The organism is Roseateles sp. P1_C6 (assembly GCF_056406315.1).
Genome location: NZ_JBFUAK010000003.1, coordinates 574,358 through 627,115, shown reverse-complemented (window position 1 = coordinate 627,115; position 52,758 = coordinate 574,358). Strand labels below are relative to the sequence as shown.

The window sequence follows — 52,758 nt, the reverse complement described above, 5'->3', positions numbered from 1 at the left end:
CGCCATCGGCAGCGGCCAGGCCGAAGACCGATCCGCCCGCCAATGCGATGGCATGCACGCGGCCGACGAGGTTCTCGGGCGCCAGCGCCTCGGTCTCACGCGTGCCGGGGCCGCCACCGCGCACGTCCACGGCCGCCGCCCAGAAGCCGTCGACCAGCAGCACCGTCGCACCGGAGCGCACGGCTTCGTCGGTGACGTGGCCGACCGTGAGGCCGGGCACGTCGGTGATCAGGTTGAGAGGACCAGGGCGGGCAGCAGTCATTGAGGCGATAGCTTGGCCACGAAGGCCGCGACATCGGCCGCCGAGCGCGCCGGGATCTCGCGCTGCGGCAGGTGGCCGATGCCAGGGTAGACGACCAGCTCGGCCCCCGCGATGGCCGCGGCGAAGCGGCGCGAGTGCTCGACCGGCAGGATGGGGTCCACCTCGCCATGCAGCACGAGGGTGGGCAGATGCAGGCCGGCGAGCAGCTCGGCGGTGACCGGTGTCTGGGCGCCCGGGGCGACGGACATCAGGATGGGACGGTGGCCAGGATAGCGCTGGTACAGCGCCCAGCGGTCGATCAGTTCATCGGTGATGAGCGCCTTGTCGCCGACCTGGGCGGTGAGGCCTTGCCGGATCAGTGGCCGGTTGTCGATGCGCGCCAGCGCCGCGCGGCCCAGCGGGTGCGCCAGGATGCGAAAGGCCAGCGACGGCGTGCTGGCCCGCATGGGCCAGCCGGCAGCGTCCACCAGCACCAGGCCGCGCAGCGCCTGCGGGGCCAGCAGCGCCGCCTGCCAGGCCACGCCGCCGCCCATGGAGTTGCCGGCCAGCACGAAGGGCGGCAGCTTCAGCTGTTCGGCAAAACGCAGCACCAGACGCGCCAGCGCCTCGCGGTCCAGCACCGTGCCCTCGGGCGCTGCGGTCAGGCCGTGGCCGGGCAGGTCCAGGCTGATGACGCGGTGGCGGGCCTTGAGTTCAGCAGCCCAGCCCTCCCAGGTCGCGTAGGCATCGCCATAGCCGTGCAGCAGCACCAGCACCGGCGCGTCGGCGCGGCCCTCGTCGCGGTAGTGCAGGCGCAGGCCCGGGCCCAGTGCCAGATAGCGGTCGGCCGGCGTGGACCAGCGGGCCTCCAGTTCCGCGGCCGGCAGGTCGGGCGCGCGCAGCCACAGGAAGGCGGCGACCACGACGAGGACGGGGAGGAGCAGCAGGGTCAGCAAGGGCAGCACGAGGGTCTTCAGCAACAAGGCGGGCTCCGGTCGTTGGACGACAAAACCGGCGAGCCTAGGCGCCGGGCAGTGTGCCGGCAAACGCGCAATCCGAGGCTGCTTACTCGCCCAGGATCTCAAGCAGCCGCGCGCGGTCGAAACCGATGACGCGCTGGCCGCGCACGACCAGCGTCGGCGTGCCCGCCGCGCCCAGCGCCTGGTAGTCCGCCAGGCATTGCGCGTCCCGCTCGATCAGGCATTCCTGGAACGGCACGCCCTGTTGCGTCATCCAGCGCCGCGCGGCGAGGCAGTAGGGGCAGGTCTCCGACAAGATCATGCGGATGTCGCCCGGCTTCACGCGCTGGGCCAGCAGCTGCCCGTCCTCGGCCGCCACGTGGCTGCGCCACGCCCACGAGGCCGCGGCCGTCAGCGCGATGACCACGAGCAGGGAACGCGGGGGCAGTGTCATGCCCCGATGCTAGACGCCACTCAATAGACCTCGGGCACGACGATGTTGTCCGGCACCGGGTTGCGGATGTAGTCCTCGCGGCGCTCGCGCGCGGGCAGCTCGATGTCGGCATGCGGCACCTCCTGGTAGGGCATCTGGCCCAGCAGGTGGTGGATGCAGTTCAGCCGCGCGCGCTTCTTGTCGTCGGCCTTGACGACCCACCACGGCGACTCGGGGATGTGAGTGCGCTCCAGCATCACCTCCTTGGCCTTGGTGTACTCCTCCCAGCGGCGGCGCGACTCCAGGTCCATGGGGCTGAGCTTCCACTGCTTCAGCGGGTCGTGGATGCGGCCCAGGAAGCGGATGCGCTGCTCGTCGTCGCTGATCGAGAACCAGTACTTGATGAGCTGGATGCCCGAGCGCACCAGCATGCGTTCGAACTCGGGCGCGGAGCGGAAGAACTCCTCGTACTGGTCGTCCGTGCAGAAGCCCATCACGCGCTCGACGCCGGCGCGGTTGTACCAACTGCGGTCGAACAGCACGATCTCGCCGGCCGCCGGCAGGTGCGACACGTAGCGCTGGAAATACCACTGCGTGCGCTCGCGGTCGTTGGGTGCCGGCAGCGCCGCCACGCGGCACACGCGCGGGTTCAGCCGCTGCGTGATGCGCTTGATGACGCCGCCCTTGCCCGCCGCGTCGCGGCCCTCGAACAGGATGACGACCTTGTGGCCCGTGTGCTGCACCCAGTCCTGCAGCTTGACCAGCTCGCTCTGCAGCCGGAACAGCTCGCGGAAGTAGCGCTTGCGCTCGGCCGACGCGTCGTCGCTGGGCATGGCGCCATGCTCGCGGTCTTCGAGCTCGAGTTCCAGCTCCTCGTCGAAATCGTCCTGCAGGTCGCGGTGAATGCGCTTCACCAGTTCGTCTTCGATGTGGCTCACAAGGGCTCCCGGCCGCGACGGCGGCTTGGCCGCCAGCCTACGCCTCGCACATGGCGGGGCCGTGACAGCCAGGGCTTGACGGCGACGATTACAAGCGTAATCATTCGCCATCGTTTACGGATGTAATCAATGAGCAGCCCACCCCCGCCGATCAGCGATGCCGAAAGCCAGGTCATGGCCCAGCTCTGGCAGCGAGCACCGCAAACCGCCGAGGAGCTGGCGGCGGAGCTGGCCGCCACGCAGGCCTGGCAGCCCAGCACGGTGAAGACGCTGCTGAACCGCTTGCTCAACAAGGGCGCCATCGCCGCCGAGAAGGACGGCCGGCGCTTCCTCTACCGGCCTCTGCTGCCCCGCGAAGACTGGCTGGGCCAGCAGGCGACCGGCCTGCTGGACCGGTTGTTCGGCGGCAGCCTGGCGCCGCTGGTGGCGCAGTTCAGCAGCCAGCGCCGGCTGAAGGCGGAAGACGTCGAAGCCCTCAAGCGCCTGCTGCAGGACTACGAGACCCCCAAGCGGACGAAGAAGCCGTGATGCCCGACCCCTTCGCCTGGCTGTCACTGCTCGGCCGTCAATCGCTGGCGCTATGCCTTGCGGTGCCGCTGCTGCTCCTGCTGCGCAGGCCGCTGCTGCGCCACTTTGGCGCCGGCCTGCACTATGCGGCTTGGAGCCTGCCGCTGCTGTTGATGCTGGCCGCGGCACTGCCGGCCAGCCCGACGGCCCTCGCGCTGAAGGCCGACGTGGCAGCGCGCTTCGAACCGCTGCTGGCAACGACGCAGCTGCCCGCCATGGCGATGCCGCAGCCGGGCTGGCCGCTGCTGCTGGCCGGCCTCTGGGCGGCCGGCGCGCTGGCCGCTCTGCTGCGCCTGGTGACGCTGCAGCGGCGCTACCAGCGCGACTTGTGCTGGCAGGGCGACCACTGGCTGTCGCCGGCGGGCAGCGGCCCGGCGCTGGTCGGCCTGCTGAAGCCACGCGTGGCCCTGCCGGCCGATTTCGAACGGCGCTTCGATGCCCGGCAACGCGAGCTGGTCCTCGCCCACGAGGCCATCCATCGCGCCCGTTGCGACAACCACTGGAATGCGCTGGGTGCGCTGGTCTGCGTCGTGCACTGGTTCAACCCGCTGGCCTGGCTGGCGCTGCGCTACATGCGCGCCGACCAGGAGCTGTCCTGCGACGCCGCCGTCATGGCCCGCCATCCCGGCTGCGAAGCCGCCTACGGCCGCGCGCTGCTGCTCGCCCAGGGCCCCATGCCCGCCGGCCTGCCCTGGGCGGGCTGGCAATCCCCTCACCCTCTCGTCGAAAGGATAGGAATGCTCAAGCTCTCCCCCCATGGCCGCGGCCGCCGCCTGCTGGGCCTGACGCTGCTGGCCGGCCTGGCCCTGCTGTGCGCAGGCGCGGTGCAGGCACTGCGCGCCGACACCGCCGCCGCCGAGGCGCCGAACATCGAACTGAAGCTCGAGCTGAGCTACCAGACCGGCACGGGCAGCACCCGCAACACCTTCCGCACGCAGCCGACGCTGCGCGTGCCGCTGGGTCAACGCGCCACCGTCATGTTGAACGGCAGCCCTGACCAGCCCAAGCCCGACCAGGTCACCATCGAGATCGAGGCCCAGGACCTGGGCGAGGGCAAGATCCAGTTGCAGGCCGAGCTGAAGAAGGGCGACCCGTTGGTGACCGTTTCGCGCCCGCGGCTGATCACCCGCAATGGCGTCAAGGCCATGATCGAGCAAGGCCGTGACGACCCCGCCGCGACCGAGCACCTGTCGCTGGCGATCACGCCGACGTTGCTGGCCCCGCAACGGCCCTGAGAGCCGTCGGCCCGGACATCAAGGGAGTACCGCATGAACCCCGAAACCCTGCTGGCGCTGCTGGCGCGCCTGACCCTGCTGTTCAGCGCCGGCGTCCTGCTGCTGGCGCTGCTGCGGCCGCTGCTGCTGCGCGCGCTGGGCGCCCGCGCGACCTACGCGGCCTGGCTGCTGGTGCCGCTGCTGCTGGCCAGCCCCTGGCTCCCCAGGCCGCCGCTGCCCGAACCCGCGCTGCAGGTGTCCGCCGCCCTGCCCGTCGCGCTGGCCACCGCGGTCACCCGGTCACTGCCACCCGCCGTGCAGCCGACGCCAGCCGCGCCGGACGCCGTGGCGCCCCACGGGCTGCTTGCCGGGTTGCTCGCCTGGGTGGGCGGTGCGGTCGCGGTCGCGGCCGGCCAGCTGGCTTCGCAGCGCCGCTACCAGCGCACCTTGCATCGCGACGCAGACGGCCGCTGGCTGGCCCCGGTCGGCGCCAGTCCGGCCATCGTCGGCGTCTGGCCGCAGCGCCTGGTGCTGCCGCGGGACTTCGAGCAGCGCTTCGACGGCCCTGCGCGGCGGCTGGTGCTGGCCCACGAGGCCGTCCACGCCCGCCGGCACGACAACGCCTGGAACCTGCTGGGCGCGCTGCTGCTGTGCCTGCAATGGTTCAACCCGCTGGCCTGGTGGGGCTGGCGGCGCCTGCGCGACGACCAGGAGCTGGCCTGCGACGCGGCCGTGCTGGCCAACGAGGCCGGCCCGGCTGCCGTCGCCAGCTATGCCCAGGCCATGCTGGCCGCCCATCCCGGCGGGCTGCCGCCTGTGCTGGCCAGCGGTTGGGCCACGCGCCATCCCCTCGTCCAGCGCATGCGCATGCTGGCGCGGCACCGCAGGACCTCGCGGTGGCAGCATCTGGGCGGCTTGCTGGTGGTGCTCGGCCTGGGCAGCAGCGCGGCGCTGCTGGCGCGTGCTGCGCAGGAGCCATCGCCCGCAGGCGACGCGAAGGGGCCGGTCGAGCAAGGCATGGTGTTCGAGGTGGCGTCGCAACTGGGGGGCGGGGACTGGACCCGTCGCACGCTGCTGCTGCCAGTGCGCCCGCCCCCGGTGGGTAGCACCTGGGGCACGACCTTGCAGGCGATGCAGCCGGGCTGGTGCCTGAACGTGATGCTGCACGTCTTCGACGACGGCAGCCTGCGCCCCACGGGGCAGGTGCTGGACGACAAGTGCCTGCAGGCCCTGAGCGACTGGCAGGCGTTGAAGGTCAACGGCAGCGTGGCCCAGTTCGTCGCCCGCACGGCCGAGGGGCCGCTGCAGGCGCAGTTGTCGGCGCGCTGGGCCAACCCGCAAGACCCCGGCCTGCCCGCGCTGATGAAGGCCGAACTCGACACGGCGCCCGCCTTGTCGCCGGCGCAGCTCCAGCTGGTGGCCCGCCAGCGCGAGCGAGTGGCCGAGACATTGCGCCAGCAACAGGCCCTGGATCGCGCCTGGCGCGAGGCGCGGCGGGAAGCCACCCCCACGCCAGCAACGCGTTGACGCGCTGGCTAGCATGGGCACAGATTCACCGCTGCCGCCCATGCCTCACTACCTCTTCCTGCTCGCCTCCACCCGCGCCCCCGGCCCGCTGGGCAACACCGAAAAGCTGGCCCGCCGCGCCGCGGCGCAACTGCCGGGTGGCACCGAACAGACCTGGCTGCGGCTGGCCGACCTGGACCTGCCGCCCTTCATCGACCAGCGCCACACCGTCGGCAGCTACCCGCCGCCGACGGGCGACCTGGCCCGGCTGCTGGACGCGACGCTGGCCTGCACGGACCTGGTGTTCGTCACGCCGCTGTACTGGTACAGCTTCCCCGCCCCGCTGAAGGTCTACCTGGACCACTGGAGCGCCTGGCTGCGCGTGCCGGGCGTGGACTTCAAGGCCCGCATGGCGGCCAAGACGCTGCATGTCGTGACCACGAGTGGCGACCGCGCCAAGACCCAGCCCATGCTCGACTCGGCGCGGCTGTGCGGCGATTTCCTCGGCATGCGTTTTGGCGGCGCCTTATGGGGCAAGGGCGGCCCGCCGGACGCCATCGACGCCGACCTGGCCGCCCTTGCGCAGGCGGATGCCTTCTTCGCTCAGCCGGCGGTCACACCGCCGCGGTGACGACGATCTCGACCTTCCACTCCGGCCGCGCCAGGCCGGCGATGACCGTGGCCCGCGGCGGCGCGTGGCCGGCGGAGACCCAGGCGTCCCAGGCTTCGTTCATGCCGGGGAAGTCGGCGCGGTCGGCCAGGTAGATCTGCGCACGCAGGATGCGGCTCTTCTCGGTGCCGGCGCGCTCCAGTAGCTTGTCGATGGCGGCGAGCACCTGGGCCGTCTGGCCGACGATGTCGGCGCTGGCGTCCTCGGGCACCTGGCCGGCCAGATAGGCCACGCCGTTGTGCACGGCCATTTCGGAGAGGCGGGCGCCGATGTCGAAGCGTTCGATGGTGCTCATGTCAGTCAGTCACTTTTTCTTGACGTGATGGTGGGAATGGCCCGGCGCCTTGGGACCGGTGCCGTGCGGATGCTTTTTGCTGGTGCCAGGCTGCGGCGCGCCGGCTTTCTGGCCCAGCCTGCTTTCGGTGCCGGCCAGCAGCTTCTTGATGTTGGCCTGGTGGCGCCACACCAGCAGCAGACCCATGATGATCAGGGCCAGCGCGATCGGCCCGGCTTCCCAAATGAGCAACTGATACATCGGCGCGAAGGCGGCCGCCACGATGGCGGCCAGTGACGAGTAACGGGTGAACCAGGCAATGATGAGCCAGGTCGCCAGCGTCGCAACCCCTAGCAGCGGGTTGAGCGCAAAGATGACCCCGGCCGCCGTGGCCACGCCCTTGCCGCCCTGGAAGCGGAAGAACACCGGCCACAGGTGGCCGATGAAGGCGGCCAGGCCCACGAGGGCGGCCGTGCCTTCCTCCAGGCCGTAGGGCGCGCCCCAGATCACCACGGCCAGCACCGGCAGATAGCCCTTGAGCGCGTCGAAGACCAGCGTCAGGATGGCGGCGGCCTTGTTGCCCGAGCGCAGCACGTTGGTGGCGCCGGGGTTGCCCGAGCCGTAGGAGCGCGGGTCCGACAAGCCCATCACACGGCTGACGATGACGGCAAAGGACAGCGAGCCGATCAGGTAGCCGGCAAGCGCGGCAGCGAGGGTGAGAGCGGTTTGCATGGGGCGGCATTGTCGTGCAGCCGGCCGCCCGGCCCATCAACGCCGGCGGGCCCTGTACCAGTGCCTCATGCGGCGCCACTGCCCCAGCCCGAACAGGATCAACAGCCCCACCGGCCGGCGCAGCCAGGGCACGTCCTGGGCCAGCAGCAGCAGCCCGATGGGCAACAGCTCGATGCCGATGACCGGCAGGAACCAGAAGGCCGACGCCACGATGCACAGCGCGCCCAGCGGAATGCGCACCCAGCCGCTGGTCGGACTGCACAGCCACGCGAGGACGCGTCGTCCACGCGCCGGCAGGACGCCTTGCAGTTGGCTCAGCGCCAGGTCCAGCGTCTCGCGGCCGTTCGTGGCCTGGCTCGGTGTCGACATGGCCGCCAGTGTTTCCAGTGGCCGCGGCGGTGCCCATCGGGCGCCGTGCCCTGGCGCCGTAGGACGAGACGCTGTCAGCGCCGGCCCGGCCTCAGCGCTTGTCCCGGCCGATCCACAGCGGCAGCACCCGCAGCACGATCAGCGCCAGCAGCGTGCTGAGCAGTGCCGTGGACTCGCGGCCCAGGCCGCAGGCCACGCCGATCGCGGCGGTCAGCCAGATGCCCGCCGCGGTCGTCAGCCCCTGCACGTCTTCCTCGCTGCGGTGCTTGATGATCGCGCCCGCGCCCAGGAAGCCGATGCCCGTGACGATGCCTTGCAGGACCCGGCTGAGGTCTGCCACGGCCATGCCGTCGAGCTGCGGCACGAGCACGAACAGCGCCGCGCCCATGGCCACCAGCATGTGCGTGCGGATGCCGGCCGCCTTGCCCTGGCTCTCGCGCTCGTAGCCCAGCGCGCCGCCCAGCAGCGCGGCCAGGATCAGCCGCGTCAGGATGCGCGTGACCTGCGCGGCATCGGGCACGTCGGAAAACTCGGCGCGCAGCGTTTCAAGGACCGTGTTCCACATGGCCGGCGCCGTGGCAACCGGCGCGCCTGCCCCGCGCGCCCGGTGCCGTCAGTTCGCGCAGCTGACCGGCCGCGCGCCCAGCAACTGCGTCAGCACCTGCGGCTCAATGCCCACCAGATAGCCGCGCCGGCCGCCGTTGATGCAGATCTTGGGCAGCGCCAGGATGCTGGCCTCGACGAACACCGGCATGGCCTTGCGCACGCCGAAGGGCGAGGTGCCGCCGACCTGGTAGCCGCTGTGGCGCTGCGCGACCTCGGGCTTGCAGGGCTCGACCTTCTTGCACGGGATCTGTCGGGCCAGCTCCTTCAGGCTGACCGTCTTGTCGCCGTGCATCAGCACGATCAACGGCTCGGCCTTCTCGTCCTGCATGACCAGGGTCTTCACGACGGCGTGCTCGTCGACGCCCAGCTGCTTGGAGGACTCGGCCGTGCCGCCGTGCTCCACGTAGTCATAGACATGCTCCGTGAAGGCGACGCCGGCGCGTTTGAGGGCCTGGGTCGCGGGGGTTTCGCTGACATGGGGGCTCTTCTTGCTCATCCCCTCATTCTCGGAGAGGTGAATGATTCTGTTGTGCGGCAATGAATTATTGTTTTACAGTAAGTTTTTCTTGTTTCGCGAAGCCGCCATGCCCGACTCCTTCTCCGCCGACGGTTTGCAGCGCATCCGCCGCCTGGCCTGGGTCGTGCGGCTGCTGTGCCTGTTCGGCGTCGTGGTCATCGGCACGCTGCCCTTCATCTTCTGGGCGGAGCCGGACTGGATCGTCGAGGTGGCGGCCCGCACCTGGCACCTCAGCAAACTGCAGCTCGACCTGGGCTCGCGGCTGTGGGGCCTGGCGGCCTCCATGGTGCCGACGACGGTGAGCCTGTTCGCGCTGTGGCAGATGTGGTCGCTGTTCGGTTGCTTCGCGCAGGGCGAGCTGCTCGCGCGGCGCCCGGCCCAGCATCTGCGCCGCCTGGGCCTGGGGCTGTGCGCCTTGGCGGCGGCGCAGCCGCTGGGCCACACGCTGGCCATCCTGGCGCTGACCTGGGGCAACCCCAAGGGCGAGCGCCAGCTGTGGTTCGGCCTGTCGTCCGACCACTACCTGGCGCTGCTGTTCGGCCTGCTGCTGCTGGCGCTGGCGCAAGTGCTGCACGAAGCCGCTCGCGTCGCCGACGAGAACGCGGAGTTCGTGTGAGCCCCTGGTCCAATCACGCCGCGCTGAACGCCGAGCCGCTCCCAAGCCGGCCCTTGGGCCCTGACGGGCTCTGACATGCCCATCATCGTCACCCTCGACGTCATGCTCGCGCGCCGCAAGATGCGTTCGCGCGAGCTGGCCGAGCGCGTGGGCATCACCGAGGCCAACCTGTCGCTGCTCAAGAGCGGCAAGGTGCGCGGCGTGCGCTTCGACACGCTGGCCCGCATCTGCGAGGCCTTGCAATGCCAGCCCGGCGACCTGCTGGCCTGGGAGCCGGGCCCCGAGCCCGCCGATCCTTCCGAAGACCCCCAATGACCCTGCGAATCCTGCTCACCTGCCTGCTCGCCGCCACCGCGGCCGCCCATGCCCAGACCGAAGTGCTGCCCGCCGTGAAGACGGAGCTCAAGCGCGACGGCAGCGTGCTGCCCTACGGCCAGATCAACAGCCTGCTCAGCAAGCTGGCCCGGCACGGCGAGGGCCTGTTCCGCATGGACTTCAGGGTCGACACCGAAAAGACCAAGCTGCCCCTCGCCGACGTCAGGCTGGCCGTGCGCAGCGACGACGCCGACCATCCGATCAAGCTCGATGCCGAGGGCCGTTTCGATCTGCCCGTGCTGCCCGAGGCCGAGGCCAAGACGGCCGACTTCGCCAGCAACGCCGCCAAGGGCCAGATGGCCGTGCGCGGCACCATCGAACTGACCGTGCCGCCAGAGCAGCTGACCATGGCCAAGGTGCGCCAGATCATGCGCGTGGCGCGCACGCTGCGCGAGGAGCTGCTGCCCTGGTACCTGCGCTGGCTGTTCCCCCGCATCGAGGCCGTGCGTGTGTGCAGCACCACGCCCACCTGGGAACTGGAGTGGCGTGAGAACGGCCAGCTGCTGGGCCTGCCGCTGCCGCCGGCCGCCGGCGAGCGCGACCCCGAGACGAAGAAGGGCGAGCCCGGCCGCCCGTGCACGCTGCTGACCGGCCAGGAGAGCTGGCCCGACGCGGCCCGCCTCGTGCCCCCGGCCGGCACCAAGCTCAGCGTCAAGCTGTAGGCCACGTGAACCACCGTTGGGTCGCGCGCGGCCTGGTCGTCGCGCTGCACGCCGCGCTGCTGGCCGCGCTGTGGCTGCACAAGCCGGCGCGGCTGGACGACGGCCGCGACCGGCGCATGGCGACGGTGCGGCTCGTGCAGCCCAGGCCGCGCCAGCCCGCGCCGCCCACACCGCCGCCGCTGCTGACGCCGCGCACGGCGGTGCCCGAGCTGCCGACCATCGCGCTGCCCACGTTCACGACCGAGGCCGCGCCCGCCGCCGCCAGCCCCGCGCCGACGGCAGCGCCGCCCGGCATCACGCCGACCGAGCCGCCGCGCACGACGCTGCGGCTGACGCTGCCGCCGGGCTATGCCGCATCGACCGCGACGGCGCGCAACCCGGCGCTCAGCGACCCGCGCAGCAACACGCCGCGCCCGACGCTGGAGGACCGCATCGCCGACGCCACCGGCGGCACCGGCGCGTGGGTCGAGGAGCAGACGAGCGAGAACCGCTCGCAGGCTGTCGGCGCACTGGGCGAACACCGCACCGTCATGCGGCGCGGCGACACCTGCGTCGAGATCTTCCGCTCGCGCATCTCCGACACGGACCCCTTCAACGGCAACGTCGCGCCGCGCGCCGGCAAGATGATGGGCAAGCCCTACAAGTGCAAGTGATCGGCGGGGTGTGGCCTCAAGAGCGCCATTCGCCGGGCGCGGCGCCGAGCAGCTCGCGCATCCAGCGTGCCATGTGGCTCTGGTGCGCAAAGCCGGCGGCCAGCGCAACCTCGGCGGCCGGCAGCACGCCCGTTGCCAGCAAGGCCCGGGCCCGCTCGACGCGCCGCTCGATGACGTAGCGGTGCACGGCCCGCCCCAGGTGGGCCTTGAAGTCGCGCTGCAACTGGGTCCGCCCGGTGCCGGCCACGTCGGCCAGGCGCTGCAGCGTCAGCCCCTGCTCCAGGTGCGCTTCGATGTGATCCAGCACGCGCCGCAGCCGCGCCGGTGGGCCATCGGCACGCGCCGCGACCGGCTGCTGTTGCCGCAGCAACAGCACGGCCAGCGCGAGCCCGATGCTCTCGGCATAAAGGCAGCCGCCGGGCCCGCCCTGCTGCAGCTCTGCCTCCAGGGCCAGCAGCAGATGGGTCAGGCGGCCGTCGCGAACCATGTGCCGCGCCGCGAGTTCGGCCCGCGCGGGCGTGAGGCCCAGCTCGCTGGCCACGCCGCGCACGAAGGCGACGGGAAGGCCCACCTCCAGGCAGGCACTGCCGCGCAAGGCCTCGAAACCGCCCGGCGCCAGCGCGGGCGTCAGGTCCACGTCGCCACGCCGGCGCAGGAAGCCCTGGCCGCTGGCGCTGCAGCGCGTCGGCGTCGCGGCGTTGAGCTGAACGCTGACCCGGTGGTCCGCGATCGGGTCCAGCCGCGCCAGGCCGCCCACCGCTTCGCGCCGCCTTGCCCAGACGCCGCCCGGCGGCCACTTCGCTGTGTCGAACATGGCGCGCAATCTAAGGCGCGACGCAAATCCCCGTCCGCCGTGCGGGTGGGCCGAACCTGCGCCCGGCCACGGCATCCAGGGTCCGTTCCTGCGCGACGCCGGCACCCGGCGGCCTCTACAAACCCGGTCATGACCTCTGCCACCCAACTCATCATCGGCGCCGGCCCCACCGGCCTGCACACCGCCCAGCTGCTCGCCGAAGCCGGGCACAGCGTCGCCATCGTCAGCCGCAGCGGCGGCAGCGCCACCCATCCGCGCATCCGCAGGATCGCGCTGGACGCGAGCGACGCCCAGGCGCTGACCCGCCAGGCCGCGGGCGTGCGCACCATCTTCAACTGCAGCATGCCGCGCTACGACCGCTGGCCAGAGGAGTTCCCGCCGATCGCGGCGGCCGTGCTGCACGCCGCGGAGCACAGCGGCGCCGCGCTCGTCACGCTGAGCAATCTCTATGGCTATGGCCGTGTCGACGCCGCGATGCACGAAGCGCTGCCGATGGCGCCCTGCAGCATCAAGGGGCGCGTGCGCGCCGCGATGTGGGAGGCCGCGCGTGCCAGCCGGGCCCGCGTCACCGAGGTCAGGGCGAGCGACTACCTGGGCCAGGGCGCTGGCTCGCTGTTCACGTTGATGACGCTGCCTGCACTGCTGCGCGGCGAGCCGGCCAGCCATCCGGGCGACCTCGACGCCGCACACGCCTGGAGCTTCACGAAGGACGTCGCCCGCACGCTGGTCGCCGCGGCCGCCAGCGACGCCTCATGGGGGCGGGCCTGGCATGTGCCGTCCAGCACCGCGTCCATCCGCGCGCTGGCCGACGCGATCGCACGCCAGGCCGGCGTCGCGGCGCCGCGCTTGAGCGCGCTGTCGCCGGCCGAACTGGCGCGGCTGGGCGAGGCGGACAGCATCCTGCGCGAGGTCGTCGAGATGGGCTATCTCTACGACCGCCCCTGCCTCGTCGACAGCCGCGCGACCGAGCGGGCGCTCGGTGTCTCGGCCACACCGTTGCCCGAGGTGTTGGCCGACCTGCTGCGCGCCGACCAGGTCACGCCGGCACAGGTGCGCTGAGCCGCTCGCGCAGCGTCTGGCCGCCCGCGCCGCCATGGCGCCGCAGCTGACGGAACAGCGTCTGCCGCGAGCCCAGGCCGCTGCGCAAAGCCACCTCGTCCAGCGACAGCGCGGCGTCCTGCAGCAGCCGCAGCGCATGCCCGGTGCGCAGCCGCGCCAGCCAGGCCATGGGCGTGCCGCCGTGCAGCGCGCGGAAGCAGCGCACGAAGTGGTACTTGGACAGCCGCGCGACGGCGGCAATGTCGTCCAGCGTCAACGCTTCAGCGTGGCTGCTCAGCATGAAGTCCATCGCGCGGTCCATGCGGGCCAGCAACTCGGCATGCTGGCCGCGACTCAGCGCGGCGAGGCCCTGGCTGCGCGCGCGCCAGCCGGGCTCCGCGGCCAGCATGCGCCACAGCAGCGCCTGCAGCCGCTCCTCCAGCCAGGCTTCGTCATCGGCATCGCCCAGCTGCGCGCCGCGGCCAGCCAGCACGGCGTCGCGCAGGCTGTTCAGCTCAGCGCCCAGCGCGCCATCGGCCGGCCGCAAGTGCTCGGCAAAACCCAGCGCGAGGCGGCCGCCCTCGCCTTGCGCCGCCAGCGCCTCGGGCAGCGTCTGGCGCGCGGCGTGCGCCAGCTCGGCCGCCATGTCGGGCCGGAAGAAGATGCCCAGGCTGAGCACGGGCGCATCGCTGCGGATGCGCGCGCCGTAGTGGCCGCCCTGATTCAGGATCAGGCAATGCCCGGCATCGACGCGCAGCCGCCGCGCGGGCAGCAGGTAGTCCTCGCCGTCACCACCCCAGGCGCGCTTGATGGACAGCGTCTGCGTGTGGGGCGGGAACTCGACGTCGCGCGCCAGTCCCATGACGATGGCGTTCTCCCGCCCCCAGTGCGCCGCGAACCACTGCCGGAAGCCCGCGTTCGCGGCCGTCAACGGCCGCGGCGCCAGGTCGGGCAGCTCGCGCAGGATCATGGCGGCGAGTCTAGGACCCGTGCCGCCTCGCCGCGGGTGCCGGAACGCATCCCGTGCGCTCAGTCCTTGGGCGCCACCGGCAGGTAGATCTCGACAGCGGATTCGGGCCTGTCAGGGCAGAAGTCCTCGTTGTAGCGCTCGAAAAAGGGGCCAAGGCGCTGCACGAAGCCCGACTGCGGCAGCAGGCGCTCGAAGATCTCGCCGAAGCCCGCGCCCAGCCCGGACAGCGGGTAGCTGAAGAAGGCATAGAGGCCGGCCGGAAGCGCGAGCTGGGTCATGCCGGCAGGGACGGGGCCGGGTGCGGCGACGCTGACGGCGGCCAGATAGTCGAAAGCGTTCATGCCGCCGGCCGCCTGCCGCATGACGCCGTAGGTGACCCGCGCCTCGGCCGGGTGGGCGATCTCGGGGATGCGCGCGACGAAGCGCGGCCACAGCGCGGGGATGTCGGGGGACATCGGCAACGTGCGGATCTGCAGGCCAACGACGATGACGGCCGGGCGGTCGACGAGGGTGAGTTTCATGGCGGACTTCCAGGGTGTGACAAGGCAGCGGCGCAGGGGCCGCCCTTGGACGACGAACGGGTGGCAAGGTTTTCGACAAACCATCGCGCAATTCCTGCAACACCGCCACCACCCGCACGGCCTAGGCTGGCATCACCCCATCTGCCACCCACCCGCCATGCGCTCATTCCTTGCCACGCTGCTGCTGACCGCCGCCCTGCAACCCGCCCAGGCCGCCGCGCCGGCCGAGCTGTTCGACTTCTGGATCGGCGACTGGGTCGTCACGTGGAAGAACGCCAACGGCAGCCCCGGCCAGGCGCGCAACCGCGTCGGCAAGATCCTGGACGGCCAGGTCATCGAGGAGAACTTCGAAGGCGACCCGGCGGTCACGCCGCGGCTGCTGGGCCGCTCGCTGTCGGTGCGCGACAAGGCCGGCGTCTGGCACCAGGCCTGGGCCGACAACCAGGGCGGCTTCTTCGCGCTGACCGGCGGCAGCGTGGGCGAGACGCGTTTCTTCGCGACCGACTTCAAGCCGGTCGGCGATCAGGTCAAAGGGCAGCGCATGCGCTTCTACGACATCAAACCGGATGCCTTCGAGTGGGACTGGGAGGGCAGCAGCGATGGCGGCAAGACCTGGACGCTGATCTGGCGATTGCACTACCAGCGTGCTCGGCCTTGAGGCCTTGCTTAGACTGCACGGCTCACCGCTTCATCCGCACGTCCCATGCCCTTCTCGACCTGGCTGTTGTTCTGCGGCGTGGCCCTGCTCACGACCTTCTCGCCCGGCCCCGGCGTGCTGCTGGCCATCTCCAACGCCGTCGCCGTCGGGCCACGGCAGGCGATGTTCAGCTCGCTGGGCAATGCGGCGGGCCTGTTCATCGTGTCCGGTGCGGCCACGGCCGGCATGGGGGCGCTGCTGGCCGTGTCGGCCTCGGCCTTCGTCGTCGTGAAGCTGGTGGGCGCGGCCTACCTGGTCTACCTGGGCATCAAGCAGTGGCGCAGCCCGCCGCTGCCGCTGGGTGCCGCGGCCCCGTCGGCGGCGCAGCCGCGCACGGCCGGGCGGCTGTTCCTGCAAGGCCTGGGCGTGGCGGTCACCAATCCCAAGGCCATCCTGTTTTTCACGGCGCTGTTCCCGCAGTTCCTGACGCCGGGCGCGTCGCTCGCCCTGCAGACCGTGCTGCTGACGGCCACCTTCACCGCGCTGGCGCTGGTGTCGCACGCGTTCTACGTGGGCTTGTTCCGCTCGCTGCGGCGCTTCCTGACCGAGGCGCGACATGTGCGGCTGTTCAACCGCATCTCGGGTGGCCTCTTCGTGCTGCTGGGCTTGAGCCTGCTGCGGCTACGCAGCCGGGCGGCCTGAAGACGCCGCGCGCTGCTGCTCCTGCAGCCGCAGCACGCGGCGCTGCACCTTGCCGGTCGTCGTCATCGGCAGGGCCTCGATGAACTCGATCTCCTTGGGGTACTCGTAGGGCGCCAGCCGCGCCTTCACATGGGCTTGCAGCGCCTCGACCAGCGTTGCGCTGCCGACATGGCCATGGGCCAGCACGACGTAGGCCTTGACCAGCGCGCCACGCTCGGCGTCGGGCTTGGGCACGACGGCCGCGTTCGCCACGGCCGGGTGCTTGAGCAGGCAGTTCTCGATCTCGCCGGGGCCGATGCGGTAGCCGGCGCTCTTGAAGACGTCGTCGGCGCGCCCCTCGTACCAGAGCGTGCCGTCGGCGTCGCTGCGCGCCAGGTCGCCGGTGCGGCACCAGCTGTTGGCCGGGTCGCCGGTGAACTTGGCTTTCGTCGCCGCGTCGTTGTTCCAGTAGCCGAGGAAGAACACCGGGTCGGGCACGCCGTGGCGGTCACGCGCATGCACGGCCACCTCGCCGGTTGCGCCCGGCGCGACCTCAAAGCCGTCGTCGTCGATGACCGCCACGCGATGGCCCGGGTAGGCCCGGCCCATGCTGCCCGGCTTGGCCGGCCACAGCGCCTGGCAGTTGCCGACGACGTAGTTCATCTCGGTCTGGCCGAACATCTCGTTGACGGGCACGCCTAAAGCATCGCGGCACCACGTGAACACCGCGTCGCCGACGGCCTCGCCGGCGCTCATCAGCGCGCGCAGCTTGAGCTTGTGGCGCTGCGGCCGGGGCTCGGCCTTCATCATGGCCTTGAGGGCCGTCGGGAACAGGAAGGCATGCGTGACGCCGTAGGCCGCCATCAGCTCGAAGGCCTTGGCCGCCGAGAAGCGCCCCTGCCAGGCGACGATGGGCCGGCCGAAGTAGAGCGTCGGCAGCAGCGCGTCCATCAGCCCGCCCGTCCAGGCCCAGTCGGCCGGGCTCCAGAACACCGCGTCGCTGGGCTTCTTCGCGTCGAAGGGATCGAAGCCGAACCAGTTCTGGCTGGCGACGAAGCCCGTCAGGTTGCCGATCACCGCGCGCTGCGGGATCAGCGCGCCCTTGGGGTTGCCGGTCGTGCCGCTGGTGTAGATCAGGATGGCCGGGTCGCTCGCCTTCGTGGCCACCGGCTTGAAGCGGGCCTCCTCCGCCTGCAGCACGCCCATCCACGGCAGCTCGTCGCAATTGACCGGGCATTCACCGACGACGAAAACACGGCGCAGCGCCTGGCAACGCGCCTTGACCTCACGCAGCGCGGGCAGCACCTCGCAGGCCGCAATCGCCAGCACGGCGCCGCTGTCCTGCAGCCGGTACTCCAGCGCCTCGGCACCGAACAACATGGACAGCGGCATCGCGACCGCGCCGATCTGCTGGATGGCGATGTGGGCCACGGCCGTCTCGAAGCGCTGCGGCAGCACGATGGCCACGCGGTGGCCGCGGCGCACGCCCTGGTTCAGCAGCGCGTTGGACAGCCGGTTGGCGGCGCGCTGCAGCTGGGCGTAGCTGTATTGCGTGCGGCAACCGCTCTCGCTGTCGAAGTAGATGGCCGTGGCCTTGGGCGTGTCACGCGCCCAGCGGCCGCAGCAGGCCTCGGCGATGTTGAAGTCGTCGGGCACCTGCCAGCGGAAGGCGGCGTGCATCTGCGCGTAACGGTCTTCCGCCATGGGTGGCCCGGGGTTGGGTGAGGGGGCCGATGCTAGCCACCGCCCCCCGCCCCGGTCTCATGGATTGCCCGGAGCCGACACCGCCCCGTCAGCCGGGCTCAGTTCAGATGGACAGCCAGCTCGACGGTGACCACATGCTGGGGCGGTCGCCCTCGGCATAGCGCTCCAGCGCGTCGCCGGTCAGGCGGCAGATGCGCCACTCGGGCAGCACGTCCGCGCCCAGCTTCTCGTAGAAGCGGATGGCGTCCTCGTTCCAGTCCAGCACGGTCCAGTCGAAGCGGCCGTAGTCGCGCTCGCAGGCCAGCTGGGCGAGTTGGATGATCAGTGCCCGACCCAGCCCGCTGCGCCGGTGGGCCGGGCGCACGTAAAGGTCTTCCAGGTACAGCCCCGGCTTGGCCAGGAAGGTCGAGAAGTTGGTATAGAACAGCGCGAAGGCGACCACTTCGCCGTTCACCTCCCCCACCATGCACTCCGCGGCCGGGCGCTCGCCGAACAGGTGCGGTGCCAGCCCCTCGGGCGTCACTTCGAGCAGATGCGTCAGGTTCTCGAACTGGGCCAGTTCGCCGATGAGCTGGACGATGGCATTCAGGTCGCGCAGCTCGGCGGCGCGGATGTCGTGGCGGGGTGCAGGCATGGCGCCATTGTCGGTGGAGTGCGGTGTCCTACAGTGCGGATATGCCCGATATCTACACCCCAAGTCGCCACCACGACAGCGAATTTGTGAGCCTGCGTGGCCTGCGCCATCACATCCTGCGCTGGGGTGCGCCCCAGGCCGGCCGGCCGCCGCTGGTCATGGTGCATGGCTGGATGGATGTCGGCGCGTCCTTCCAGTTCGTCGTCGACGCGCTGCAGGCCGAACGCCAGGTCATCGCGCTGGACTGGCGCGGCTTCGGCCTCAGCGAGACGACCGGCGCCGACAGCTACTGGTTCCCCGACTACCTCGGCGACCTCGACGCGCTGCTCGATCAGCTGAGCCCCGACGCGCCGGTGGACCTGCTGGGCCACAGCATGGGCGGCAACGTCGTCATGAGCTATGCCGGCGTGCGCCCGCAGCGGGTGCGCCGCCTCGTCAACCTCGAAGGCTTCGGCATGCCCGACGTCTCGCCCGCCGCCGCGCCCGAGCGCCTGGCCAAGTGGCTGGACGAGCTGAAGGACCCGCCAGCGCTGCGGCCCTATGCGACGCTGGCCGACGTGGCCGAGCGGCTGCGCAAGAACAACCCGCGCCTGGCCCGCGACAAGGCCGCCTGGCTGGCCGGGCACTGGGCGCGTGAGACACCCGAAGGCTTTCAGCTCAACGCCGACCCGGCGCACAAGCTTGCCAACCCGATGCTGTACCGCAAGGCCGAGGTGCTGGCCTGCTGGCAGCGCATCGCGGCGCCGACGCTGTGGGTGGAAGGCAGCGACGACCAGCTGACGCGCTTCTGGGGCACGCGCTACCCGCGCGAGGATTTCGAAGCCCGCCTGGCCCTGGTGCCGGACCTGCAGCGCGCCGTGCTGCAGGACGCCGGCCACATGCTGCACCACGACCAGCCCGAGGCGCTGGCCGCCGTGCTGGAGCCCTTCCTGGCCTGAGCCATGAGGTGCACCGCCGTCGCGCTGCTGCTGGTGCTGGCCTCAGCCGGCGCGCGGGCGGGCTGCACACGCGAGCTCAGCGTCGGCATCTCGGACCTCGGCTTCAGCGCCTATCTGCAACGCGGTGAATGGCGGGGCATCACGCCCGAGCTGATGGCCGAGCTGGCCCGACGCAGCGGTTGCCGGCTGACGCTGAGCCCGCGGCCACGGGCCCGGGTGGTGCACGAGTTCGAACAAGGCCAGCTGGACGTCATCACCTCCTCGATGCAGGCGCCGGAGCGCGACCGCGTGGGCCACTTTCTGCCCTACGCCCACACGGAGCTGGACTTGATCGTCATCGGCGAGACGGTGCCGCGCTCGCTGGGTGAGCTGCGCCAGCGCCCCGACCTCAAGCTCGGCGTGGTGCGCGGCGTGCGGCTGGGGCGGGTGCTGGGCGCGGTCGTCGACGGCATGCTGGCCAGCCGCCAGGCCGAGTACTCGCCGGACTTCGACAACCTCGCCGCCAAGATCGGCGCGGGGCGGGTGCTGCAGGCAGCGCTGATCCCCAGCACCATCCACGCCAAGATGCGCCGCGACGGCCAATTGCCGTCCCGGGCCGTGGCGGTGGACCTGCCCGAGGCAGCGGCGGAGCCCATCGGCCTGTACCTGAACCGCAGGAACGTCACGGCGGATGACGTGCAGCTGCTGCAACGCCACCTGCGCCGCGAAGGCTGGATCCAGGCCACCTACGCCCGCCACGTCGGCGAGGCCGAGGCGCGGCGGCTGTTCAGGAACGAGGCTCTTTGACCTCGGCGTCCAGCCGCGCCATTGCCCGCGCATAGACGATGACGATGGCGCAAAAGCCCAGCAGCGCGCCCTGCGACGCCAGCCAGAACGCCAGCGGCCAGCCGAACACCTCCACGCTGAGCTCGCGCGCGAAGTAGACCGGCGCGAACGCGACCAGCCCCCAGGCCAGCAGCAGCCAGACCGTCAGGCGGCGCGTGCGGCGCCAGTAGGTGTCACTCATCCAGCAGCCCCCATTGCTGCAGCATGAAGCCGTAGGTGCGCGCGGTCTCGCGCAACGCGTCGAAGCGGCCCGACGCGCCGCCGTGGCCTGCCGTCATGTTGATGTCGAACAGCACCGGGCCGCTGCCGGTGTTCAGGCTGCGCAGCCGGGCGACGTACTTGGCCGCCTCCCAGTACGGCACCTGGCTGTCGTTGATGGCGGTCTTGGCCAGCACCGCCGGATAGGCCGCGGGCTTCAGGTTGTCATAGGGGCTGTAGGCGCGCATCCAGGCGTATTCGGCGGCCTTGTTCGGGTTGCCCCATTCGATGTATTCCTCGGTCGTCAGCGGCAGGCTGGCGTCCAGCATGGTGTTGATGACATCGACGAAGGGCACCTGGGCGACGACCGCCTTGAACAGGTCCGGCCGCAGGTTGGTGGCTGCGCCGACCAGCAGGCCGCCGGCGCTGCCGCCGTGGATGATCAACTGGCTGGGCTGGGTATAGCCCTGAGCCACCAGTGCCTCGGCGCAGGCGACGAAGTCGGTGAAGGTGTTCATCTTCTTGCCGAGCTTGCCGTCCAGGTACCAGCGCCGGCCCAGGTCGCCACCGCCGCGCACATGGGCGATCGCGTAGATGACGCCCCGGTCCAGCAGCGACAGCCGGCTGCTGGCAAAGCGCGGGTCGCTGGGCGCCCCGTAGCTGCCGTAGCCGTACAGCAGCAGCGGCTGCGGACCCGGGCGGCGCTTGTCCTTGCGGTAGACCAGGCTCACCGGCACATTGGTGCCATCCGGCGCCGCCACCCAGACGCGCTCGCTTGCGTACAGGCTGGCGTCATAGCCGCCCTGCACCGGCGCCACCTTCAGCAGCGCCAGCTTGCCGGTGGCGAGATCGGCCTCATAAGTGCTGGCCGGCGTGGTGAGCGAGTTGTAGGCGAAACGCACGCGCGGCGCGTCGAACTCGCGCTGCGGGGTCAGCACCGCGTTGTAGGCCACCTCGTTGAAGGCCACCTCGCGCGGCGCGCCAGCGGCCATCGGGTAGGTGCGCAGCTTGACCGAACCGCCTTCGCGGATCTGTGCGACGGCATGGGTCTTGAACGCTGTCACCCACTCGATCATCGCGTCGGCGCGGTGCGCGATCAGCTCGTGGCCGCGCTTCAGGTCCTGGGCGCCGAACAGCGCCCCCTTGCCGGCCTTCATGGGCAGGCGCAGCAGGCGGTAGTTCACGCCGCGGTCGTTGATGCGCAGCATCAGCTCGCCGCCGAAGGGCGTGACGGCGTACTCCTGGCCCGCCTTGCGCACCAGCACCTCGCGCCAGCGACCCTCGGGCTGGTCGGCCGGCAGCACGCGCCAGTCGAAGGTGTCCTTGGCCATGGAGCCCAGCATCAGCGTGCGGCCGTCCAGCGACTTGGTCAGCTGCAGGTTGAACAGCTCGCTGGGTTCCTCGTGCACCAGCACGTCGGGCGTGGCGGCGCCCAGTCGGTGGCGCCACAGCTGGTGCGAGCGCCGCGCGTCGTTGTGGCGGATGTAGAACAGCGTCCGGCTGTCGGCCGCCCAGACGAAGGCGTCCGCATGCGGCGTGCTGGCCACGACGCGGTCCTCACCGCTGGCCAGGTCGCGCACATGCAGCTCGAAGTCGCGCGCGCCCGTGCTGTCCACGCCGTAGGCCAGCAGCTTGTCGTCGGGGCTGACGGTCATGCCGTTCAGGTTGACGAACTTGCGCGTCTTGGCCAGTTCGTTCATGTCCAGCATGACCTGCTCGGGCGCCTTGGGGTCGTCCACGCGCGTCGGGCCCTGGGCCTCGCGGCGGAAGAAGACCGGGTACTGCTGGCCCACGTCGATGCGGCTGCTGTACCAGTAGCGCCCCTGGCGCTGCGGCACGGACTCGTCGCGCTGCTGCACGCGGCCCTTCATCTCCTCGAACAGCCGCTCCGTCGCGGCCGCGTGCGGCTTGAACCAGGCCTCGGCGTAGTCGGCCTCGGCCTGCAGGTGCGCGCGCACCTCCGGAGCGTCCTTCTCGCGCAGCCAGAAATAGTCGTCGATGCGGCGGTCGCCATGCACGCTGACGTCGCGCGGCTTCTTGGCCGCGACCGGCGGCGTGAGTGTGTCGGCCACGACGGGGCTGGTGGCCCAGATCAGGCTGGTGGCGAGCGCGGCCGTGTGGGCCAGCCTGCGCCAGGACGACGTCAAAGGCATGTCATTCATCTCCCGCCGGGCACCGCCCCCTGGCAGCTCCGCCCCGGCGGACGCGAGTGTGCCTGCCCGCCATGCAAAAATCGCCCCCTTTCTAGCCGTACCGCCCGTCATGGACATCGAACACATCAACCAAATCGGCAATACCTTGGCCGACCTCTCAGCGCGCACCGACGCGCTAAGGGGGTATCTTTGACTTCGATCGCAAGGCACTGCGCCTGAACGAAGTCAACGCCGCGCTGGAGAACCCCAAGGTCTGGGACGAACCCAAGCGCGCCCAGGAGCTCGGCAAGGAAAAGCGCACGCTGGAGGCGGTGGTCGACACGATCACGATGCTGACCGGCTCGCTGGCCGACAACGCCGAGCTGTTCGAGATGAGCCGCGAGGAAGGTGACGAGACCGGCATGCTGGCCATCGAGGCCGACGGGGCCAAGCTGCGCGAGAAGATCGAGGAGCTCGAGTTCCGCCGCATGTTCAACAACCCGGCGGACCCGCTGAACTGCTTCGTCGACATCCAGGCGGGCGCCGGCGGCACCGAGGCCTGCGACTGGGCCGGCATGCTGCTGCGCCAGTACCTGAAGTACTGCGAGCGCAAGGGCTTCAAGGCGACGCTGGAAGACGAGACGCCCGGCGACGTGGCCGGCATCAAGAGCGCGACCATCAAGGTCGAGGGCGAGTACGCCTTCGGCCTGCTGCGCACCGAGACCGGCGTGCACCGCCTGGTGCGCAAGAGCCCGTTCGACAGCTCCGGCGGCCGCCACACCTCGTTCGCGTCGCTGTTCGTCTACCCCGAGGTGGATGACTCGATCGAGATCGACATCAACCCGGCCGACGTGCGCACGGACACCTTCCGCGCCTCGGGCGCCGGCGGACAGCACATCAACAAGACCGACTCGGCGGTGCGCCTGACGCACATCCCGACCGGCATCGTCGTTCAGTGCCAGGATGGCCGCAGCCAGCACAGCAACCGCGACGTGGCCTGGAAGCGCCTGCGCTCGCGGCTGTACGACCATGAGATGCGCAAGCGCATGGAAGAGCAGCAGAAGCTGGAAGACACCAAGACCGACGTCGGCTGGGGTCACCAGATCCGCAGCTATGTGCTGGACCAGAGCCGCATCAAGGACTTGCGCACCAACTACGAGACGTCTGCGACGCAGAAGGTGCTGGACGGGGACCTCGACCCGTTCATCACCGAATCCCTGAAGCAAGGCGTCTGATGACGCGCACCGTCGGCCTGCCAAGACGTCTGGCCGACCTCAGGCTGCCGCAGCCCCGCCGCGGCAGCCATTGACCCATTCCCTCCCCCAAGGAAGCCCACATGCGTGAAGGCACCGCTCCGACGATCCAGCGGCTGGACTACCAGCAGCCGGCCTACTGGATCCGCAAGGTCGACCTGACCTTCGACCTCGACCCGGCCAAGACCCTGGTCACGAGCAAGATGCAGGTCGAGCGCAACCGCGACGTGCCGCACGGCCCGCTGCGCCTGCACGGCGAGGAACTCAACCTGCTGCGCGTGCTCATCGACGGCAGCTCGGTGTCCTTCCGCCAGGAAGGCCATGAGCTGATCATCGAAGGCGCGCCGGACGCGGACTTCGCGCTGGAGATCCGCAACACCACCTGCCCGGACAAGAACACGGCCCTGTCGGGCCTGTACACCTCCGGCGGCAGCTTCTTCACGCAGTGCGAGGCCGAGGGCTTCCGCCGCATCACCTACTTCCTGGACCGCCCGGACGTGATGGCCGTCTACACGGTCACGCTGCGCGCCGACGCCGCCAAGTACCCGGTGCTGCTGGCCAACGGCAACCTGGTCGACAGCGGCGCGCTGGAGAACGGCCGCCACTTCGCCGTCTGGAACGACCCCTTCCCCAAGCCCAGCTACCTGTTCGCCGTCGTCGCCGGCGACCTGGTCGCGCGTGAGCAGCGCATCCGCACCCGCGCCGGCAAGGACCACCTGCTGCAGGTCTACGTGCGCCGGGGCGACCTGGAGAAGACCGAGCACGCGATGAACAGCCTCATCGCCTCCATCGTCTGGGACGAGGCGCGCTTCAAGCTGCCGCTGGACCTGGAGCGCTTCATGGTGGTCGGCGTGTCCGACTTCAACATGGGCGCGATGGAGAACAAGGGCCTGAACATCTTCAACACGTCGGCCCTCCTCGCTTCGCCGGCGACAGCCACGGACGTGGACTTCGCGCGCATCGAGTCCATCGTCGCGCACGAGTACTTCCACAACTGGACCGGCAACCGCGTCACCTGCCGCGACTGGTTCCAGCTGTCGCTGAAGGAAGGCCTGACGGTCTTCCGCGACCAGGAATTCAGCATGGACATGGCCGGCACGCCATCGGCCCGCGCCGTCTGCCGCATCCAGGACGTGCGCCAGCTGCGCGCCATGCAGTTCCCCGAAGACAGCGGCGCCATGGCCCACCCGGTGCGCCCGGACAGCTACAGCGAGATCAACAACTTCTACACCGCCACCGTCTACGAGAAGGGCGCGGAGGTGGTGCGCATGTACCAGACGCTGGTCGGCCGCACCGGCTTCGAGGCGGGCATGAAGCTGTACTTCGAGCGCCACGACGGCCAGGCCGTCACGTGCGACGACTTCGCGCAGGCGATCGCCGATGCCAACCCCGGCTCCGCGCTGAGCACGCGGCTGGACGCCTTCAAGCGCTGGTACGCGCAAGCCGGCACGCCGCGCGTGACCGCCCGCGGCGAATACGACGCCGCCACGCAGGCCTTCACCCTGAGGCTGACGCAGCAGACGCCGGCCACGCCAGGGCAGACGGACAAGCAGCCGCAGGTCATCCCCATCGTCATGGGCCTGCTGGACCGCCACGGCGTGGCGCTGCCGCTGGACGCCGACGGCAAGACCGAACGCGTGCTGGTGCTGGACCAGGCCGAACAGACCTTCGTCTTCGAGAACATCGCCAGCGAGCCCGTGCCGTCGCTGCTGCGCGGCTTCTCGGCGCCGGTGGTGCTGGAAGACGGCTTGTCGGACGCCGGCCTGCTGGTGCTGATGCGCCACGACAGCGACGCCTTCAACCGCTGGGAAGCCGGCCAGCGCCTGGCGCTGAACCGCATCCTGCACGCGCTGCGCGCTGAGCAGCCGCTGGTGCTGAGCCCGGTGTTCATCGATGCGATGCGCGCCCTGCTCAACCACCCTGACCTGGACCCGGCCTTCAAGGAACTGGCACTGACGCTGCCCGGCGAAAGCTACATCGCCGAGCAGCTGGACGTCGTCGACCCGCAGGCCATCCACGCCGCCGTCATGGCCGCCCAGCAGCAGCTCGCCAGCGCGCTGCGCGACGACTGGGCCGCGGCCTTCGAGGCCCACCAGATCCAGGGCGGCTACACGCCCGACCCGGTGTCGTCGGGCAAGCGTGCGCTGGCCAATCTGGCGCTGGCCATGCTGGTGCTGGACGCGCAGGCCACCGGCGACACGGTCTGGCCCGGCAAGGCCTACCAGCGCTTCAAGGACGCATCCAACATGACCGAGCGCATGGGCGCGCTGTCGGCGCTGGTCGCGGCCAACGCCGAGCTGGCCAAGCCGGCTCTGGAGCGCTTCCACGCACTGTTCAAGGACGACCCGCTGGTCGTGGACAAGTGGTTCTCGCTGCAGGCCCGCGCACCCGAGGCCGACGGCCGCGTGTTCGCGCGCGTGAAGTCGCTGCTCAAGCACCCCGACTTCAGCCTGAAGAACCCCAACCGCGCGCGCAGCCTGCTGGCCTCGCTGTGCATGTTCAACCCGGCTGCCTTCCACCGCGCCGACGCGGCGGGCTATGTGTTCTGGGCCGAGCAGGTGCTGGCCATCGACGCCATCAACCCGCAGCTCGCCAGCCGCCTGGCCCGCGCGATGGACCGCTGGGCCCAGCTGGCCGAGCCCTACCGCACCGCCGCCCGCGAGGCCATCGCCCGCGTCGCGGCCAAACCCGATCTCTCCAGCGACGTGCGCGAAATCGTCGAAAGGGCCCTGGCATGACCCGCCGCATCAGTCTCACGCAGTACCTCGTCGAACAGCAACGCGAGCACGGCCACATCCCGCAGGAGCTGCGCCTCTTGATCGAGGTCGTCGCCCGCGCCTGCAAGCGCATCGCCATCTCGGTCAACAAGGGCGCGCTGGGCGAGGTGCTGGGGACCGCCGGCAGCGAGAACGTGCAGGGCGAGGTGCAGAAGAAGCTGGACATCATCGCCAACGAGGTGCTGATCGAGGCCAACGAATGGGGCGGCCACCTGGCGGCCATGGCCAGCGAGGAGATGGACGGCATTTACGTCGTGCCCAACCGCTACCCGCAAGGCGAATACCTGCTGCTGTTCGACCCGCTGGACGGCTCGTCCAACATCGACGTCAACGTGTCCATCGGCACCATCTTCAGCGTGCTGCGCAAGGTGGGCCATTCGCGCGGCGTGGCCGAGGAAGACTTCCTGCAACCCGGCAAGCAGCAGGCCGCGGCCGGCTACTGCGTCTACGGCCCACAGAGCACGCTGGTGCTGACGGTGGGCGACGGCGTGGCCGTCTTCACGCTGGACCGCGAGACGGGCTCGTGGGTGCTGACGCAGGACCAGGTGAGGATTCCCGAGGACACCAAGGAATTCGCGATCAACATGTCCAACATGCGCCACTGGGCTCCGCCGGTGAGCCGCTACATCGAGGAATGCCTGGCCGGATCCACCGGTCCGCGCGGCAAGGACTTCAACATGCGCTGGGTGGCCAGCATGGTGGCCGACGTGCACCGTATCCTGACCCGCGGCGGCGTGTTCCTCTACCCCTGGGACCAGCGCGAGCCCGACAAGCCCGGCAAGCTGCGCCTGCTGTACGAGGCCAACCCCATGGCCTTCCTCGTCGAGCAGGCCGGTGGCGCGGCCGTCAACGGCACCGAGCGCATCATGGACCTGAAGCCCACCAAGCTGCACGAGCGCGTGGCCGTGGCACTGGGCTCCAGGAACGAGGTGGAGCGCATTGCCGCTTACCACGCACAAGCTACCGAAAAATAGTGGCTATAATCTTGGGCTGACTTCAGTGTCAGGGCCGGCATAGCTCAGTTGGTAGAGCAGCGCATTCGTAATGCGAAGGTCGGGGGTTCGACTCCTCTTGCCGGCACCAGTCAACAAGCACAAAGCCCAACCTCACCGGTTGGGCTTTGCTGTTTCTGGGCCTCGAAGGCCCAGGGTTGGGCGGCTTCAGCCCTGCTCGGACAGGAAGATCTCGACGCGGCGGTTGGCCGCGCGACCCGACTCGGTGTCGTTGCTGGCCACCGGCTCATGCGAGCCGCGGCCGGCCACGCTGACCCGCGACGCGGACACGCCGCGCGCGTTCAGGTAGTCGCGCACGGCGAGCGCCCGGTCGCGTGACAACGGGTCGTTGATGGCGTCGCTGCCCGTGCTGTCGGTATGGCCGACCACGGTCACGCGCACGCTGGGATCGAGGTTGCGGCTGATCTCGTCGAGCACCGGGCGCATCTGCGGTCGGATGTCGGCGCGGCCGGTGTCGAAGGACACGTCGCTGGGCACGTTGAGCTTGAGGCGGTTGTCCTCCGTGCGGGCGACCTCCACGCCGGTGCCCTGGCTGGCGCGGGCCAGGGCCTCGCGCTTGTCTTCCATGTGCTTGGACCACAGGTTGCCGGCCACGGCGCCCACCGCGCCGCCGATGACGGCACCACGCCCGGCGCTGCCACCGGTGACCGAGCCGATGATCGCGCCGGCCACGGCGCCGGCACCGGCCCCCTTGGCGGTGCCCTGCTCGCGTTCGCTCATGGACGAGCAGCCGGCGGCGAGGGCGAGGGCGGCGATCAGTGCGGCCGTACCGGTGCGGCGCAGGACGGAAGTGTTGGCGAGGGCTTGCATGTGCATGTCTCCTGACGGGATGGAATGCAGGCATCGTCCACCAGCGATGGACACCGAGTTGTCATCACGCACCCCGCCATCGCGTCATCCTCGTCCTACCTGGGCGCGACAAGGCCGCCGGGCCTTGCGGGACCGGCGGCCTGCTGACTGCGGCTGAGCCGAGGTCAGATCTTGCGCGTGGTGCTGTCCTTGATGACTTCCTTCGCATCGCCGACGGCCTTCTGGACCTTGCCTTCAACCTGCGTCGCGGCGCCCTTGACCTGCTGGTCGGTGCTGCCGATGGCCTCGCCCAGCTTGCGCTGCGCTTTGCCGGCCACGTCCTTCACGCTTCCCTTGATTTGGTCACTGTTCATCACTTGCTCCTTTGCAGTTGGCCCTTGTGACTGAGATGCCTAACGGGCTGCCTGCAGACTACTTGTGGCGCCGCGGCGCACTCACCAGCAATCGCCCCGTTAGGCCGTGGGCACCGTCCTACGTTGTGACGGCGGCCTTTGACAGGCAGCCGCTCCTCCTACGAACGCGTCGGTCGTCGTCTGCTGTGCGCCCGCTGGCGGGTCGGCGATTCTTGGGGCACCCACTTCAGGAGAACACCATGGGCAAGTACCTGCTGGCTTGGCTGCTCGGCGTCCCGGGCATCGTGCTGTTGATCGTCTACCTCTTCTTCCATTGAGGCAGGCCCGGCCGGGCCTGGCGGGCAGTCATGTCAGCCAGGCCCGTCCGACAGCAACAGCAGCACCTCATCCCGCCGGCCGACGATGCGCTCGCCGAGCAGATGCAGGTCCAGGCCGGCGCTCTCCAACCGCGCGAAGAGTTCACCCTCTTCCTGCCGTACATGCGCCCGCACGGCCCTCGCCAGCATGATGACGAGGGCGTCGAAACGTTCGTGGCCCGCGTCCAACGCCTCGATGGCCTCGACGAGCGCGCGCATGCCGTCATGCTCGCCCAGCGCTGCGTCGATCAATTCATCGTCCTGCAATGCCCGTCGCGCCGCCGGGTAGAGGATCTCTTCCTCGACCGTCGCGTGCGCCGTCAGCACCTGGCAGATCTGTCCCACCAGGCGCCCGCGCGCCTCGGCGTCGGCAGCGTCGCCGACCAACGCCTCATAGTGGGCAAACAGCCGACCGAGGGCGCGGTGATCGGCGCTGAGAAGGGCAAGGGCATGCATCATTGCGGGGGCGCCAGCACGGCGGCATCAAGCCTGGAAGCTGTGCGACCGGCAATCGGGGCACCTGATGGCCCGCTTGTGCAGCCTCAGCGACGCCCGGCACCGGTCTTGCCACCAGCACGCACCACCCACAGGAGAACACCATGTCGAAGATCGCCGAAATCATGTCCGCGGACGTGCAGACCATCCAGCCCCAGGAGAGCCTGCGCCGGGCCGCGCAACGCATGCGGGAGCTGGACGTCGGCGCCCTGCCCGTTTGCGAAGGCGAGCGACTGCTGGGCATGCTGACCGACCGCGACATCATCGTGCGCGGCATCGCCGACGGGCTCGATCCCGACACCGCGTGCGTGTCCGACATCATGAGCCCCGACGTCGAATGCTGCGGGCCCGAGCAAGATGCCGAGGACGCCAAGCGGCTGATGGGCGCGCGCCAGGTGCGGCGCCTGCCCGTCGTCGACGGCGACCGCGGGCTCGTGGGCATCGTCTCGCTGGGCGACCTGGCCGTGCGGCAGTCGGGCCACATTGACCAGGCCGTGCGAGGCATCTCGCAGCCTTGACTCCGGGCAGCGGCGCGGCGGGGCTGGGCACCCGCTTTGCCTGCGATTCCGCATGAACCTACTTCGTTCGCTTGGCCCCATCCTGGCTACCGTGGCGCTGCTGTGCGGCTGCGGTGAGAGCGCCCGGCTGCCGCCCGGCGCCGACATGGGCCCGCGCCCGACGCTGGCGGAGCCAGTCAACACCGCCCTGCCCACCATGCACATCGCGCCCGCCAAGCCCTGGCGCGACGGGCAGATGCCCACGCCGGCGGCGGGCCTGCAGGTGCAGCCGTATGCCAGCGAGCTGGACCATCCGCGCTGGCTGGCCGTGCTGCCCAATGGCGACGTGCTGGTGGCAGAGTCCAACGGGCCGCCGCGCCCGGACGACGGCAAGGGCATCAAGGCCTGGGTGGCCGGCAAGGTGATGGCGCGCGCCGGTGCCAAGGCGCCCAGCGCCAACCGCATCACGCTGCTGCGCGACGCCGACGGCGATGGCCGCGTCGAGCGGCGCGAGATCTTCCTGCAAGGGCTGAACTCGCCCTTCGGCATGGCGCTGGTGGGCGACCGCTTCTACGTCGCCAACACCGACGCCGTGCTGGAGTTCGCCTATGCGCCCGGCCAGACCACGCTGGTCGGCCCCGGCCGCAAGCTGACCGATCTGCCGGCCGGCACCATCAATCACCACTGGACCAAGAGCCTCATCGCCAGCCCCGACGGCAGCAAGCTCTACGCGACGGTCGGCTCCAACAGCAATGTGGCCGAGAACGGCATCGACGCCGAGGCAGGCCGCGCGGCCATCTGGGAGATCGACCGTGCCACCGGCCAGAAGCGGCTGTTCGCGACCGGGCTGCGCAACCCCAACGGCATGGCCTGGCTGCCTGCGCCGGGCGGCGGCGCGGCGCGGCTGTGGACGGTGGTCAACGAGCGCGACGAACTGGGCAGCGACCTGGTGCCCGACTACCTGACCGCCGTGCGCGACGGTGGCTTCTACGGCTGGCCCTACAGCTGGTACGGCGCGCACGTGGACAGCCGCGTGACGCCGCAGCGGCCCGACCTCGTCGCCAGCGCCATCGCGCCGGACTATGCGCTGGGCGCGCACGTGGCGCCGCTGGGCCTCACGGCGGCGGGCGCCGGCCTGTTGCCGGGCACCACCAAGGGAGGCGGCGTCTTTGTCGGCCTGCACGGCTCCTGGAACCGCCGCCCGCATTCGGGCTACAAGGTGGTCTACATCCCGTTCGTCGACGGCGCGCCGCAAGGCCAGCCGCAGGACGTGCTGACGGGCTTCCTGGGCCCCGACGGCGAGGCGCGCGGCCGCCCGGTGGGCGTGGCGATCGACTCACGCGGCGCGCTGCTGGTGGCCGACGACGTCGGCAACACCGTGTGGCGCGTCGTGCCCCGCTGACAGGGCTCCCGCCTCAGCAGTCGTGCCGGCGGCGCCGGTCCACCGCCTCGATCTTCAGCATCTGGCGGTACTTGGTGACCGTGCGCCGCGCCACCACCAAGCCTTGCTGGGCCAGCTGGCGCGTGATCTCGGCGTCGGACAGCGGGGCGTCGTGGCTCTCGGCCTCGATGATGTCCTTGATCAGGCCGCGGATGGCCGTGCCCGAGCAGGCGCTGCCGTTGGCGCTGACCATGGCGCGGCTGAAGAAGTACTTCAGCTCCAGCACGCCCACCGGCGTCGCCATGTACTTGTTGTTGGTCACACGCGAGACCGTGCTCTCGTGCACGCCCACCTCGTCGGCGATCTCGCGCAGGCCCAGTGGCTTCATCGCCATCGCGCCGTAGTCCAGGAAGTTGTGCTGGCGCTTCACGATGGCCTCGGCCACGTCCAGGATGGTCGAGAAGCGCTGCTCCACATTGCGCAGTGTCCAGCGCGCCTCCTGCAGATGCGCCCCCATCTCGGAGTTGGCCGGCGAGCGGTGGCGCTGGAACAGCTTGGCGTAGACCTGGTTGAGCCGCAGCCGGGGCACGATGGCCGGGTTGAGCTGCACCGTCCACTCGCCACGCACCTTCTTGACGATGACGTCGGGCACGACATAGGCCACCTGCGACGAGCCGAAGCGCCAGCCCGGGCGCGGGTCCAGCCGGCGGATACGGTCGCAGACGGCCTCCACGCGGGCCGGCGGCTCGCCGAGCTGGCGCGCCAGTGAGATGACGTCACGGGACGCCAGCGCCGGCAGATGGCCGCTGATGATGACCTGTGCCAGCGCGCGCGTGTCGGGGCAGGTGATGGCGGGCAGCTGCAGCAGCAGGCACTCGCCGACGTCGCGCGCGCCCACGCCGGCCGGGTCCAGCGACTGCACCATCTTCAGCGCGATCTGCATCTCCTGCAGGTCCGCCGTGGGCGACAGCGGCGCCACGGCCAGCAGCTCCTGCAGCGGCGTGCGCAGGTAGCCGTCGTCGTCCAGCGACTCGACGACCGTGCGCGCCAGCGCCAGGTCGCGCTCGGACAGCGGCAGCACATTCAGCTGTCCATGCAGATGAGCCGTCAGCGAGGTCTCGACGGCCATCATGTCCAGCGCGCTGAGCTCGCCATCCTCGCCGTGCCGCTGGCCCGTGCCGCCGTCGGCGGCCCACAGGTCGCGGTCGTTGTCGGCGTCGTCCGGCGGCGCGGCGCCCACCAACTCGGCTTCGGCGGCGTCGCTGCGCATCTCTTCGGCGGCGCTCTCCACCAGGCCGACCGGCGCGGCCGGGCCGTCGTCCGGCGCGCCCAGCGGCTGGCCGGCCTCCACGCCGCCGTCACCGCCATCGCCGTCTTCCGCTTCAAGGAAGGGATTCTTGCCCAGCGTGTCGCGCAGCATCGCCGCGAAATCCAGCGACGACATCTGCAGCAGGCGCACGGCGTGCTGCAGGCGGGGCGACAGGGTCTGGCTTTGCCGATGCTCGGTCCGAAGTTCAAGGGCCACGTCAGTTCCTCTCTGCGGTCAGGCGGCGCCGCGACGGCGCGACTCATGGCAGAGCAACGCAACGTCCATGCCGCCCCGGCGCCCTTGTCGCATCCTGAAACAAGGTCGGCGTTTTCCAAGGCATGACAGTGCGCCACGGCGACGACCGGCGGGGCCACACGACCACCCGCGTTGCAGGATTTACCGATCGCCCCGTCCGCCGTCGGCAATTGCGGTAAAGCCTGCCGGCTGGCCGGTCACGCGCGGCGGCCGCCGGGCGGCCTCGGCGGCGGCCGGGCACAGCGCTTGCCCTGGGCGGCTGCGAGCAACATTTCCTCGCACAAGGAGAACCCATGAAGAAGATCCTCATTGCATCGATGGTCGCCCTGGCCGCCCTGGCCACCGGCGGCTGCGCAGTCACCAGCGGCCAGAGCACCGTGGGCGAGTACGTCGATGACGCCACCATCGCCACCCGGGTGAAGGCGCGTTTCGCCGAGGACTCGCAGGTCAGCGCCATGCGCATCCAGGTGGAGGCGCTCAAGGGCACCGTGCAGCTGGCGGGCTTCGCCACGTCGCAGAACGAGAAGGACCGCGCCGGCCAGCTCGCGCGCGGCGTGCCCGACGTGAAGGAAGTGCGCAACAACATCATCGTGAAGCCGGCCAGCTGAGGCGGGCGGCGCGCGTGACCGGCCCGGCGGCGTCGCCATGAGCACCAACCCCGTACCGCGCCAGCTCGCGCGGGCCGAAGCCATGGCAGGCGCCGCCGCGTCGGCCCTGCCGCGCAGCGGCTGGGCGCTGCGCGGCCTCTTCTTCATCGCCCTGCTGTTCGCGGTGCGCGAGGCGCGCCCGCTGCTGGCGCCGCTGTTCATCGCCGTGCTGCTGACCTTTGCGCTGGCGCCCGCCGTGCGCTGGCTGCGCGCGCGCGCGGCGTGCCGGCCGTGCTCGCGGCGCTGCTGCTGGTCAGCGCGCTGATGATGAGCACCGTGCCGCTGGCCATGAGCCTGGCACGCCCCGCGGCCAGCTGGTGGGAGGCCGCGCCGACGACGGTGGCGCAGCTGCTGGAGCAGCTGGAGCGCGTGCGCGATGCCATCCCGGGCCTGCGCCCGCCGGCGGCGCGACCGGGCCGTGCGCCGGTCGTGGCGGCGCCGGACCCGCTGAAGGAGCGGCTGGCCACCGAGGGCGTGGCCTTCACCGGCCTGGTGCTGACGCGCGGCTTGTCCTTCCTGGTCGCCGCCAGCGCGACGCTGATCCTGCTGTACTTCCTGCTCGCATCGGAACACTGGCTGCTGTCGCGCCTGGTCGAGGCCATGCCGCGCCAGCGCTCCCGCGCGCTGCTGCTGGGCGGCGTGCGCGCGGCGCAGCGCGAGATCGGCAGCTACTTGGTGGCCGTGAGCGTCATCAACAGCGTGGTGGGGCTGATCATGGGGCTGGTGCTGTGGTCCCAGGGGCTGCCCAACCCGACGCTGTGGGGCGCCATCATCGCCGTGCTGTGCTTCGTGCCCTACCTGGGCCCGATGACGCTGATGGGCCTGCTGCTGCTGGCCGGCATCAGCGCCTTCGACAGTGGCTCGGCCGTGTTCGGCCCCATGGCCGCGTTCGCCGCCATCCACGTCGTCGAGAGCAACATCATCAGCCCGCTGATCGTCGGCCGGCGCCTGTCGCTGAGCCCCGTGTCGGTGTTCCTGTCGGTGCTGTTCTGGGGCTGGCTGTGGGGCATCGTCGGCGCGCTGATCGCCGTGCCGCTGCTGATCGCGCTGCGCAGCCTGTGCCGGCGCCGGCGCGGGCTGAGGCTGCTGCGGCGCTTCCTGGAGGGGGATCGCCAGGAGCCGCCGTCGCTGCGCTCGCTGCTGCGCCGGCCGCTCAAGCCGCCTCGCAGCCGCTACACCTAGCCGGGCAGGCACGCCGATTGCCCAAAGCGCGCGAGAAGAAGCGCGCAAGCGCGGTGCCGCCTCCGTCGGCCCACCGCTGTCGCGTTATGGTCGGGCCTGTCGTTCCAAAGCCCCAGCGTCACAGCGATTGAACCCGCGCCCCGAACCGCCATGCCGGTCACCATCCGTTCGCGTCTGCTCCTGCTCGTGTTGTCGGTGCTGCTGCCCGGCATGCTGGGCGTCGCCTGGCTGATCGCCAGCACCTACCAGGCCGAGCAGGACGCCCATCAGCGCACGCTGCGCGACACCTCGCGCGCGCTGTCCATGGTGATCAACGGCGAGCTGGCGCGCCGCGCCACCATCGCCCACGTGCTGTCGCAGTCGACGTCGCTGGACGGCAGCGTGCCGCTGGACGAGGAGCACCGCATCGCCTTCGAGCGCCTGGCGCGGCGTGCGATGCAGGGGCTGGACGGCTGGGTGGAGTTGCGCGCGCCGGGCCGGGTGCTGCTGAGCACGCGGCCGCCCGAAGGCAGCAGCACCGAGACCGCAGGCCCCGCGACGCTGAGCGCCGTGGCGCAGATGCTGCCGCTGACGCCTGACGCCGGCCAGGCGGCCGACGGCCCGGCGCCGCCGCTGCACGCCGCGTGGGTGGAACCGGTGCAGCGCGATGGCCAGCTGATCTACAACCTGGTCGTCACGGTGCTGCCCGCCGAGCTGCAGCGCGTCGTGCAGGCGCAGGCGCCGGCCCCGGGGTGGATAGGCACGGTCATGGACAACGGCGGCCGCGTCGTCGCCCGCCTGCCGCGCGGCGCCGAGCATGTCGGCCGCCCGGCCCGGGACGACCTGCGCCGCCAGATGGCGCGAGCCTCGGAAGGCGCATTCGAATCGGTCTCGCTCGACGGCCAACCCACGGCCGGCTACTTCAGCACCTCGGCGCTGGGCTGGAGCTACATCAGCGCGATGCCGCGCGAAGCCGCCGCCGGCTGGCTGCCCCAGGCGGTGCTGCGCATCGGCATCGGCACGCTGGTGCTGCTGGCGCTGGCGGTGGCTGGCGCGATCTGGGTGTCGCGCCGCATCGAGCGGCCGATCGGCGCGCTGAAGTCGGCGGCGCTGGACCTGCAGGCCGGCCGCCCGGTCAGCCTGCCGCCCACCGGCATGGCGGAATGCGACGACGTGGCGGCCGCACTGACCACAGCCGGCCGCGCGATGGCCAGCGCCCGCAACGAGCTGGAGGACAGCGTCGCGCAGGCGGTGGCGCGCACGCGGCTGGTGGAGCAGCGCGCCGCGCAGAGCCAGCGCGTCGAGGCGCTGGGCCGGCTGACGGGCGGCGTCGCGCACGAGTTCAACAACCTGCTGGGCGTCATCAGCAACAGCATGCACCTGATGATGCGCCACCCGGCCGCCGGCGAGCTGCAGGCACCCCTGGGCGCCACGCAGCGCTCGGTCGACAAGGGCAGCCAGCTGACGCAGCACCTGTTGCGTTTCTCGGGCCGGCGCGATGTGCGTGTGCAGACGCTGGCGCTGGCGCGCTACCTGCCCGAGGTGCAGGAGCTGATGCGCAGCGTGCTGGGCCGCCGCGTCGAGATCCAGGTCAACGTGGCGCCCAACACATGGCCGGTGCGCGTGGACGCCAGCGAACTGGACCTGGCCCTGGTCAACCTGGCGCTGAACGCCCACGACGCCATGCCCTCCGGCGGCCAGCTGCGGCTGCGCGCCAGCAACGCCGGCCCGGACGACAAGGAAGGCCTGGACAGCCTGGCCCCTGGCGACTACGTGGTGCTGACGGTCAGCGACGATGGCGTCGGCCTGGACCCGGCGCTGGTGGAGCATGCATTCGAGCCCTTCTTCACGACCAAGGGCGTGGGCCAGGGCAGCGGCCTGGGGCTCAGCCAGGTGCACGGCTTCGCGACGCAGGCCGGCGGCGGCGCGCGGCTGGCCAGCACGCCCGGCGTGGGCACGACGGTCACGCTGCTGCTGCCGGTGGCGCGCAATGCCGAACACCCGGCAGCGGTGCACCTGCCCGACGCGGCGCCGCAGAGCATCGCCGGCACCAGCGTGCTGCTGGTGGAGGACGACGAGGCGCTGGGCGACGTCACCGCGGCCCTGCTGATGGCCCACGGCGCCAAGGTCGTGCGCGCCGGCCAGGTGGACGCGGCGCTGCGCCTGCTGGATGCCGGCATCCCCACTGACATCGTGCTGACCGACGTCGTGATGCCGGGCGGGCGCGATGGCGTGGCGCTGGCGCGCGAGCTGCGCGTGCGGCGCCCGGAACTCCCCGTCGTGCTGATCAGCGGCTTCAACACCGCGGCGGTGGCCGAAGGTGAGTTCACGTTGCTGCGCAAGCCCTGCGCACCGGCCGAAATGCTGGCCACGCTGCAGCGCGCCATCGCCGGCGCCCGCGCCGCGGGCAACGCGCCGGCGCCGCCGCTGGCCAATCACAACCCCTAGCTGCCACCGTCCTGCGGCCGCGGGCACGCCGCCTGCCGGGAGAGGTCTCCGCGCTGACACGGCCGCGTGCCGCACAGCGCCTTCTCCGCCCCCCGCGAAAGGACTTCCCATGAGCAACGACGACATCATCGACAGCTTGAACGACCTAATCGAAACATCGAAGGACGGTGAGTACGGCTTTCGCGCCTCGGCCGAATACCTGCGCGACCCTGAACTCAAGCAGAGCTTCGTGACCCGTGCCGAGGAATGCCGCCAGGCGGCGGCTGAACTGCAGGCGCTGGTCGCGCGCTTCGGCGGCAAGGCCGAAGACAGCGGCACGGCGGTCGGTGCCATGCATCGCGGCTGGGTGGCCGTGAAGGGCACGCTGGCCGGCTACACCGACAAGGCCATCCTGGAAGAAACCGAGCGCGGCGAGGACAGCGCGCTGGCAGCCTACCGCAACGCGCTGGAAGACGCGCTGCCGCCCGACGTGCGCGCCGTCGTGGAGCGCCAGTACGAAGGCGTGAAGCGCAACCACGCGCAGATCCGCTCGCTGCGCAACCAGGCGCGCGCCGCGGCCGACTGACGTCGGCACGGCGGCCCCGGCGCGCGGCTGACCTAGTCGCGCCCGGGGCGCCGCTCTGCCGGGTCGACCTCGCCCGGCAGCGCCTCGGCATCGTCCGGCGCTGCCGCAGCCGCACCCCGCGCCCGCCTGGCCTTGCGGGCCCGCGGCCGGCCGTTCTCGTCGACGGCCTCTTCGTCATCCTCATCCTCGTCGTCCCGCGCCGCGCCATCGACCCGGCTCAGCGCGACGTCGGGATCTTCGTCATCCGGGTCGGCCTCGTTCTGGCCCGGCGTGAAGACGCGGTCCACGCCGATGTCGGCGCCGTCGCGCACGCCGGCGTCACCGTCGTCCGCCGCGGCCAGCGTCTCGCCCAGTGGCAGCGGTGCCTGCTGGTCGTCGCGCAGGGCAACATCGACGGGCAGGCCAGGGTCGGCGTTGTCGCCACCTTCCAGGCCGGCCATGTCGCTGCCGCTGTCGGAACTGTCGCCCGGCCCGAGGCGGTCGGCGCCACGGCCGGCGGCCTCGGTCGGTGCGGGCTGGATGCCGAGCAGGCTGCTGCGTGCCATGGGGTACCTCCGGAATGCATTGCGCGGGACGTCCCCGCCCCGCTGCTGCGGCAAGGCATGTGCCCTGCCGCCCGGCATCAGCCCAGCGGCGTGCGGCGCGGGCCGTCGTCGTCGGCGCCGCTCGCCTCGCGGATGACGCTGATGCCGCCATCGGGCTCCATGCGCGCGATCTTCACGTCGGCCAGCTTGTCGATGCCGTGGGCACGCAGGCTGGCCATCAGCTCGGGCACGGTCACCATCTCGTGGCGCAGGTTGCGACCGATCAGGTGGCCGCGGCGCACCAGCACCACCGGCGGCGGCTCGACGAAGCGGCGCACGCGGTGGGAGCGGTAGCTGGCCCAGTCCAGCAGCCAGTTCCAGCCGACCAGCGTGGCCACCAGGACGCAGCCCTCGGCCACCGTCGTGTAGCCGCCGGCCATCGCGTTCTGCGACGCATCGGCGATCAGCACCAGCAGCAGGATGTCGGCGATGGCGATGGAGCCGGTGTCTCGCCGCAGCACGAAGCGGAACAGCAGGAACAGGAACCAGTACATGACGCTGCCGCGCAGCACCAGCTCCAGCGGCGACATCTCGAAGTGCAGCAGCTGGGCGATGTCGGGCAGCAGCCCGTTCACGAGCCGCCGCTGAAGCGCAGCCGCTCCACCGCGAAGCCGCGGTCGCGGGCGATCTGCACCAGCGCCTGCTGGCGATCGGCGGCCAGCTGCGGCCGGCGCGACCACAGCCACAGCAGGTCGCGCGACGGGCTGCCGATCAGCGCCTCGTCATAGCCGGCGTCCACATGCAGCACGGCCAGCTCACTCCAGGCCCAGGGCAGGCTGTGCAGCACGGCCGGCCAATGGCTCACGCGCAGCCGCGCGCCCTGGCTGCCCGGCACAGCCTGCACGAACGCCTGGCGGCCGTGCGTGCCGCGGCGGTCGATGCGGCGCTGCAGCAGCTCGTAGTCGCCTTCAGCGCGCGGCAGCAGGCCCAGCTCGGGCGGTTGCAGCGTCTCGGTTTCCAGCGGCGCCGGCAGCTCGCCGACCATGAACCAGCGCCCAGCCAGGCGCGCCAGGTCCACCTCGGCCGCCGTTGCCAGCGGCACCGCGGGCCGGCGGCCGGCCAGCAGGTGCTCCAGCAGCGGCAGGCCCAGCGTCACGAAGCTGGTGGCGGCCGCGGGGCTGACGCGGGCGCGCCAGCGGTCGGGCACCATGGGCCAGGCCAGCGCGAGCAGGTGCACCAGCGGCAGCTTGCTGAACGCGGCGGCACCGGCCGCGAGCGGCGCCGCACCAGCGGGCGGTGCAGCAGGGCGGCGGCGCAGCGACAGCAGCGCCATCACGCCGACGAGCACGCCCACCGCGGGCGGCAGCAGCCGCTTGGGCTGCAGCTTGTCGCCGATCTGCGCACTGAGGCCCGTCACGCGGTGACGCAGCTGCGCCTCGCGCGCGATCAGGCGCTGCTCGACGAGCAGGATGCGCGCGTCGAGGTCGCCCGGCGCGTCGGCGTCAATGAGCGACAGGCTGGCCTGCGACGGTGGGGTCATCGGATGGGTCCTCGGGAGAAGAAGTGGGCGGCGCCGCCATCAGATGACGGCGCGTGGCCGACAGCCGCAGCTTGGGCAGCAGCCCGCGCACGCGCTGCAGCGCCAGCACGATGACGATGCCGTTGATCGCGATGGCCAGCACCAGCGCCCAGGGCAGCTGAAGCCCCAGGCCCACCATGATGCCGATCAGCGCGGCCCACAGCAGCAGCCAGACCGTCACGCCCAGCACGGCCACGGCCACCAGCAGCGCGGCGATCTCGATGAGGGACTGCGTGGCGCGCTGCAACTCCAGCGACAGCAGCTCGACGCGGTCGCTGACGAGGCCCGGCAATTCGCGCCAGAGGTCCTTGAGTTGATGCAGCAGCGGTGCCGGCCCCGGGCTTGCGCCGGGGCCGGGCGGGTCGGTCGCGTGGGCGTCGGCCAAGGCGGTCTCAGCGCGCCAGACGGGCCACCAGCACGCCGACGGCCAGGGCCGTGATGACGGCGGTCAGCGGGTTGTCGCGCACGGTGCTGCGCAGGCTTTCGGCCCACTCGTCACCCAGCTCGCGGGCGTCCTGGGCGCGCTGGCTGATCGCCTCGCTCGCGGCGGTCACGCCGTCCTGCACGCGCTGCACGGCCGGGCCGGCGCTGCCCGCCAGGCGGTCGATGGTCTGGTGGGCCCCCTGCACGACGCGGTTCAGCACGTCGTGGCCAACGGCAGCGCCCTTCTCGACGGCGGAGTCGGCCTTGTTCGCGACATCAGTGATGACGGCCGCGGCGGGCGCCGGTGTGGCGGGCGACGCGGACGAGGTGGGGAAAGGCGAGTTGGCAGTGGTGGTGGTCATGATGGTCCTTGAACAACAAAACAAAAGGGAAAAGCGACTGACCTGCCCTGCATGGCAAGCGGGGTGCCATGACCGCGCGGGGGCCGAGGCGGCAAACCTTGCCGCAGGCCTTGCTCAGATCGCGCCAACGCTGCCGGTCACCGGCAGCACGATGCCGGTGATGTAGCCCGCGCACACCGGCGACGCCAGGAAGACATAGGCGGGCGACAACTCCTCGGGCTGCGCCGCGCGCTTCATGTCGGTGTTCTGGCCGAACTCGGCGACCTTGTCGGCCGGCGCGTCGGCCGGGTTCAGCGGCGTCCAAACCGGCCCCGGCGCCACCGCGTTGACGCGGATGCCGCGCTGGATCAGGTTGCTGGCCAGCGATTTGGTCAGCGCGTGGATGGCGCCCTTGGTGGCCGAGTAGTCCAGCAAATGGGCGCTGCCGCGCAGGCCCGTCACCGAGCCGGTGTTGATGATGGACGCGCCCGGCTTCAGGTGCGGCAGCGCGGCGCGCGCCATGCGCAGGTAGCCGCCGATGTTGGTGTCCAGCGTCTCGTGCAGGCGCTCGTCGTCCAGGTCTTCCAGCGACGCCGCATGCTCCTGGAAGGCGGCGTTGTTGACCAGCACGTCCAGCCTGCCGAAGCGCGCGATGACCTGGGCCACGGCGCTGTCGCACCAGGCGCGGCTCTTCACGTCGCCCTGCAGCAGCAGGCACTGGCGGCCTTCGGCCTCGACGCAGCGGCAGGTCTCCTCGGCATCCTCGGTGGACGAGTGGAAGGCCACGGCCACGTCGGCGCCCTCGCGCGCGAACAGCACCGCCACCGCACGGCCGATGCCGGAGTCGGCGCCGGTGATCAGAGCAACGAAGTCCTGCAGCTTGGCGCTGCCGCGGTAGTTGGGCGCCATGAAGCGCGGCGCCAGCGCCAGGTCGGCCTCGCGGCCAGGTTTTTCCAGGTGCTGGGCGGGCAGTTCCACCGGCTGGGGCCGGGCCCCTGCCTGCACGGCGACGCCGTCGTCCCCGTCGTCATCCCCGTTGGAAGCCTGCTGCGCGTCGGCCTGGTCCTGGCGCTGCTGGATGCGCCGCTGCGTCTTCAGCGTCTCGTCGTCACCGCGCATGGCTCAGCCCACCACCTTCTTCAGCCCGGCGGCCTCGCTTTCCTTGCCGGACGGCGTCTGCGCGTCCAGGCCGCGGTCGGGCGACTCGGCCACCTGCGGCACGTCGCCGGGGCGGTCGATCAGCTCTTCGATGATGAAGTGGCCGTAATGCTGGGCGCGCTCGGCGCCCCGGGCCTGGGCCGCGCGGGCCACCTGCGCGGCCTGCGCGTCGTTGCCGACCGCCACCACCAGCCAGTGGTAACCGCGCTCGGCCAGCGTGCGGTGCGCCAGCACCAGGTTCATCTCCTGGCCCACGGCCGCGATGGGGCTGGCGTTGGCAATGTCCGCGTCGATCTGCCTGAGCATCTCGCGGTCGGTGTAGCGGCGCACGGCGCCGTCCTTCAGGCCCAGGTCGGCCAGGTCTGCCGCGGCGCGGTCGGCCGCGTCGGCCGTCGGCAACGAGATGACCACGTGGCCGACGGGCTTGAAGACGCCGAAGCTGGTGTGTTCTGGGTTGGACATGCGGGCCTCTTGCTCAAGTGGAGGAACAGCCGCCACGGGCAAGTGCGGTGCCCAGGCCGCGGGCACGGCGATTGCCTTAACCCTCCATCTATCTGGACTGGAGCCGTGATGTCACCCGTTGTCCGCCGACCGGTTCTCTATGTCGAGGATCACCCGATCAATGCGCTGCTGATGGCCGCGATCTTTGAACGCCGGCCCCAACTTGAGCTGGTGATCGCTGCCAGCGGGCAGGAGGCGCTGCAAATGGCCGAGGGCCTGCAGCCGGCCTTGCTGCTGCTGGACCTGGGCCTGCCCGACTGCCATGGCAGCCAGCTGCTGGGGCGACTGCGCGCGCTGCCCGGTTGCCGCACGCCCGCGGCCATCGCCGTGACGGCGGACGTCACCTTCGACATCGCCGGCAGCGGCTTCCTGGAACTCTGGACCAAGCCGCTGCATGTCGAGCAGGTGCTGGCACGGCTGGACGCGCTGATCGGCGCCCCCGCCACGCCGCAGCCTCAGCTGCTGCGCGAGCTGCTGTCCATGCCGGCCGCGGCCGCGATGCTCACGCCGCGCTGGCGCTGAGTCCCGCAGCCGGCGCCGCGCGGCGCACGGCAGGCGCGCCGGCGTCGCGGATGACGCAATGCACCAGGTACAGCTTGCGCACGGCCGGCACCGACAGCACGAAGGGATAGAAGTCCGCCACGCCCATGCTGCGCGACAACTCGTTGAGCACGCCCGTCAGCTCCATCCAGCTGTTGATCAGCGGCAGGAAGCGCCCGGCCTCGGCGTCGCCCGCCGTGTCGGCCAGCAGCTCGGCACCGAAACGTTCATAGCTCAGCTCGACGCGCTCGCCGTCCAGCCCGAAGCTGCGCGCCGTGTCCAGCGTGTCGACCAGATGCAGGTAGTGCGCCCAGGTCTCGGCCCAGTCCTCCCACGGGTGGGCGCTGGCGTAGGCGCTGACGAAGTGGCGGCCCCAGTCGGGCGGCGGGCCGGCGTTGTAGTGGCGCTCCAGCGCGGCGCCGTAGTCCTGGCGCTCGTCGCCGAACAGGGCGCGGCAGCGCTCCAGCCAAGCCGGTGACGGCTCGACCAGGCGCTGCCAGTAATAGTGACCGGTCTCGTGGCGCAAATGACCGAGCAGCGTGCGGTAGGGCTCGCCGAGGCTGCCACGGCGCTGCTCGCGGCGCGCATCGTCGGCCTCCGAGGCATCCAGCGTGATGACGCCGTCGGCATGGCCGGTGATGACCGCCGGCCCCTCTGGCGGGCTCAGCAGCAGGTCGAAGGCCAGACCCAGCTCGGCATCCTCCAGCTTGGAGCGCACCGGCAGCTTCAGTCCGATCAGCGACGAGACCAGGCGGCGTTTCGCCAGTTCGATGCGGTTCCACCACAGGCCGCCCTCGGCATGCGACAGGTCGGGCAGCGTGCGCGTCAGCCGGCAGCAGCGGCACAGCGTGAAGCCGGCTCTCACCTCGGCCGCCGCCAGCAGCCAGTTGCAGCCGGTCACCGTGTCCAGGTTGGCGCAGCGGGCATAGCGCGGTGCCGAGCGGGCCGCGCCGACGCGACGCCAGCCGCCCTCGCCGGCCGCCTCCAGCGGCAGCAGCATGCCGCGCTCGGCGGCATAACCCAGCGGTCGATGGCAGGCCAGGCATTCGCTGTTGCGGAAGAACACCGGCCGCCCGCAGGCACAGCTGAAGGCCCGCGGCGTGGTCGGGCGAGGAACGGGGAGCGGGCTCATGGCGGCGCGCACGACCGGCCGGCGTCAGGCCGGCACCGCATGGCGCGGCGGCACGCGGCCGGCGGCGGCCAGCGGTGTCAGCTGCTGCTCGAAACGGCGCAGCACGCCGGCCCAGTCGGCCTGCGCCGCGGCCTGTCGCGCCGCGCTACGCAACAGGCTGCCCGGCGCAGCGGCGTCCACGGCGCGCGTGGCGGCTTCCAGGAAGGCATCGGCGGCGCCCAGGCCCTCGCGCGGCGGCGCCAGGCAGCCGTTGATGCCGTCGCGCACATGCTGACCGGCCGTGCCGGTGTCGAAGGCCGCCACGGCGAGGCCGCTGGCCAGCGCCTCCAGCGTCATGTCACCCAAGCCGTCGTCCAGGCTGGGCGCCAGCAGCACATCGGCACTGGCGCAATGCCGTGCCAGCTCCGCGCCGGCCTGCATGCCGACGAAGCGCACGGCCGGGTGGGCGCGCTCCAGCCGGACGCGCAGCGGGCCATCGCCCACCACGACCATGCGCAGCCCGGGCCGGCGCGCACTCAGCCGCTCGAAGGTGTGCAGCGCCAGGCCGACGCCCTGCCCGGGCGCCAGCCAGCCCACGTGCAGCAGCACGCGGCAGTCGTCCGCGGCGCGCCAGTCGTGGCGCAGCCCGGGGTCGCGCCGGTCGGGCGAGAAGCGCAGCGTGTCGACGCCGCGGCCCAGCACCTGCAGGCGCTCGAAGCCCTGTGCCGCGAGCCGGCGCGCCAGTTCGGGCGTGGGTACGAAGTTGCCGTCCGCCATCGCGTGCAGCCGGCGCAGATAGGGCAGCAGCAGCGGCTCGAACCGGCCCAGCGCGGTGAGCACGCCGGGACGGAAATCGGCGCTGGTCGGGATGCCTTCGGCGCGCGCGGCGCTCAGTGCTGCCCAGCCCAGCGGCCCCGGCGTGGCCGCGTGCACCAGCTCGGGCCTGGCGCCGTCGCGGTGCCACAGCGCGCGCAGCGTGCGCACGCTGGCCCAGCCCAGGCGCAGCCCGGGGTGCAGCGGCACGGGCCCGCCGCTGCAGCGCCACTCGTCGGCCGTGCAACAAGCGTCCTCGCCCGGTTGGCGGGGGCGGATCAGCTGCACCGCATGGCCGGCGCCGCGCAGGTGGCGCAGCGTGCGGCGCGCTGTCAGCGACACGCCGTTGATCTCGGGCGGAAAGGTCTCGGTGATGTAGGCGATGCGCACGGGCAGGGTCCGGTGGCGATGGCAAGCCGCCTCTTGGGCAAGCCCCATGCCCGGCGCCCGGCATGGCACTTGCTGCATCCAAGGTTCCCGCTGGCCTTCACACCCTCCCCCACCCATGACGAAGCCACGAACGCGCCGCCCATGCGCCACCCACGCGCCGGAGCCCGGGTGCTGAGCGGCACACCGCCATGATGCTTTTTGCGGCCGGGCCGCTGCGCTGGCGCCGCACGCCGGTGCAGGCCGACGCACCAATGTCGGCGCAGCCGCCGTCGCCAGGCCGCGCGGCCGTCTTCATCGACAAGGACGGCACGCTGGTCGACAACCTGCCCTGCAACGTGGACCCGGCGCTGCTGCGGCTCAAGCCCGCGGCAGCCGAGGCACTGGCCGGGCTGGCCGCGCGTGGCTTCGCGCTGCTGGTCGTCACGAGCCAGAGCGGGTTGGCACGCGGCTATGTCACGCGCGCGCAGGTCGCGCGGCTGCAGGCGGCGCTGGAGCAGCAGCTGCGCGACGCGGCGGGGGTGGAGTTGCTGGACGTCCTCGTCTGCCCGCATGCGCCCGCGCCCGATGGCCGACCGTCGTGCCTATGCCGCACGCCGGCACCGGGGCTGCTGCTGCGCGCCGCGCGCCGGCACGACATCGCGCTGGCGCGCTCCTGGATGGTGGGCGACACGCTGGACGACGTCGAGGCCGGACACCGCGCCGGCTGCCGTGCACTGCTGCTGGGCACCTCCGACCCGGCTGGCGAGGCCGACGACCGGCCGCGCACGCCGCTGCGCCAGCCCGATGCGCAATGCACCGGCTGGGCCGACGTGGGGCCGCAGCTCGTCATGGCCGAACCTCTGCCGCCGTGAGCGCAGCGCTGCGCGAGCGCAGCAGCGCCATCAGCTGCCGCTCGGCGGCACTCAGCCCCGCATGCGCAGGCGGCGCCCCCACCCAGGGCAGCGCGCGCAAGGCCGCACGCGCCGCGTCGCTGCCCAGAGCCTCGCTCGCGGCCAGCACGCGCGGGTGGATGTAAGCCTTGCGGCAAACCGCGGCGGTGTTGCCCAGGCGCTGGGCGACGGCCGCCACCACCTGCGTCGGCCGGCAGGGCTCGGCGCCCTCCGCACAGGCGGCCAGCGTCAGCTGCAACGCCAGCACGCTGCCATGCCAGGTGCGGAAGTCCTTGGCCGTCACGCGCTCGCCCGCCGCGGCGGCCAGCCAGGCGTTGACGTCGGCCGAATCCACCGCGTGGCTGTCGCCGTTCTCATCCACATATCGGAACAACTCCTGGCCGGGCAGTTCGCGACAGCGCCGCACGAGGCGGGCCACGCGCCGGTCGGTCAGCCGCGCGCGGTGGCGCACGCCGCTCTTGCCGACAAAGGACAGCTCGATGGCATCGCCCTTCACGCCGGCATGGCGGTTGCGCAGCGTCGACAGGCCATAGGAGCCGTTCTCGCGCGCATAGGCAGCGTTGCCGATGCGCAGCCAGGTCGTGTCCAGCAGGCGCACCAGCGCCGCCAGCACGCGCTCGCGCGTGGGCTCGTCCGGCCCGGCCAGTGCCTGCTGCACGCGCCGGCGCAGCCGCGGCAGCGCGGCACCGAAGCGGCGCAGGCCGTCGAACTTGGTCTGGCCCCGGCCAGCGCGCCAGTCGGCGTGATAGCGGTATTGCTTGCGCCCGCGTGCGTCGCGGCCGGTGGCCTGCAGGTGGCTGTCGGCCTGCGGGCTGATCCACACGTCCACCCAGGCCGGCGGGATGGCGAGCTGGCGGATGCGTGCAAGCACCGCTTCGGCGCGCACGCGCCGACCTTGGGCGTCGCGATAGTCGAAACCGCCGGCCGCGCGCGCCGTGCGCCGGATGCCGGGGCGGGCGTCGTTGGCCCAGCGCAGCCCGGCGCGACGGGCGGTGGCAGTCGGTTCCGTGAGCATGAGGACGACAGGCATGCGACGTGCCGGCCGCGCGGCAACCAGCGGGCACGACGCTTGCCACTGCTTACAAATGCGCTTGAACTACACCGTTTCGGGGCAGACCGGCCGCCCCTTGTCGCTGCCGGCCGGGCCCCATCTTCTGGATGTCTCGATGTTCTGGGGCGCCACCGGTGGTGTGCGCCGCGTGCTGGCGGCCAAGCACGACCGGCTGCGGGCCCAGGGCTGGCGGCACACCGTGCTCGCGCCTGGTGCGCAGGGGCCGGGGATGGTCGATTGCGGCGGCCTGCCGCTGCCGCGCAGCGGCGGCTACCGCGTCGTGCTGAACCGCGGCCGCGCGCTGCGCCAGATGGCGTTCATCGCGCCGGACCTGATCGAGTCCGCCGACCCCTACACGCTGGCCTGGGCCGCGCTGGCCGCCGCCGAGCGCCTGCGCGTGCCGTCGGTGGCCTTCTGCCACAGCAACCTGCCGGCGCTGGCGGCTCGGCTGATGGGCGGCGAGCGCGCCGAGGCCACGCGGCTGGGCCGCGGTGCCGAGCAGTGGGCGCGCCGCTACCTCGTCAACCTGTACAGCCACTTCGACCTGGTGCTGGCGCCCAGCAGCGGCCTGGCGCTGCGCCTGCAGTCCTGGGGCGTGAAGCGCGTGGCCGTCCAGCCGCTGGGCGTCGACTGCGCGGTGTTCGCGCCCCGCGCGCATGACGCCGGCTGGCGCGCGCGCCTGTGCCGCGAGCAAGGCCTGGCCCCGGACACGCGGCTGCTGATCTACACGGGGCGCTTCGCCGCCGAGAAGAACCTGCCGCTGCTGGCCGACGCCGTGCGGCTGCTGGGCCCCGGCCATCTGCTGCTGGCCGTGGGCAACGGCCCCATGCCGCCCAGCGGGCCGCAGGTGCTGGTGCTGCCGCCCGAGAACGACAGCGCCCGGCTGGCCCGCATGGTGGCCAGCTGCGACCTCTATGTGCATGCCGGCGACCAGGAGACCTTCGGCCTGGGCGTGCTGGAAGCGATGGCCTGCGGCACGCCGGTCGCGGTGGCCGCCGCCGGTGGCCTGGCCGAGCTGGTGCAGGGCGCCGGCGTGCTGGTGGAGCGGCCGCTGCCACGGCTGTGGGCCGAGGCGCTCAGCGCCAGCCTGCACGGCAACAACACCTTGCCACGCCGCGCCGCGCTGGCACGTGCCCAGCAGCAGGACTGGCCGCGCGTGATGGCGCAGCTGACGCAGCGCTACACCGCCTTGCTCGGCCGCCCCACCGCAGCAGCGGTGCCGGCACCCACAGCCGGCCGGCTGGCGCCGCTGCCGCAGCTGGCCCGCCACCGCTGATCAGCGCGGCGGTGCGCCGCCCGGGTCGCACGCCTCGTCACCGACGCAGCCGTACGGCTCGGCCTGCCAGCGCCGCAGCAGCGCCCGCGTCTCGCGTTCGAGCGTCGACCAGGGCAGCGCGGCGCCATCGGCCTCGCGCAGCATCGTGTCCAGCGCACTGAAGTGCAGGCGTGCCAGGCCTTCCAGCATGGCCACCACCACCGTGCGGTGCAGCGGCGCGGCGCGGTCCAGCAGCGTCGACAGGTCGCGCAACGCGACGACGTCCCGCCTGACCCGGTCCAGCGCCGGCCAGGCGAACGCCCGCCCCTCGCTCAGCGCCGGGTGCAGCAACTGCTCCTCCAGCTTGCACAGCAGCGCCAGCCCCAACTGCAGCCGCCGCAACGCCGAACCGGGGCCACCGTCCTCGCCCAGGCTGAACGGGCGGCTGGTGGCCCGGTCGTAGTCGTCGAAGCGCGCCTGCAGGGCTTGCTGCAGGTCTTGCAGCAGTTGCAGCAAGGGCCGCCGGGCGGCTGACGCACGCCCACGCTGGGGGCGGGTCGGCTGGGTGGCCGGGTCAGCCGCGTCGTGGAACGGGTCGGGACGGCCCATGGCGTTCCTTCAATGAATGTCGGACGCCCGCCTCGGGGCAATCCGCGCGCCGGACCCGGCCAGCGGCGCGCTGCGCGCCGCGTCAGCGCAGCGACTCAGTCGCCGCGTGGCGCCGGGCGATCCGGCGCCGCACCGCTCTCGGCGGCGTACTCCTTCAGCCGGTTGTAGAGCGTCTTCAGGCTGATGCCCAGGGCCGCGGCGGTGCGTTCCTTGTGGTGATTGAAATGACGCAGCGTCGCCAGCATCAAGGCCCGCTCGGCCTCGGCGACGCTGGAGCCTATGGGCAGCGTGATGGAGGGCACGCCCGGCTGCACCGGCGCCACCTCGGCGGCCACGGGCGCCGCGGGCGCCTCCTGCAGGCTGCCGAGCGAACCCCACCCGGACAGCGCGCCGGCCTGGTCGACGCTGGGCAGCCAGGTCGCGTCGATGAGGCTGCCCTGCTCCATCACATAGGCGCGCTGCACGGCGTTGCGCAGCTCGCGCACATTGCCCGGCCACGGGTACTCGACCAGCGCCGCCAGCGCGGCCGGTGCGAACTGGCGCACCACCCCTTCCTGCTCGCTGATGGCGGCCAGGAAATGGTTGGCCAGCAGCGGGATGTCGGCCGCGCGCTCGCGCAGCGGCGGCAGCTCGATCGGAAAAATGTTCAACCGGTACAGCAGGTCTTCGCGCAGCTTGCCGGTGGACACCGCCTGGTAGGGCGAGCGGTTGGTGGCCGCGATGATGCGCACGTCCGTCTCCTGGCTGGTAGTGCTGCCCACGCGCATGAAGCGCCCGGTCTCCAGCACGCGCAGCAGCTTGACCTGCAGCTCCAGCGGCATCTCGGTGATCTCGTCCAGGAACAGCGTGCCGCCGCTGGCGCGCTCGAAGAAGCCCTGGTGCTGGCGTTCCGCGCCGGTGAAGCTGCCCTTCTCGTGGCCGAAGATCTCGCTCTCGATCAGGTTGGGGCTGATGGCGCCGCAGTTGACGGCCAGGAAGGGGCGCTTGCGGCGGCGGCTGAGGTCGTGCACGGTCTGCGCGACGACTTCCTTGCCGGTGCCCGACTCGCCGGTGATGAAGACCGACACGCTGGTGCCGGCCACGCGCGAGATCTGCTGATAGATGCGCTGCATCGGCTCGCTGCGACCCCACAGATGGCCAAAGTGCCCCGACTGCGCCAGGTTGGCGGTCAGGTCCTCGACCTCGGCCTGCAGCGCCGCCGGCTTCATGATGCGCGACAGCACGCCTTGCAGCTGCTTCAGGTTGACCGGCTTGACCAGGTAGTCGGCCGCACCCAGGCGCAGCGCCTGGATGGAGGTCTCCAGGTTGGCGTGGCCGGTGCACAACACCACTTCGGAGTTGGCCACCAGCTTGGGGTCGGCCAGCAGATCCATGCCGTTGCCGTCGGGCAGGCGCAGGTCCAGCAGCAGGATGTCGGGCTGCTGCAACGAGATCTGCCGGCGCGCATCCCGCAGGTTGTGAGCCAGCGCGACCGTGAATTGCTCGCCCGCGATCAGGGCTCGCAATGAAGCGGCCGCGTCATGGTCGTCGTCCACCACCAGGGCATGCGGCATCGGCGTCGTTTCCTTCCAGCTGTTACACGGTTGATGGGGGCAGTTCAAGCCAGATTCTCATCACATTCGCGCCTCGTGGGAGAAATTTGACGAGCCGCTCAGGGATATCGCTGGGGCGTCACGCGGGCGCGTCGATTGCCCCATTTGGCCAGTTCGACTGCCGCGTTAGACGCCCGCGAGGCCATTGTGACGGCCGGCCCGCAAAACTTGCCGAAAGTTCGGCCGCGCAGCCTCCAGTTCCCGTTTGAAAGCCAGGTTGCGCCATGACGTCGACAAAACCGACCGCCCCGCTGCCGCCCCTGCCGGGCGCCCATTCCGACGACGATTCGGTGGCCGGCGAGGAAGACCCCGGCGCCAGCCTGGAAGAGTTGCCGCGCCCGACGCACCCCGAGCCCGTGCCCGCAACGGCGCCTGCATCACCGCACCCTGGACCTGGCAAAAGCTAGGGGGGCGAGCGGGCACAGTGCTTGCCCCTGGCGCTTTGGCAGCCAGGCGCACTGGCAGCATCGAGGGGCTCATGACTCAATCTCGCGGCCGGCGTCGAGCCGGTGTGGTGTGGACGCTGGTGGCCCTTTGGGTTCTCGCCGGCGCGGCGGGCTGTGCCAGCCAACGCGACCGCGTGGTGCAGCCGGTCTCGCCGCGCCAGACCGCTGACCGCGTCACCATGCTCGACCGCAACGGCCCGGTGCCGGCCGCCGCCGAGGCGCGCGACCTCGCCCGCGTGCGCGCCGAGGGCAGTGGCGCGCTGTTCGAACACCATCTCGGCGTGCTGGCCGGCGGCGGCGACACGCAGCTGCTGGGCGGCAACACCGCCCGGCTGCTGATCGACGGGCCCGACACCTTCGCCGCGATGAAGGCGGCCATCTCGGCCTCCCGCCACCGCCTGCTGGTGGAGTTCTACATCGTCGAGGATGAAGGCGTCGCCGCGGAGGTCGGCGAGCTGCTGCTGCGCAAGGCGGCCGAGGGCGTCAGCGTGGCGTTGATGTACGACAGTGTCGGCTCCCTGGGCACCGAGCGCGCCTTCTTCGACAAATTGCGCAGCGGCGGCATTGCGGTCTGCGCGTTCAACCCGATCAACCCGCTGGAACGGCCCGGCCACTGGGGGCTGCTGCAGCGCAACCACCGCAAGGTACTCGTCGCCGACAGCGACGTGGCCTTCACCGGCGGCATCAACCTCAGCAACGTCTACGCCGAAGGCTCATTCAGCAGCGCCGCGCGGCGCCGCCCGCCCGACGATGCCGACAAGCAGGGCTGGCGCGACACGCAGGTGGAGTTGCGCGGGCCGGTGGTGCCGGCGCTGGCCGCAACCTTCCGCGAGTCCTGGGCCCGACAGGGCTGCGAGGGTGCGCTGCCGCCGGGGCCGCCGCCGCGCGTGGTCACGCCGGGCCAGCGGGTTGTGAAGCTGGTGGCGGGCGACCCGGCGAACGGCATCAACCCGACCTACACCGCCTTGCTGCGCGCCATCGATGCGTCACAGCGCAGCGTGCAGCTGACGATGGCCTATTTCGCCCCCGGGCCCGACCTCATCCAGGCCCTGTGCGACGCGGCACGCCGCGGCGTCTCGGTGTCGCTGGTGCTGCCCGGCCGCAGTGACGTGACGCTGGTGCTGCACGCCGCCCGGTCGCGCTACGCGCAGCTGCTGGAGGCCGGCGTGCAGATCCACGAGATGTCGCACGCCGTCATGCATGCGAAGACGGCGGTCATCGACGGCGTGTTCTCCAGCGTCGGCTCCAGCAATCTGGACTGGCGCAGCATCGTCGGCAACAGCGAGACCGACGTCATCGTGCTGGGTGACGACTTCGGCCAGCAGATGCAGACACTGTTCGCCCGCGACATGGCCGCGTCGACGCCCATCGAGGCGGCCCAGTGGGCCAAGCGCGGCATCGGCCGGCGGCTGATGGAAAGTTTTGCGCGCGTCGTCGAACCGCTGCTCTGACGGATCAACTGGCGCCGGCGCTCGCGCCCTGGTTGAGCAGGTGCTCCCGCACCGCCATGGCGTCGCCGCCGACCGCCAGCACGGCCTCGGCCAACTGCGCCGTCGTGATGCCCAAGACCTCGCACCAGCGTGCCGCGCCCACCGCGTCGGCCGGATCAATGGGGTCGGGCAATTCGCCCGGTTCGGCGGTTAGGGACGGGGCCATGAGGCGCTCCTGCTCAGCATGGCCAAAGCGGGCAAACACGGCGCCCGCGCTGCATCGCGGGGGTCAATCTGGGGGGCTGGCGCGCCGCTTGCCCAAGGGGGGGGACCTCCCTTTGTGGCACAGGAGCCATGCGAT

61 protein-coding genes and 1 tRNA gene (2 of these 62 only partly in view) are annotated in these 52,758 nt (G+C 71.5%); 29 read left to right on the top strand and 33 right to left on the bottom strand.

Going from position 1 to position 52,758, the window contains the following annotated elements:
• The 4 genes from AC1D29_RS08630 to ppk2 all read right to left on the bottom strand — a co-directional run.
• Nucleotides 1–262, bottom strand: partial view of a P1 family peptidase gene (locus tag AC1D29_RS08630; protein ID WP_477896168.1) — the 5' portion only. The gene continues 740 nt to the left of window position 1, outside the view; the window shows 262 of its 1,002 coding nt (coding positions 1–262); its start codon is at nt 260–262; its stop codon lies off the left edge, out of view.
• Nucleotides 259–1,224, bottom strand: coding sequence for an alpha/beta fold hydrolase (locus AC1D29_RS08625; protein ID WP_477896166.1), 966 nt, complete (start codon nt 1,222–1,224; stop codon nt 259–261). The genes AC1D29_RS08630 and AC1D29_RS08625 overlap by 4 nt, the downstream gene beginning before the upstream one ends.
• Before the next feature lie 82 nt (nt 1,225–1,306).
• The gene (locus AC1D29_RS08620; protein WP_477896164.1) at nt 1,307–1,654 is read right to left on the bottom strand and encodes a glutaredoxin family protein; all 348 of its coding nucleotides are present in this window, start codon (nt 1,652–1,654) and stop codon (nt 1,307–1,309) included.
• Between the two features lie 20 nt (nt 1,655–1,674).
• The gene (ppk2, locus tag AC1D29_RS08615; protein ID WP_477896162.1) at nt 1,675–2,571 is read right to left on the bottom strand and encodes a polyphosphate kinase 2; all 897 of its coding nucleotides are present in this window, start codon (nt 2,569–2,571) and stop codon (nt 1,675–1,677) included.
• Nucleotides 2,572–2,700: 129 nt separating this feature from the next.
• On the opposite strand from ppk2, the gene AC1D29_RS08610 reads away from it, so the two are divergent.
• Genes AC1D29_RS08610 through AC1D29_RS08595 form a run of 4 tightly spaced genes read left to right on the top strand, consistent with a single transcriptional unit; the run spans nt 2,701 to nt 6,489 of the window.
• Complete coding sequence (locus AC1D29_RS08610; protein WP_477896160.1) at nt 2,701–3,099, top strand: BlaI/MecI/CopY family transcriptional regulator; 399 nt, start codon at nt 2,701–2,703, stop codon at nt 3,097–3,099.
• Nucleotides 3,099–4,373, top strand: a complete 1,275-nt coding sequence (locus AC1D29_RS08605; RefSeq protein WP_477896158.1) for a M56 family metallopeptidase — start codon at nt 3,099–3,101, stop codon at nt 4,371–4,373. The genes AC1D29_RS08610 and AC1D29_RS08605 overlap by 1 nt, the downstream gene beginning before the upstream one ends.
• Before the next feature lie 33 nt (nt 4,374–4,406).
• Nucleotides 4,407–5,879, top strand: coding sequence for a M56 family metallopeptidase (locus tag AC1D29_RS08600; protein WP_477896156.1), 1,473 nt, complete (start codon nt 4,407–4,409; stop codon nt 5,877–5,879).
• Nucleotides 5,880–5,919: 40 nt separating this feature from the next.
• Complete coding sequence (locus AC1D29_RS08595; RefSeq protein WP_477896154.1) at nt 5,920–6,489, top strand: flavodoxin family protein; 570 nt, start codon at nt 5,920–5,922, stop codon at nt 6,487–6,489.
• Here AC1D29_RS08595 and AC1D29_RS08590 read toward each other — a convergent pair.
• The 5 genes from AC1D29_RS08590 to ybaK form a co-directional block, all read right to left on the bottom strand.
• Nucleotides 6,473–6,823, bottom strand: coding sequence for a RidA family protein (locus AC1D29_RS08590; RefSeq protein ID WP_477896152.1), 351 nt, complete (start codon nt 6,821–6,823; stop codon nt 6,473–6,475). The genes AC1D29_RS08595 and AC1D29_RS08590 overlap by 17 nt on opposite strands.
• 9 nt (nt 6,824–6,832) lie before the next feature.
• Complete coding sequence (gene plsY, locus AC1D29_RS08585; RefSeq protein WP_477896150.1) at nt 6,833–7,534, bottom strand: glycerol-3-phosphate 1-O-acyltransferase PlsY; 702 nt, start codon at nt 7,532–7,534, stop codon at nt 6,833–6,835.
• Between the two features lie 36 nt (nt 7,535–7,570).
• Nucleotides 7,571–7,903 carry a hypothetical protein gene (locus tag AC1D29_RS08580; protein WP_477896148.1) on the bottom strand — a complete coding sequence of 111 codons (333 nt, stop codon included), beginning with the start codon at nt 7,901–7,903 and terminating at the stop codon, nt 7,571–7,573.
• Between the two features lie 91 nt (nt 7,904–7,994).
• Entirely contained in the window at nt 7,995–8,468 is a 474-nt protein-coding gene (locus tag AC1D29_RS08575) for an MgtC/SapB family protein (RefSeq protein WP_477896146.1), read from the bottom strand.
• A gap of 48 nt (nt 8,469–8,516) precedes the next feature.
• Nucleotides 8,517–9,005 carry a Cys-tRNA(Pro) deacylase gene (gene ybaK / locus AC1D29_RS08570; protein ID WP_477896144.1) on the bottom strand — a complete coding sequence of 163 codons (489 nt, stop codon included), beginning with the start codon at nt 9,003–9,005 and terminating at the stop codon, nt 8,517–8,519.
• An 88-nt stretch (nt 9,006–9,093) separates the two neighbouring features.
• On the opposite strand from ybaK, the gene AC1D29_RS08565 reads away from it, so the two are divergent.
• The 4 genes from AC1D29_RS08565 to AC1D29_RS08550 all read left to right on the top strand — a co-directional run bounded on the left by AC1D29_RS08565 (nt 9,094) and on the right by AC1D29_RS08550 (nt 11,332).
• Entirely contained in the window at nt 9,094–9,642 is a 549-nt protein-coding gene (locus tag AC1D29_RS08565) for a DUF2975 domain-containing protein (RefSeq protein WP_477896142.1), read from the top strand.
• Nucleotides 9,643–9,717: 75 nt separating this feature from the next.
• Entirely contained in the window at nt 9,718–9,957 is a 240-nt protein-coding gene (locus tag AC1D29_RS08560) for a helix-turn-helix domain-containing protein (protein WP_477896140.1), read from the top strand.
• Entirely contained in the window at nt 9,954–10,679 is a 726-nt protein-coding gene (locus AC1D29_RS08555; RefSeq protein ID WP_477896138.1) for a hypothetical protein, read from the top strand. The genes AC1D29_RS08560 and AC1D29_RS08555 overlap by 4 nt, the downstream gene beginning before the upstream one ends.
• A 5-nt stretch (nt 10,680–10,684) precedes the next feature.
• Entirely contained in the window at nt 10,685–11,332 is a 648-nt protein-coding gene (locus tag AC1D29_RS08550) for a hypothetical protein (protein WP_477896136.1), read from the top strand.
• Nucleotides 11,333–11,348: 16 nt separating this feature from the next.
• On the opposite strand, the gene AC1D29_RS08545 is transcribed toward AC1D29_RS08550, so the two are convergent.
• Nucleotides 11,349–12,146 carry a helix-turn-helix domain-containing protein gene (locus AC1D29_RS08545; protein WP_477896134.1) on the bottom strand — a complete coding sequence of 266 codons (798 nt, stop codon included), beginning with the start codon at nt 12,144–12,146 and terminating at the stop codon, nt 11,349–11,351.
• Nucleotides 12,147–12,275: 129 nt separating this feature from the next.
• Here AC1D29_RS08545 and AC1D29_RS08540 point away from each other — a divergent pair, with 129 nt between their 5' ends.
• Nucleotides 12,276–13,205: an NAD-dependent epimerase/dehydratase family protein gene (locus AC1D29_RS08540; protein WP_477896132.1), complete on the top strand. Its 930-nt coding sequence runs from the start codon at nt 12,276–12,278 to the stop codon at nt 13,203–13,205.
• On the opposite strand, the gene AC1D29_RS08535 is transcribed toward AC1D29_RS08540, so the two are convergent.
• Nucleotides 13,183–14,154: a helix-turn-helix domain-containing protein gene (locus tag AC1D29_RS08535; RefSeq protein WP_477896130.1), complete on the bottom strand. Its 972-nt coding sequence runs from the start codon at nt 14,152–14,154 to the stop codon at nt 13,183–13,185. The genes AC1D29_RS08540 and AC1D29_RS08535 overlap by 23 nt on opposite strands.
• Before the next feature lie 59 nt (nt 14,155–14,213).
• Entirely contained in the window at nt 14,214–14,675 is a 462-nt protein-coding gene (locus AC1D29_RS08530) for a GyrI-like domain-containing protein (protein WP_477896128.1), read from the bottom strand.
• Nucleotides 14,676–14,832: 157 nt separating this feature from the next.
• Between AC1D29_RS08530 and AC1D29_RS08525 the strand changes: the two genes are divergently transcribed.
• Together AC1D29_RS08525 and AC1D29_RS08520 are read left to right on the top strand one after the other, a co-directional pair.
• On the top strand, nt 14,833–15,333 hold the full coding sequence (locus tag AC1D29_RS08525; RefSeq protein ID WP_477896126.1) for a hypothetical protein: 501 nt from the start codon (nt 14,833–14,835) through the stop codon (nt 15,331–15,333).
• 45 nt (nt 15,334–15,378) lie between these two features.
• Nucleotides 15,379–16,014: a LysE family translocator gene (locus tag AC1D29_RS08520; protein WP_477896124.1), complete on the top strand. Its 636-nt coding sequence runs from the start codon at nt 15,379–15,381 to the stop codon at nt 16,012–16,014.
• Here the strand turns inward: AC1D29_RS08520 and AC1D29_RS08515 are convergent.
• Nucleotides 15,994–17,697: an acetate--CoA ligase gene (locus AC1D29_RS08515; RefSeq protein WP_477896122.1), complete on the bottom strand. Its 1,704-nt coding sequence runs from the start codon at nt 17,695–17,697 to the stop codon at nt 15,994–15,996. The genes AC1D29_RS08520 and AC1D29_RS08515 overlap by 21 nt on opposite strands.
• Before the next feature lie 103 nt (nt 17,698–17,800).
• Nucleotides 17,801–18,331 (bottom strand): N-acetyltransferase family protein, encoded by a 531-nt coding sequence (locus AC1D29_RS08510; RefSeq protein WP_477896120.1) that lies wholly within the window; start codon nt 18,329–18,331, stop codon nt 17,801–17,803.
• A 41-nt stretch (nt 18,332–18,372) separates the two neighbouring features.
• On the opposite strand from AC1D29_RS08510, the gene AC1D29_RS08505 reads away from it, so the two are divergent.
• Complete coding sequence (locus AC1D29_RS08505) at nt 18,373–19,269, top strand: alpha/beta fold hydrolase (RefSeq protein WP_477896118.1); 897 nt, start codon at nt 18,373–18,375, stop codon at nt 19,267–19,269.
• Nucleotides 19,270–19,272: 3 nt separating this feature from the next.
• Nucleotides 19,273–20,055, top strand: coding sequence for a substrate-binding periplasmic protein (locus AC1D29_RS08500; RefSeq protein ID WP_477896116.1), 783 nt, complete (start codon nt 19,273–19,275; stop codon nt 20,053–20,055).
• Here the strand turns inward: AC1D29_RS08500 and AC1D29_RS08495 are convergent.
• Together AC1D29_RS08495 and AC1D29_RS08490 are read right to left on the bottom strand one after the other, a co-directional pair.
• On the bottom strand, nt 20,036–20,275 hold the full coding sequence (locus AC1D29_RS08495; RefSeq protein ID WP_477896114.1) for a DUF4212 domain-containing protein: 240 nt from the start codon (nt 20,273–20,275) through the stop codon (nt 20,036–20,038). The genes AC1D29_RS08500 and AC1D29_RS08495 overlap by 20 nt on opposite strands.
• Nucleotides 20,268–22,445 (bottom strand): S9 family peptidase, encoded by a 2,178-nt coding sequence (locus AC1D29_RS08490; RefSeq protein WP_477896112.1) that lies wholly within the window; start codon nt 22,443–22,445, stop codon nt 20,268–20,270. The genes AC1D29_RS08495 and AC1D29_RS08490 overlap by 8 nt, the downstream gene beginning before the upstream one ends.
• A 109-nt stretch (nt 22,446–22,554) precedes the next feature.
• Between AC1D29_RS08490 and prfB the strand changes: the two genes are divergently transcribed.
• From prfB to AC1D29_RS08470, 4 genes are all read left to right on the top strand, one after another.
• A protein-coding gene (gene prfB, locus AC1D29_RS08485) for a peptide chain release factor 2 (protein WP_477896110.1) occupies nt 22,555–23,659 on the top strand; the annotation gives its coding sequence in 2 pieces (ribosomal slippage) (nt 22,555–22,635 and nt 22,637–23,659; 1,104 coding nt in all).
• Between the two features lie 101 nt (nt 23,660–23,760).
• Entirely contained in the window at nt 23,761–26,415 is a 2,655-nt protein-coding gene (pepN, locus tag AC1D29_RS08480) for an aminopeptidase N (protein WP_477896108.1), read from the top strand.
• On the top strand, nt 26,412–27,428 hold the full coding sequence (locus tag AC1D29_RS08475) for a class 1 fructose-bisphosphatase (protein ID WP_477896106.1): 1,017 nt from the start codon (nt 26,412–26,414) through the stop codon (nt 27,426–27,428). Before pepN ends, AC1D29_RS08475 begins: the two co-directional genes overlap by 4 nt.
• Before the next feature lie 33 nt (nt 27,429–27,461).
• Nucleotides 27,462–27,537, top strand: a tRNA-Thr gene (locus AC1D29_RS08470).
• 77 nt (nt 27,538–27,614) lie between these two features.
• On the opposite strand, the gene AC1D29_RS08465 is transcribed toward AC1D29_RS08470, so the two are convergent.
• The 3 genes from AC1D29_RS08465 to AC1D29_RS08455 all read right to left on the bottom strand — a co-directional run bounded on the left by AC1D29_RS08465 (nt 27,615) and on the right by AC1D29_RS08455 (nt 29,442).
• Nucleotides 27,615–28,250, bottom strand: a complete 636-nt coding sequence (locus tag AC1D29_RS08465) for a YiaD family glycine zipper/OmpA-like lipoprotein (protein ID WP_477896223.1) — start codon at nt 28,248–28,250, stop codon at nt 27,615–27,617.
• Between the two features lie 191 nt (nt 28,251–28,441).
• Nucleotides 28,442–28,630, bottom strand: a complete 189-nt coding sequence (locus AC1D29_RS08460) for a CsbD family protein (protein ID WP_477896104.1) — start codon at nt 28,628–28,630, stop codon at nt 28,442–28,444.
• Between the two features lie 350 nt (nt 28,631–28,980).
• Nucleotides 28,981–29,442, bottom strand: a complete 462-nt coding sequence (locus tag AC1D29_RS08455; RefSeq protein ID WP_477896102.1) for a hemerythrin domain-containing protein — start codon at nt 29,440–29,442, stop codon at nt 28,981–28,983.
• A gap of 143 nt (nt 29,443–29,585) precedes the next feature.
• Between AC1D29_RS08455 and AC1D29_RS08450 the strand changes: the two genes are divergently transcribed.
• Both AC1D29_RS08450 and AC1D29_RS08445 read left to right on the top strand, forming a co-directional pair.
• Nucleotides 29,586–29,999, top strand: a complete 414-nt coding sequence (locus tag AC1D29_RS08450) for a CBS domain-containing protein (RefSeq protein WP_477896100.1) — start codon at nt 29,586–29,588, stop codon at nt 29,997–29,999.
• Between the two features lie 52 nt (nt 30,000–30,051).
• Nucleotides 30,052–31,380, top strand: a complete 1,329-nt coding sequence (locus tag AC1D29_RS08445) for a PQQ-dependent sugar dehydrogenase (protein ID WP_477896098.1) — start codon at nt 30,052–30,054, stop codon at nt 31,378–31,380.
• Between the two features lie 13 nt (nt 31,381–31,393).
• Here AC1D29_RS08445 and rpoN read toward each other — a convergent pair whose 3' ends face one another.
• A complete protein-coding gene (rpoN, locus tag AC1D29_RS08440) occupies nt 31,394–32,884 on the bottom strand; it encodes an RNA polymerase factor sigma-54 (RefSeq protein ID WP_477896096.1) in 1,491 nt (496 codons plus the stop codon).
• Nucleotides 32,885–33,216: 332 nt separating this feature from the next.
• On the opposite strand from rpoN, the gene AC1D29_RS08435 reads away from it, so the two are divergent.
• The 5 genes from AC1D29_RS08435 (at nt 33,217) to AC1D29_RS08415 (ending at nt 37,744) form a co-directional block, all read left to right on the top strand.
• The gene (locus AC1D29_RS08435; RefSeq protein WP_477896094.1) at nt 33,217–33,531 is read left to right on the top strand and encodes a BON domain-containing protein; all 315 of its coding nucleotides are present in this window, start codon (nt 33,217–33,219) and stop codon (nt 33,529–33,531) included.
• Nucleotides 33,532–33,568: 37 nt separating this feature from the next.
• Entirely contained in the window at nt 33,569–33,835 is a 267-nt protein-coding gene (locus tag AC1D29_RS08430; protein WP_477896092.1) for a hypothetical protein, read from the top strand.
• On the top strand, nt 33,793–34,752 hold the full coding sequence (locus tag AC1D29_RS08425; protein ID WP_477896090.1) for an AI-2E family transporter: 960 nt from the start codon (nt 33,793–33,795) through the stop codon (nt 34,750–34,752). Before AC1D29_RS08430 ends, AC1D29_RS08425 begins: the two co-directional genes overlap by 43 nt.
• A 150-nt stretch (nt 34,753–34,902) precedes the next feature.
• Complete coding sequence (locus tag AC1D29_RS08420) at nt 34,903–37,179, top strand: ATP-binding protein (protein WP_477896088.1); 2,277 nt, start codon at nt 34,903–34,905, stop codon at nt 37,177–37,179.
• Between the two features lie 109 nt (nt 37,180–37,288).
• On the top strand, nt 37,289–37,744 hold the full coding sequence (locus AC1D29_RS08415) for a PA2169 family four-helix-bundle protein (protein ID WP_477896086.1): 456 nt from the start codon (nt 37,289–37,291) through the stop codon (nt 37,742–37,744).
• A gap of 32 nt (nt 37,745–37,776) precedes the next feature.
• Here the strand turns inward: AC1D29_RS08415 and AC1D29_RS08410 are convergent, their stop codons facing one another.
• The 7 genes from AC1D29_RS08410 to AC1D29_RS08380 all read right to left on the bottom strand — a co-directional run bounded on the left by AC1D29_RS08410 (nt 37,777) and on the right by AC1D29_RS08380 (nt 42,231).
• Entirely contained in the window at nt 37,777–38,289 is a 513-nt protein-coding gene (locus AC1D29_RS08410; RefSeq protein WP_477896084.1) for a hypothetical protein, read from the bottom strand.
• Nucleotides 38,290–38,366: 77 nt separating this feature from the next.
• Nucleotides 38,367–38,903 (bottom strand): DUF421 domain-containing protein, encoded by a 537-nt coding sequence (locus AC1D29_RS08405; RefSeq protein WP_477896082.1) that lies wholly within the window; start codon nt 38,901–38,903, stop codon nt 38,367–38,369.
• A complete protein-coding gene (locus tag AC1D29_RS08400; protein ID WP_477896080.1) occupies nt 38,900–39,808 on the bottom strand; it encodes a lipocalin family protein in 909 nt (302 codons plus the stop codon). The genes AC1D29_RS08405 and AC1D29_RS08400 overlap by 4 nt, the downstream gene beginning before the upstream one ends.
• Complete coding sequence (locus tag AC1D29_RS08395; protein WP_477896078.1) at nt 39,771–40,232, bottom strand: phage holin family protein; 462 nt, start codon at nt 40,230–40,232, stop codon at nt 39,771–39,773. Before AC1D29_RS08395 ends, AC1D29_RS08400 begins: the two co-directional genes overlap by 38 nt.
• A gap of 7 nt (nt 40,233–40,239) precedes the next feature.
• Complete coding sequence (locus AC1D29_RS08390) at nt 40,240–40,632, bottom strand: DUF883 family protein (protein WP_477896076.1); 393 nt, start codon at nt 40,630–40,632, stop codon at nt 40,240–40,242.
• 114 nt (nt 40,633–40,746) lie between these two features.
• Nucleotides 40,747–41,730: an SDR family oxidoreductase gene (locus AC1D29_RS08385; RefSeq protein WP_477896074.1), complete on the bottom strand. Its 984-nt coding sequence runs from the start codon at nt 41,728–41,730 to the stop codon at nt 40,747–40,749.
• Nucleotides 41,731–41,733: 3 nt separating this feature from the next.
• Nucleotides 41,734–42,231: a hypothetical protein gene (locus AC1D29_RS08380; RefSeq protein ID WP_477896072.1), complete on the bottom strand. Its 498-nt coding sequence runs from the start codon at nt 42,229–42,231 to the stop codon at nt 41,734–41,736.
• A gap of 108 nt (nt 42,232–42,339) precedes the next feature.
• Between AC1D29_RS08380 and AC1D29_RS08375 the strand changes: the two genes are divergently transcribed.
• On the top strand, nt 42,340–42,792 hold the full coding sequence (locus tag AC1D29_RS08375) for a response regulator (RefSeq protein WP_477896071.1): 453 nt from the start codon (nt 42,340–42,342) through the stop codon (nt 42,790–42,792).
• On the opposite strand, the gene AC1D29_RS08370 is transcribed toward AC1D29_RS08375, so the two are convergent.
• Together AC1D29_RS08370 and AC1D29_RS08365 are read right to left on the bottom strand one after the other, a co-directional pair.
• A complete protein-coding gene (locus tag AC1D29_RS08370; protein WP_477896069.1) occupies nt 42,773–43,942 on the bottom strand; it encodes a zinc-binding metallopeptidase family protein in 1,170 nt (389 codons plus the stop codon). The two genes, AC1D29_RS08375 and AC1D29_RS08370, sit on opposite strands and share 20 nt — an antisense overlap.
• Nucleotides 43,943–43,966: 24 nt before the next feature.
• A complete protein-coding gene (locus AC1D29_RS08365) occupies nt 43,967–45,124 on the bottom strand; it encodes a glycosyltransferase (protein WP_477896067.1) in 1,158 nt (385 codons plus the stop codon).
• Between the two features lie 188 nt (nt 45,125–45,312).
• Here AC1D29_RS08365 and AC1D29_RS08360 point away from each other — a divergent pair, with 188 nt between their 5' ends.
• On the top strand, nt 45,313–45,975 hold the full coding sequence (locus AC1D29_RS08360) for a D-glycero-alpha-D-manno-heptose-1,7-bisphosphate 7-phosphatase (protein ID WP_477896065.1): 663 nt from the start codon (nt 45,313–45,315) through the stop codon (nt 45,973–45,975).
• Here the strand turns inward: AC1D29_RS08360 and AC1D29_RS08355 are convergent.
• Nucleotides 45,950–47,029, bottom strand: a complete 1,080-nt coding sequence (locus AC1D29_RS08355) for a DNA topoisomerase IB (RefSeq protein ID WP_477896063.1) — start codon at nt 47,027–47,029, stop codon at nt 45,950–45,952. The genes AC1D29_RS08360 and AC1D29_RS08355 overlap by 26 nt on opposite strands.
• A gap of 76 nt (nt 47,030–47,105) precedes the next feature.
• Here AC1D29_RS08355 and AC1D29_RS08350 point away from each other — a divergent pair, with 76 nt between their 5' ends.
• Entirely contained in the window at nt 47,106–48,341 is a 1,236-nt protein-coding gene (locus AC1D29_RS08350) for a glycosyltransferase (protein WP_477896061.1), read from the top strand.
• Here AC1D29_RS08350 and AC1D29_RS08345 read toward each other — a convergent pair whose 3' ends face one another.
• A complete protein-coding gene (locus AC1D29_RS08345) occupies nt 48,342–48,929 on the bottom strand; it encodes a hypothetical protein (RefSeq protein WP_477896059.1) in 588 nt (195 codons plus the stop codon).
• 95 nt (nt 48,930–49,024) lie between these two features.
• A complete protein-coding gene (locus AC1D29_RS08340; RefSeq protein WP_477896057.1) occupies nt 49,025–50,482 on the bottom strand; it encodes a sigma-54-dependent transcriptional regulator in 1,458 nt (485 codons plus the stop codon).
• Between the two features lie 517 nt (nt 50,483–50,999).
• Between AC1D29_RS08340 and AC1D29_RS08335 the strand changes: the two genes are divergently transcribed.
• Complete coding sequence (locus AC1D29_RS08335) at nt 51,000–52,418, top strand: phospholipase D-like domain-containing protein (protein WP_477896055.1); 1,419 nt, start codon at nt 51,000–51,002, stop codon at nt 52,416–52,418.
• A 4-nt stretch (nt 52,419–52,422) separates the two neighbouring features.
• On the opposite strand, the gene AC1D29_RS08330 is transcribed toward AC1D29_RS08335, so the two are convergent.
• Nucleotides 52,423–52,623 (bottom strand): DUF3606 domain-containing protein, encoded by a 201-nt coding sequence (locus AC1D29_RS08330; protein ID WP_477896053.1) that lies wholly within the window; start codon nt 52,621–52,623, stop codon nt 52,423–52,425.
• A gap of 133 nt (nt 52,624–52,756) precedes the next feature.
• Here AC1D29_RS08330 and AC1D29_RS08325 point away from each other — a divergent pair, with 133 nt between their 5' ends.
• A protein-coding gene (locus tag AC1D29_RS08325; protein WP_477896051.1) for a hypothetical protein crosses the window boundary here: on the top strand, nt 52,757–52,758 show a 2-nt sliver of it. 481 nt of this gene lie beyond the right edge of the window; only 2 of the gene's 483 nt are visible here; its start codon straddles the right edge of the window (only 2 of its three bases are visible, at nt 52,757–52,758); its stop codon lies off the right edge, out of view.

Excerpts from the sequence above, each read along its gene's own strand:
- AC1D29_RS08620 (WP_477896164.1), bottom strand. The coding sequence starts at position 1,654 with ATGACACTGCCCCCGCGTTCCCTGCTCGTGGTCATCGCGCTGACGGCC.
- AC1D29_RS08610 (WP_477896160.1), top strand. The coding sequence starts at position 2,701 with ATGAGCAGCCCACCCCCGCCGATCAGCGATGCCGAAAGCCAGGTCATG.
- AC1D29_RS08605 (WP_477896158.1), top strand. The coding sequence starts at position 3,099 with ATGCCCGACCCCTTCGCCTGGCTGTCACTGCTCGGCCGTCAATCGCTG.
- AC1D29_RS08600 (WP_477896156.1), top strand. The coding sequence starts at position 4,407 with ATGAACCCCGAAACCCTGCTGGCGCTGCTGGCGCGCCTGACCCTGCTG.
- AC1D29_RS08595 (WP_477896154.1), top strand. The coding sequence starts at position 5,920 with ATGCCTCACTACCTCTTCCTGCTCGCCTCCACCCGCGCCCCCGGCCCG.
- AC1D29_RS08590 (WP_477896152.1), bottom strand. The coding sequence starts at position 6,823 with ATGAGCACCATCGAACGCTTCGACATCGGCGCCCGCCTCTCCGAAATG.
- plsY (WP_477896150.1), bottom strand. The coding sequence starts at position 7,534 with ATGCAAACCGCTCTCACCCTCGCTGCCGCGCTTGCCGGCTACCTGATC.
- AC1D29_RS08580 (WP_477896148.1), bottom strand. The coding sequence starts at position 7,903 with ATGTCGACACCGAGCCAGGCCACGAACGGCCGCGAGACGCTGGACCTG.
- AC1D29_RS08575 (WP_477896146.1), bottom strand. The coding sequence starts at position 8,468 with ATGTGGAACACGGTCCTTGAAACGCTGCGCGCCGAGTTTTCCGACGTG.
- ybaK (WP_477896144.1), bottom strand. The coding sequence starts at position 9,005 with ATGAGCAAGAAGAGCCCCCATGTCAGCGAAACCCCCGCGACCCAGGCC.
- AC1D29_RS08565 (WP_477896142.1), top strand. The coding sequence starts at position 9,094 with ATGCCCGACTCCTTCTCCGCCGACGGTTTGCAGCGCATCCGCCGCCTG.
- AC1D29_RS08560 (WP_477896140.1), top strand. The coding sequence starts at position 9,718 with ATGCCCATCATCGTCACCCTCGACGTCATGCTCGCGCGCCGCAAGATG.
- AC1D29_RS08555 (WP_477896138.1), top strand. The coding sequence starts at position 9,954 with ATGACCCTGCGAATCCTGCTCACCTGCCTGCTCGCCGCCACCGCGGCC.
- AC1D29_RS08545 (WP_477896134.1), bottom strand. The coding sequence starts at position 12,146 with ATGTTCGACACAGCGAAGTGGCCGCCGGGCGGCGTCTGGGCAAGGCGG.
- AC1D29_RS08540 (WP_477896132.1), top strand. The coding sequence starts at position 12,276 with ATGACCTCTGCCACCCAACTCATCATCGGCGCCGGCCCCACCGGCCTG.
- AC1D29_RS08535 (WP_477896130.1), bottom strand. The coding sequence starts at position 14,154 with ATGATCCTGCGCGAGCTGCCCGACCTGGCGCCGCGGCCGTTGACGGCC.
- AC1D29_RS08530 (WP_477896128.1), bottom strand. The coding sequence starts at position 14,675 with ATGAAACTCACCCTCGTCGACCGCCCGGCCGTCATCGTCGTTGGCCTG.
- AC1D29_RS08525 (WP_477896126.1), top strand. The coding sequence starts at position 14,833 with ATGCGCTCATTCCTTGCCACGCTGCTGCTGACCGCCGCCCTGCAACCC.
- AC1D29_RS08520 (WP_477896124.1), top strand. The coding sequence starts at position 15,379 with ATGCCCTTCTCGACCTGGCTGTTGTTCTGCGGCGTGGCCCTGCTCACG.
- AC1D29_RS08515 (WP_477896122.1), bottom strand. The coding sequence starts at position 17,697 with ATGGCGGAAGACCGTTACGCGCAGATGCACGCCGCCTTCCGCTGGCAG.
- AC1D29_RS08510 (WP_477896120.1), bottom strand. The coding sequence starts at position 18,331 with ATGCCTGCACCCCGCCACGACATCCGCGCCGCCGAGCTGCGCGACCTG.
- AC1D29_RS08505 (WP_477896118.1), top strand. The coding sequence starts at position 18,373 with ATGCCCGATATCTACACCCCAAGTCGCCACCACGACAGCGAATTTGTG.
- AC1D29_RS08500 (WP_477896116.1), top strand. The coding sequence starts at position 19,273 with ATGAGGTGCACCGCCGTCGCGCTGCTGCTGGTGCTGGCCTCAGCCGGC.
- AC1D29_RS08495 (WP_477896114.1), bottom strand. The coding sequence starts at position 20,275 with ATGAGTGACACCTACTGGCGCCGCACGCGCCGCCTGACGGTCTGGCTG.
- AC1D29_RS08490 (WP_477896112.1), bottom strand. The coding sequence starts at position 22,445 with ATGCCTTTGACGTCGTCCTGGCGCAGGCTGGCCCACACGGCCGCGCTC.
- pepN (WP_477896108.1), top strand. The coding sequence starts at position 23,761 with ATGCGTGAAGGCACCGCTCCGACGATCCAGCGGCTGGACTACCAGCAG.
- AC1D29_RS08475 (WP_477896106.1), top strand. The coding sequence starts at position 26,412 with ATGACCCGCCGCATCAGTCTCACGCAGTACCTCGTCGAACAGCAACGC.
- AC1D29_RS08460 (WP_477896104.1), bottom strand. The coding sequence starts at position 28,630 with ATGAACAGTGACCAAATCAAGGGAAGCGTGAAGGACGTGGCCGGCAAA.
- AC1D29_RS08455 (WP_477896102.1), bottom strand. The coding sequence starts at position 29,442 with ATGCATGCCCTTGCCCTTCTCAGCGCCGATCACCGCGCCCTCGGTCGG.
- AC1D29_RS08450 (WP_477896100.1), top strand. The coding sequence starts at position 29,586 with ATGTCGAAGATCGCCGAAATCATGTCCGCGGACGTGCAGACCATCCAG.
- AC1D29_RS08445 (WP_477896098.1), top strand. The coding sequence starts at position 30,052 with ATGAACCTACTTCGTTCGCTTGGCCCCATCCTGGCTACCGTGGCGCTG.
- AC1D29_RS08435 (WP_477896094.1), top strand. The coding sequence starts at position 33,217 with ATGAAGAAGATCCTCATTGCATCGATGGTCGCCCTGGCCGCCCTGGCC.
- AC1D29_RS08430 (WP_477896092.1), top strand. The coding sequence starts at position 33,569 with ATGAGCACCAACCCCGTACCGCGCCAGCTCGCGCGGGCCGAAGCCATG.
- AC1D29_RS08420 (WP_477896088.1), top strand. The coding sequence starts at position 34,903 with ATGCCGGTCACCATCCGTTCGCGTCTGCTCCTGCTCGTGTTGTCGGTG.
- AC1D29_RS08415 (WP_477896086.1), top strand. The coding sequence starts at position 37,289 with ATGAGCAACGACGACATCATCGACAGCTTGAACGACCTAATCGAAACA.
- AC1D29_RS08410 (WP_477896084.1), bottom strand. The coding sequence starts at position 38,289 with ATGGCACGCAGCAGCCTGCTCGGCATCCAGCCCGCACCGACCGAGGCC.
- AC1D29_RS08400 (WP_477896080.1), bottom strand. The coding sequence starts at position 39,808 with ATGACCCCACCGTCGCAGGCCAGCCTGTCGCTCATTGACGCCGACGCG.
- AC1D29_RS08390 (WP_477896076.1), bottom strand. The coding sequence starts at position 40,632 with ATGACCACCACCACTGCCAACTCGCCTTTCCCCACCTCGTCCGCGTCG.
- AC1D29_RS08385 (WP_477896074.1), bottom strand. The coding sequence starts at position 41,730 with ATGCGCGGTGACGACGAGACGCTGAAGACGCAGCGGCGCATCCAGCAG.
- AC1D29_RS08380 (WP_477896072.1), bottom strand. The coding sequence starts at position 42,231 with ATGTCCAACCCAGAACACACCAGCTTCGGCGTCTTCAAGCCCGTCGGC.
- AC1D29_RS08375 (WP_477896071.1), top strand. The coding sequence starts at position 42,340 with ATGTCACCCGTTGTCCGCCGACCGGTTCTCTATGTCGAGGATCACCCG.
- AC1D29_RS08370 (WP_477896069.1), bottom strand. The coding sequence starts at position 43,942 with ATGAGCCCGCTCCCCGTTCCTCGCCCGACCACGCCGCGGGCCTTCAGC.
- AC1D29_RS08360 (WP_477896065.1), top strand. The coding sequence starts at position 45,313 with ATGATGCTTTTTGCGGCCGGGCCGCTGCGCTGGCGCCGCACGCCGGTG.
- AC1D29_RS08355 (WP_477896063.1), bottom strand. The coding sequence starts at position 47,029 with ATGCTCACGGAACCGACTGCCACCGCCCGTCGCGCCGGGCTGCGCTGG.
- AC1D29_RS08345 (WP_477896059.1), bottom strand. The coding sequence starts at position 48,929 with ATGGGCCGTCCCGACCCGTTCCACGACGCGGCTGACCCGGCCACCCAG.
- AC1D29_RS08340 (WP_477896057.1), bottom strand. The coding sequence starts at position 50,482 with ATGCCGCATGCCCTGGTGGTGGACGACGACCATGACGCGGCCGCTTCA.
- AC1D29_RS08335 (WP_477896055.1), top strand. The coding sequence starts at position 51,000 with ATGACTCAATCTCGCGGCCGGCGTCGAGCCGGTGTGGTGTGGACGCTG.
- AC1D29_RS08330 (WP_477896053.1), bottom strand. The coding sequence starts at position 52,623 with ATGGCCCCGTCCCTAACCGCCGAACCGGGCGAATTGCCCGACCCCATT.